Source organism: Achromobacter veterisilvae (genome assembly GCF_900496975.1).
Lineage (GTDB): Bacteria > Pseudomonadota > Gammaproteobacteria > Burkholderiales > Burkholderiaceae_B > Achromobacter > Achromobacter veterisilvae.
In genome coordinates this window covers 1-56042 of the sequence record NZ_UFQC01000002.1, presented here as the reverse complement: position 1 = coordinate 56042, position 56042 = coordinate 1, and the positions used below count along the sequence as shown (strand labels likewise).

Sequence of the window (56042 nt, the reverse complement as noted above, 5' to 3'; positions counted from 1 at the left end):
TGCCGGTCAGCACCATGGCGATGCCATGCTCGTCGGCCGCGGCGATGACTTCGTCGTCGCGCACGCTGCCGCCGGGCTGGATCACGCAGGTCGCGCCCGCCGCCACCACCACGTCCAGGCCGTCGCGGAACGGGAAGAAGGCGTCCGAGGCCACGGCCGAGCCCTTCAGGGTCAGGCCGGCGTTCTCCGCCTTGATGGAGGCGATGCGGGCCGAGTCGATGCGGCTCATCTGGCCGGCGCCCACGCCCAGGGTCATGCCCCCGCCCACGAACACGATGGCGTTGGACTTGACGTACTTGGCGACCTTCCAGGCGAAGGCCAGGTCGTTCATTTCCTGTTCGGTGGGCTGGCGCTTGCTGACCACCTTGAGCGCGTCGCGCGGCACGTTGTAGGCGTCCGGGCTCTGCACCAGCCAGCCGCCGCCCACGCGCTTGATGTCGAAGGCGTTCTGGCCCGTGCCCATGGGCACTTCCAGCACGCGCACGTTCTTCTTGGCGGCCAGGACGGCCAGCGCCGCGCCGTCGTAGGCGGGGGCCAGCAGCACTTCCAGGAACTGCGAACTCACGGCTTCGGCCGTGGCGGCGTCCACCGGTCGGTTGAAGGCGATGATGCCGCCGAAGGCGGAGGTCGGGTCGGTCTTGAAGGCCTGCTGGTAGGCCTCCAGGGTGCCCGCCGCGACGGCTACGCCGCAGGGGTTGGCGTGCTTGACGATGACGCAGGCGGGCGCTTCGAAGCTGCGCGCGCATTCCCAGGCGGCGTCGGCGTCCGCGATGTTGTTGTAGGACAGTTCCTTGCCCTGCAACTGGCGGTAATTGCCCAGCAGGCCGGCCGGACGCTGCGCGTCGACGTAGAAGGCGGCGGTCTGGTGGGGGTTTTCGCCGTAGCGCAGCGCCTGTTCCTGCTTGACCTGCAGGGTCAGGGTGCCGGGCCATTCGCTGCGGGCCGGCACGGCTTCCTGCTTGGGCTCGGCTTCGGTCAGGCTGGTCAGGTAGGCGGCGATGGCGCCGTCGTAGGCGGCGGTGTGGGCATAGACCTTGGCGGCCAGCGCCAGGCGCAGGCCGTAGGACGTGGCGCCGCCCTTGTCCATTTCCGACAGCACGCGCGAGTAGTCGACGGGGTCGATCACCACTGTCACGCCGCCGGCTTCGGTGCCGTGGTTCTTGGCCGCCGCGCGCAGCATGGCCGGCCCGCCGATGTCGATGTTCTCGACGGCGTCGGCGAAGGTGCAATCGGGCTTGGCCACCGTTTCGCGGAACGGATACAGGTTGACCACCAGCATGTCGATGCGATCGATGCCCGCCGCCTTGATGGTGTCCATGTGTTCGGCGCTGTCGCGGCGCGCCAGCAGGCCGCCGTGGATCTTCGGGTGCAGCGTCTTGACGCGGCCGTCGAGGATTTCGGGCGAACCGGTATGGGCGGCCACTTCGGTCACGGTCAGGCCGGAGTCGGCCAGCAGCTTGGCGGTGCCGCCGGTCGACAGCAGGCGCACGCCGCGCGCGGCCAGGGCGCGGGCAAATTCAACGATGCCGGTCTTGTCGGACACCGAAAGCAGGGCGGTTTCGATTTTCATGGTGAGGGACGGGAGTGGGGCGGGTACGCCTTCCTCGTTCTGGTCAGGATGGGAAATCTGGAGGGCGGACGGCGCGTCGCGGCGGCCGTCCGCGCGGGAAAGCTATACCTGGATATTGTGCGCCAGCAGCTTCTTGCGCAGGGTGTTGCGGGTGATGCCCAGCATTTCGGACGCGCGCGACTGGTTGCCGCCGGACCGCTCCAGCGCCACTTCGAGCACCGGGCGTTCCACGCAACGCATCACCATGTCCCACATGTCGTGGGGCTCGGATTCGCCCAAGTCTTCGAAATAGCGCTCCAGGCTGGCGCGCACGCATTCTTCCAGGACATCTTTCTTGCTCATTTGAGTACAGATATTTTTATGTTGGTGTTGAGGCGGTCATGCCGCCAGCAGGGCTTCTGCGACCGGCGCCGGATAAGGCCCGCCGTCGCGCGAGATGATGTCGAACCAGTCCGACACGGCCCGCCACTGGTCTCGGGTATTGTCGATCAGATTCATGCGGGCGCAGAACGAATCCGCGCCCGGCAGGCCGTCCAGGTACCAGCCGATGTGCTTGCGCGCCGTGCGTACGCCGGTGTGCTCGCCGTAGAACCGGTAGTGGTCGTCGAGATGTTCGAGCAGCAGCTCGCGCATTTCCCCGTAAGAGGGAGGGGCCAGTGTTTCGCCCGTGCGCAGGTAGTGGTCGATTTCGCGGAAAATCCAGGGACGGCCTTGGGCCGCCCGGCCGATCATGACCGCGTCGGCGCCAGTGTAATCCAGGACGCGCCTGGCTTTTTCAGGAGAATCGATATCCCCGTTGGCAATCACGGGAATGTCCAGCTCCGCCTTGACGGCGCGGATAGTGTCATATTCCGCCTCTCCCGTATAGAGGTCGGCGCGGGTGCGGCCGTGCAGGGTCAGGGCGGAGATGCCGGCGTTTTCGGCCATTTTGGCCACCCGCAGGGCGTTGCGGCTTTCGCGGTCCCAGCCGGTCCGGGTCTTGAGGGTGACCGGCACGCCCAGGGGCGCGCAGGCGGACACCACGGCATCGAGGATGCGGGCGATCAGGTCTTCGTGGCGCAGCAGCGCCGACCCGGAGGCGACGTTGCAGACCTTCTTGACCGGGCAGCCCATATTGATGTCGATGATCCGGGCCCCTTTATTGGCGTTGAACACCGCGGCCTCCGCCATCATGGCGGGGTCGGCGCCGGCGATCTGCACCGAGATCGGGGCGATTTCGCCGTCGTGGTTCAGGCGGCGGGAGGTCTTGACGCTATCCCACAGCTTCGGGTTGCTGGCGGCCATTTCCGACACGGCATAGCCCGCCCCCAGCTTCTTGCAAAGCTGGCGGAAAGGACGGTCCGTCACGCCCGCCATGGGCGCGACAAGAACGTTGTTGGGAAGAGACCACTGGCCTATGCGCATGCTCACATTTTAACCGGCTCGATCGAACCCCCTTTTTCACCCGGCAAACGCCGGGTAACGAAGAGAGGCGAAAGCAAACCGATCCCGCCCCTTTTCGGGGCCGGATCGAAGGGAAATCAGGCCCGGAAACCTTGCAGCAGGTGCTGCGCCAGCGGCGCGCGCAGCGGCGAGGCCAGGTCCAGCGCCAGCAGGGCCAGGCCGCAGGCATGCTCCACCGGCGCGAGGCCGGTCGAGAAGACCCGGGGCATCAGGTCGGTCAGGCCGGCGGTGATGGCGCGGTCGGCATACCGCGCCCGGGCGAATTCGGCCAGGGCGGGGGCGGGGTTGGCGCCCGGATGGTCCAGCCAGCCGCCCAGCGTCTGGGCCAGGCGGGCCGCGTCGCGCAGGCCCAGGTTCAGGCCCTGGCCGGCGACCGGATGCAGGGTCTGGGCGGCGTTGCCGATGGCCGCCACGCGGCCATGCACCTGCGCGCGGCGCGCGCTGAGCGCCAGCGGAAAGACGTGGCGGGGCGCCTGGCTGGACAGGCGGCCCAGGCGGTCGCCGAAGGCCGCGGACAGCGCCTGCGAAAAGGCCGCGTTGTCCAGCGCGGCCAGTTCGCCGGCGCGGCCGGGCGCGCTGCACCAGACCACCGAATAGGCGTCCGGCGTTTGCGGATGCGGCAGCAGGGCCAGCGGGCCTTCGGCCGTGAAGCGTTCCCAGGCCCAGCCGCGGCGGGGCAGGGAGGCATGGGCGGTGGTCAGCACGGCGTGCTGGCCGTAGTCGCGGCGCACGTCGGCCGCGCTCGCGCCGTCGGACTGCACGGCGACCCGGCACAGCAGCGTGTCCTCGCCTTGCTCGACGCGCACGCCGTCCGCATCCTGGCGGCCGATCCGGGCGGGCGGGCCCGGCAGGACGGTGACGCCGCAGGCGGCCACGCATTCGTCCAGCTTGGCGTGCAGGCCGGAATAGGCGACCACGCTGCCCAACTGGGGCACGCCGAAGTCGGTGTTCTGGATCAGGGTGCGGCCCAGCCGTCCGCGTTGCGACACATGGATATTGCGGATGTCGGCCGAGCGTTCGGGCCAGGCGTGCAGCGATTCCAGCAGCACGCGGCTGCCATGGTTCATGGCCAGCACCCGGGGGTCGGCGGCGGGCACGGCCGCCGACGGCGCGGCCGGGGCGGGCGCGCTGCCCGCGAGCAGGGCGATGCGGGCCGGGTCCGGCGCCACGCGCGCCAACATCAGGGCCAGCACGCGGCCCACCGGGCCCGCGCCGAGAATCGCAATGTCGAAGGCGGATGAGGTCATCCGCGGATTTTAACCGTCCACTACAATCGCTGGCAGCCGGCGCGTCTTGGCGCCATGGTTTCCTTTTACGGTTGATTGACATGACGCAGGCCCAGGCTTCTTCCCCATTGTCCGCCGCATCCGCCCGCCGCCCGCGCGGCAAGGTCGCCGTGGGGCTGCTGGCCTGCCTGCTCGGCACGGTGGGGGCGCACTGGTGGTACCTGGGCCGGCGCCATGCCTGGCTGGTGACCGCGCTGGCCCTGGCCAGCGGCTTCTGCGCCTACAGCTTCTATCCGGTCTGGTACGACAACCCCGCCTTCTTCCTGCTGTTCATTCCCATGATCGACGGGTTCATCGAAAGCGCGGTGTTCTCGCTGATGCCGGACGAAAAATTCGACCGCCTCTACAACGCCGGCCTGGGCCGGCCCACGAAGACGGGCTGGGGGCCGGTGCTGGTCGCCATCCTGGCCTGCCTGGTCGGCGCGACCGTCTCCATGTTCGCCATCGCCATGGTGGTGGTCTACACCTGGGTGGCCATGGGCTGGCTGGACGGCTATGTCTTTTAGGCTAGGGCCCGCCCCGGGCGCCTATTCACGCATCAGCGCTTCGATCTCGCCGGCCTGCACCGGCACGCCCCGCGTAATGAGTTCGCAGCCCTCGTCGGTGACCAGCGCGTCGTCTTCCGTGCGGATGCCGATGTTCCAGTAGGCCTCGGGCACGTCGCCGGCGGGCCGCACGTAGATGCCGGGCTCGATGGTCAGCATCATTCCCGTTTCCAGCTTGCGCCAGGGCCGTTCGGCGCCCTGGGCGGGGCCCGGCTGGCGGTAGTCGCCCACGTCGTGGACGTCCAGGCCCAGCCAGTGCCCGGTGCGGTGCATGTAGAAGCGGCTGTAGTCGCCGGATTCCAGCACGCCGTCCAGCGATCCCTTCAGCAGCTTCAGGTCGAGCATGCCTTGCGCCAGCACGCGCAGGGCGGCCTGGTGGGCGTCGTTGAAGCTGCGGCCGGGCGCGGTGGCCTGGGCGGCGGCTTCCTGGGCCGCCACCGTCAGGTCGTACAGCGCGCGCTGCGGGCCGCTGTAGCGGCCGTTGATCGGAAAGGTGCGGGTGATGTCGCTGGCGTAGCTGTCCACTTCGCAGCCCGCGTCGATCAGGACCAGGTCTCCGTCGCGCAGCAGGGCCTCGCCGGCGGGGTAGTGCAGCACGCAGGCGTTCGCGCCGGCGGCCACGATGCTGTTGTAGGCCACCGACTGCGCGCCGTGGCGGCGGAATTCATAGAGCAGTTCGGCTTCGAGTTCGTATTCGCGCATGCCGGCGCGGCAGACGCGCATGGCGCGGACGTGGGCGCCGGCGGAAATCTTCGCCGCGCGCCGCATGGCCGCGATTTCCGAGGCGTCCTTGATGAGCCGCATGCCGGCCAGCACGGAGCGGATGTCCTGCTGCCGGGAGGGCGGGGCGTGCCCGCCGCGGCTGGCTTCGCGCGCCGCGGCCAGCCAGCGGTGCAGCCGCCCGTCCGTGCGCTTGTCGCCGGCCAGGGGGGCGTACAGGGTGGGGTGGTCGAGCAGCAGCGAGGGCATCAGTTCGTCCAGCGCGTCGACCGGATGGGCGTCGTCGAAGCCGAAATGCGCCGCGGCGGCCTCGGGGCCGTAGCGCTTGCCCTCCCAGATCTCGTGCTCGACATTGCGCGGCCGGCAGAAGAGCAGGGAACGGTCGGAAGCGCCGGCGACCAGCACCAGCCACGCGTCCGGCTCGGTAAAGCCGGTCAGGTAGAAGAAATCGCTGTCGTGCCGGTACGGATATTCGGCGTCGCGGTTGCGGCGGGCTTCCGGGGCGGTCGCCAGGATGGCGATGCCGCCTCCCTCGGCGCGCATCTGGTCCATCAGGCGCTGGCGCCGGGCGGCGAAGGGGGCGATGTCGTCGGGAGGCAGGCTCATGGCGGGCGGGGCGCGAACCCCGGCAAAGGTGCGGATGCCGTTTACTTTACCCGCCATCCCCGAAACACGACACCCCGCGCGGCCCTTGGGGGAATTGCTGGACGGGCGCGGGCAAGCTGCTACAATCGCCGCTCTGTCATTGGGGAGTAGCCATCCTTTGCCCCCAAAGGAGCTAGCGTCAACAGACTTGGTGGTTCAGTGAACCCCATGGCGCTAGCGGTTTCCATGCACGGCGGCACGCCCGCCGCATGGATCAGCCAGGCGAGACCTTTGGCCGCATTGCGTTCACCCTAGCCGGGCGAGCCGCGATGTCGCGCCAATGGTTTCTGCTCGTCCGGCTGCGTCTATATGTTGCTCACCCTGTTCCTGTTTTTCCTGTCCGCGGCAGTGATCTACTTCGCCTGCGAGTTCTTCGTGAACGGCGTCGAATGGGTCGGCCACCGCTTCCAGTTGGGCGCCACCGCCACCGGCACCGTGCTTGCCGCGTTCGGCACCGCCTTGCCGGAAAGCGCCGTGACCTTCATGGCCGTGGTCTTCGGCGAGACCCCCGAACAAAAGGACATCGGCGTCGGCGCCGCCATGGGCGGACCGCTGGTGCTGGCGACGCTGGCCTATGCGGTGGTCGGCCTGGCCCTGTGGCGCGCGCGCCGCGGCCGGCCCAACCAGGCGGACTGTATCAACGCGGACCAGCGCCGGCTGGCCCGCGACCAGGCCTGGTTCATGGTCATCTTCGTCTTCAAGGTAGGCCTGGGGTTGCTGGCGTTCGCCTGGAAGCCCTGGCTGGGCATCCTGTTCCTGGCGACCTACGGCCTCTACGTCAAGCGCGAGCTGAGCAATGACGAGGCCTGCCTGGACTGCGAGGACCTGGAACCGCTCAAGCTGCGTCCCAGCGACGAAAATCCGACTCTTTCCTGGGCCGTTTCGCAGACGGTCCTGGCGCTGGTGGTAATCGCCGGGGCGTCGCACGTGTTCGTGAACCAGATCGAGGCCCTGGGCGTGGCCATGGGCGCCTCGCCCCACGTCGCCGCCCTGATCCTGGCTCCCGTCGCCACGGAACTGCCCGAAATCATGAACGCGCTCATCTGGGTGCGGCAGGGCAAGGAGCGCCTGGCGCTGGGCAATATCTCGGGCGCCATGATGATCCAGGCCACCATCCCCAGCGCGCTGGGCATCTTCATGACGCCGTGGATGCTGGACGCGCCCTTGCTGGTGGCGGGCCTGTTCACCATGCTGTCGATCAGCCTGCTGTGGCTGCGCTTCCACCGCTCGGCCATGAGCGTGCCGGCCTTGTCGGCGGTGGGCGGTTTGTACGCCTTGTTCGCCGCCTATCTGGGCTGGCATTTCTACGCCTGACGGGCGCGGCGGCGCGGGTTCGCCCGGCGCCGCCGCTTTTTTCTGCGGGCAAGCCTTGTCCATCAGTAAAAACCCGCGTAAAATCTTGCACGTTATCCATCCCAGGAGCAGTCTTCGTGAATACCGATTCCGGCGAAAGTTGTCGATCTTGCATCGACGCCGCTGTCTGACAGGTCCACGCAGAACTCCATCTGCCGCAGCCTGTTGAACAGGTTGCGGTCGTATCCCAAGCCCCAGGCTCCGGCCAGGGCAACAGCGCAAGCCAGCGGCTTGCCGGGAACCTCCCCAACGTAAACCGCCAGAACCGCCGCCCGGCCGCAGCGCCAGCGTTCGCGCACGTTCGTTTTCCGTGCCCGTCCGCCATGCGCCGCGCAGGCGTGCGCGTGTACTCGCGATCGCGCTCCCCATTCTTGCAATGGAGGTCGTTATGCGTTTCTTCGACTTGTTCCTGCGCCGCGCCGGCGTGGACCGTGCCGCCGCCCTGAGCCGCCGCCGCGGCACTTCGCGCTTGACGGTCGTTTGTCCGCGCGACGAGCTGGGCGCCTTGCGCAAGCAGATCTACCTGGACTTCAGCGCCGCCGGCCTGGCCGTCTCGCAGGTCCAGATCGACCAGGGCCACGACCCGGACATGGCGTCCGCCTGCATCACCGTCAATTGCCCCCCGGAACTGCGGGCCGAACTGATGTCGCAGGCGCGCCGCCTGAGCGCCAATCCCGCCGTGCGCCACGTGCACTTCGGCGCGCAAGCCGCGCTGGCCTGACGCCGCCCACCCCTACACAGGAGAGACCATGCCCAGTGCCTTAGACCCCGAGCCTCGATTGCGCCCAGTGCGCGGCATCGGCATGCCTGTCTGACCCGTCTTCTCGCTGCGAGCCGACGATCGGATAGTCATTCCGGTCCGTACGGAGTCCGCAGCCCAGGATCCCCGGCCTGGCCCACCTCGCGTGCGCCGTTTCCGCCGGCCAGGATTCCTCCGCCAGCTCCCCTCCCGTTTTCCGCACCCGGCGCATCCACGACGCGATCCGGACACCGGCAACATCGCCCCGGTGCCTGCGCACGTCCGTAAGCGGACCGGCGGCTTTCCCCGAGCAAGCCGCGGCCCGCGGCCGGCCGCGCGCGGCCGCCGCGGGCGGGGTCGTCCGTGTCTCCGACAACAACACCAAGAACCGGAGCACTCCGATGTTGAATTTCCTGAAGTCATTCTTTTCGTCCGCCGCCGGCCTGCGGCGCACCGGGCGCCATTTCCGCCGCTCGCCGATGCCCTTGCGGGTGGGAGAGGCCGCCAACGCGTCCTCCGAAGCCGGCCGCCACGCCAACCGGCAGATGCTGGACCTGTCGCGCCTGGACGATGGCGCCTTGTTCTCGCTGTTCGGCAGCGGGCGGGGAGGATTGTCCGAAGTCCAGGCCCAGACCTCGCGCGAGCGCTACGGCGCCAACGAGGTCGATCACGAAAAACCGCTGTCCTGGCACGCCCACCTCTGGCTGTCCTACCGCAATCCGTTCAACCTGCTGCTGACCGCGCTGGCGGTCCTGTCGTGGGTCACCGACGTCCGCATGGCCGAGCCCGAAGAGCAGTCCTGGACGGCGGCCCTCATCATCGGCTCGATGGTGCTGATCTCCACCGTGCTGCGGTTCGTGCAGGAGCGTCGCTCCAACCGCTCGGCCGAAGCGCTGAAGGCCATGGTGCAGAACACCGCCACCGTCCTGCGCAGCGACCGCGCGGGCGGGGAAGGCAACGGCGCGCACCGCTTCTTCGGCGAGACGCTGCATGCCAGCGGGTCGAGGCAGGTCGAGGTTCCGCTGGCGGAACTGGTGCCGGGCGACGTGGTGCTGCTCTCCGCGGGCGACATGATTCCCGCCGATTGCCGCATCCTGGCCGCCAAGGACCTGTTCGTGGCGCAGGCTGCCCTGACCGGCGAATCCCTGCCCGTCGAAAAGCACGTCCGGCAGCGCGTCGCTACCGGCAACGCGCTGGAACTGGAAAACATGGCGTTCATGGGGACCAACGTGGTCAGCGGCTCGGGCAGCGCCCTGGTGGTCGCGACGGGGTCGCGGACCTATTTCGGCCAACTGGCCGGCCGCGTCACCCAGGCCAGCCGCGCGCCCACCCAGTTCCAGCAGGGCATCAACCGCGTGAGCTGGGTGCTGATCCGCTTCATGCTGGTCATGGCGCCCATCGTCATGCTGATCAACGGCTTCACCAAGGGCGACTGGCTGGAAGCGCTGCTGTTCGCGCTGGCCATCGCCGTGGGCTTGACGCCTGAAATGCTGCCGATGATCGTCACGGCCACGCTGGCCAAGGGCGCCTTGCGGATGTCGCGGCGCAAAGTGGTGGTCAAGCGCCTCGACGCGATCCAGAACCTGGGCGCGATGAACGTGCTGTGCACGGACAAGACCGGCACCCTGACCCAGGACCGCATCGTGCTGGAGCGGCACACCGACGTCTATGGCGCGAGTTGCGACGACGTGCTGGCCTACGCCTATCTCAACAGCCATTACCAGACCGGGCTGAAGAATCTCCTGGACGTGGCGGTGCTGCAGCACGCCGAAGTGGAGCGCAAGCTGGATCTGGCGTCGACGTACCGCAAGGTCGACGAGATCCCCTTCGATTTTTCGCGGCGCCGGATGTCGGTGGTGGTCAACGAAACCGAGAACGGCCGCGACCATCACGAGCTGATCTGCAAGGGCGCGCTGGAAGAGATGCTGTCCGCCTGCACCCGCCTGCGCGTGGGCGGCGAGGAGCACCCGCTGACCGAGGCGCGTCGGGCGGACATCCGCCGCGTGACCGCGGAACTGAACCGCGACGGCCTGCGCGTCATCGCCGTGGGCGTCAAGGAAATGCCGCCCACCCAGGAGGCCTATGGCGTGGCGGACGAATCCGACCTCGTCCTGGTGGGATACATCGCGTTCCTGGATCCGCCCAAGGAATCCACGGCGCCCGCCCTCGCGGCGCTCAGGAACTCGGGCATCGAGGTGAAGGTGCTGACGGGCGACGTGGAACTGGTCACGCAGAAGGTCTGCCGCGAAGTGGATTTCGACGTCCGCAAGGTCTATCTCGGCGCCGAGATCGAGGAAATGGACGACCGGCAACTGGCCGCCGCCGTGCGGGAGGCCAACGTGTTCGCCCGCCTGACGCCGGCCCACAAGGAAAGAATCGTGCGCAGCCTCCGGGCGCAGGGCTGCACCGTGGGATTCATGGGCGACGGCATCAACGACGCGCCGGCGCTGCGGGCGGCTGACGTGGGGATCTCCGTGGACTCGGCGGTCGACATCTCGAAGGAGGCCGCCGACATCATCCTGCTCGAAAAGAGTCTGATGGTGCTGGAGGACGGCGTCATCGAAGGCCGCAAGACCTTCTGCAACATGCTCAAGTACCTGAAGATGACCGCCAGCTCGAACTTCGGCAACGTCTTTTCGGTGCTGGTGGCCAGTGCTTTCCTGCCGTTCCTGCCGATGCTGCCCATCCATCTATTGCTGCAGAATTTGATGTACGACATTTCGCAGACCGCGATCCCGTTTGACAATGTGGACGAAGAACTGCTGAAACAACCCCAGCAATGGGATCCCGACGGCCTGGGGCGCTTCATGGTGTTTTTCGGGCCGATCAGTTCCATTTTCGACATCGCCACGTATGCGCTGATGTGGTACGTATTCCAGGCCAACGCTCCCGAGCACCAGACGCTGTTCCAGTCCGGCTGGTTCGTGGAAGGCCTGTTGTCGCAGACGCTCATCGTGCACATGATCCGCACGCGCAAGATTCCCTTCCTGCAAAGCCGCGCCGCGTGGCCGCTGATGGGGATGACGCTGATGGTCGTGACCCTGGGACTGTTGTTGCCGTTCTCGCCGCTGGCCGAGTATTTCCAGCTTCAGGCGCTGCCATGGAGCTACTTCCCCTGGCTGGTGGGCATCCTGCTTGGCTACTGCGTCCTGACGCAACTGCTGAAAGGAATCTGGGTACGCCGCTACGGCTGGCAATAGGCCGTGGCGCCCGGCGGCGGGCGGATTGCCCGCCGCCGCATCGGGAGACAGGCATGAAGTACATTTTTCTGGGCGCGCTGGCGGCCGCGGGCATGGCGATTTCGCCGGGGGCGCTGGCCGCCGACGACGGGCTGGGCCTGCAGTTGTACGGCGTGGTGGACGCGGGCGCGGCCGTCACCAAGACCTCGGGGCAGGGCAGCCATGCCGGCCTGCTCGATGGCGGCCTTACCGATTCCCTGTGGGGTCTGACGGGGACGGAAGACATGGGCGGCGGCTGGCGTTCCCGTTTCCAGTTGGAGAGCGGCTTCGATCCCTCTTCGGGCAAGGCGGCGGACGACAACAGCTTTTTCAACTATGCCGCCTGGGTCGGCCTGGGCCACGCCGACTACGGCGAATTGCGGCTCGGCCGGCAGCACACGGTGGGGCAGGTCTACGGCAACGCGCTGGAGATCGCCTCCTGGAAGGAAATGGGCATGGGCGCCACGTTCAAGGCGTCCGACAACTACCAGTTCGACAACTTGGTGAACTACTTCTCGCCAGTCTGGGAAGGCTTCCAGGCGGGTGTCGGCTATTCCTTCGATGCCGACGGCCAGGACCGGTTCCGCACCGCCGCGAACAATCGCGCCTTCAGCGCGGGCCTGAAATACGAGGACGGGCCCCTGCTGGCCGTCGCCACCTGGGACCAACTGCGGCTGGCGGACGCGCCCGCGGGCAGCAGCCGCCGGCCGCAGGCCGTCCAGTTGGGGGTTTCGTACGATTTCGAGGTGCTGAAGCTGTCCGTGGCCTGGTCGCGCCAGCGCAACGGCTATGCCGGGCTGGATGGCGGCGATCCGGACGGACTGGACCTGGGCCTGGGGCCGGCCGCCTTCGTCCGCGGCGGCAAGGCCGACGCCTGGCTGGTGGGCGCCAGCGTGCCAGTGGGACCCGGCGCCGTGCTGCTGCAATGGTCGCTGGCGCGTCCGGACTGGCGATGGGACGACGGCTCGGCGGCGCGCAATGCGCAGGTGATGACGCTGGGCTATACCTACGGCCTGTCCCCGCGCACCACGCTCTACGCCTTTGCCGGCTATGCGTCGAACTACACGCTGGACAACCAGTTCGACCCGGCCCATTCCCACACCACCCGGTTCGGCACGGGCATTTCGCACCGTTTCTGAGCGCCGGGGCGGCCCGCGCCGGGGTCTACTACAATCGACGGGATGCGGCGCCTGGCGCCGGTCCTCGTCTTCCCCGAAGTTCTCCGGACGGTTTGCATGGATAGTCTCGAATGGCTCGTACCCTGGGAGTTCTCTCCCACGCTGGTGGCTTCCTTCCTGGTCGCCATCGTGCTGTTCGTGCGCGGCCAGCGGATCCATCGCGTGACGGGCGCCCGCAAGGCGCTGTTCTGGGCGGGGATGGTGCTGCTGTACCTGTCCATGCATACCCGGCTGGACTACTACGCCGAGCGCATGTTCTTCATCCACCGCATCCAGCACCTGGTGCTGCACCACCTGGGGCCGCTGCTGGTGATGGCGGCGTTTCCGGGGCAGGCCATGCGGGCGGGCCTGCCCATGGCCTGGCGCGTCCGGCTCCGCGATTTCCTGCGCACCGGCGCGGGCCGCGCCACCGTGGCGGTGCTGACCAACAAGATCTTCGTGCCGTCGCTGTTCGTCTTCCTGGTGCTGGTCTGGCTGATCCCGTCGGTGCAGTTCTATTCCATGCTGGACTGGCGCCTCTATCGCCTGATGAACTGGTCGGTGGTGATCAGCGGCTTCATGTACTGGAACCTGATCCTGGACCGCCGGCCGGCGCCGCCCGCGGCCATGACGCCCGGCGGCCGGGTCATTTCGCCCGTGCTGACGATGCTGCCGCAAATGGTGGCGGGCGCGGTCATCGCCTTCACCGAAAGCGACATCTACCCGCTGTTCGAACTGTGCGGCCGCGCCATCGCGATGTCGGCCCAGACCGACCAGACCATCGGCGGGCTGACCATGTGGATTCCGGCCGCGCTGGTCGAGGTGATCGGCCTGATGGTGGCCCTGGGGACCTTGATGCGCCTGTCCGCCAGAGGGCGCCTGCGCAAGGCGGACCGGGACGCGCAGGCGCGCGCCAGGGCCCGCGCGGCCTCAGCCTAGGCGGGGGCCGCGTTCATTCCGGCTGCAGGCCGTGGTATTTCCTGCCCAGCGCCACGGTGGCCTGGAACATGCCGGCCTTGCTGCCGCAGTCGTAGCGCACGCCTTCGTAGCGGTGCGCGAACACGGCGCGCTCGCGCATCATCGAGGCGATCCCGTCCGTAAGCTGGATCTCGTTGCCGGCGCCCATCTTGGTGGAGCGCAGGTGGTCGAAGATGGCGGCTTCCAGCACGTACCGGCCCACCACCGCCAGCGTCGAGGGCGCGGCGTCGGGATCGGGCTTTTCGACGATATGGGTGACGCGTTCCGTGCGGCCGTCCGAGCGGGCGTCTCCTTCGCGGGTGGCCACGATGCCGTACTTGCGGGTATCGGCACGGGGCACGTCCTGCACGCCCAGCACGCTGGCGTTCTGCGCGACGGCCACGTCCACCAGTTGCTTCAGCGCGGGCGTGTCGGAATCGATGAGGTCGTCCGCCAGCAGGACGGCGAACGGCTCGTCGCCCACGGCGGGGGCGGCCGACAGCACGGCGTGGCCCAGCCCCAGGGGCGCCGATTGCCGGATGTAGAGGCAGTTGACGTGCGCGGGTAGAATGCCCCGCACCATGGCCAGGAGCTCGTGCTTGCCCTTGCTTTCGAGGTCGGATTCCAGTTCGGGGGCGGAGTCGAAGTGGTCTTCGATTGCGCGCTTGTTGCGTCCCGTCACGAAAATAAGGTCGGTGATGCCGGCGGCGACGGCTTCTTCCACGGCATATTGGATCAGCGGCTTGTCGACCACGGGCAGCATTTCCTTGGGCATCGCCTTGGTGGCGGGCAGGAAGCGCGTGCCCATGCCGGCGACAGGGAAAACGGCTTTACGGACGGGACGCATTGAGACCTCGTTGGGGGGTATCGATGAAACATTTTAAGCGCATCGCTATCATAGGCTTATGAACCGCAGGAAAATGCCATCCATTTGCTCGATTGCGAAACGAGGCGCAATCATCGGCCTGTCCGCCGCCCTCGCCATGCCCGGTCTTCCCGCCACAGCCTGGGCGCAGCCGGTCGGGCTGCCCTCCATGGGCGCGGCCTCCGCGGCCGAGCTGTCGCCCATGCTGGAACGCAGCCTGGGCCAGGCCATCATGGCCCAAGGGCGGCGCGACCCGACCTACGTCGATGACCCCGAGCTCAGCCAGTACCTCACCACCATGGGCCGCAAGCTGGCGTCCTTCGCTCCGGGCGCCGTGCCCGAGGTCGAGATGTTCGGCGTGCGCGATCCCGAAATCAACGCCTTCGCCATGCCCGGCGGGTACATCGGCGTCAATACCGGCCTGATCGTCTCTTCCGCCAGCGAATCCGAATTGGCGGCGGTGCTGGCGCACGAAATCGGCCACGTCGTGCAGCGCCACATCGCGCGCGGCATGACCCAGCAGAGCCAGAACGGCATGCTGATGCTGGCCAGCCTGGCCGGCGCGCTGCTGGCGGCCCTGGCCGGCGGCGGCGGCAACCTGGCGATGGGCGTGGCGGCTTTCGGCCAGGCCGCGGCCATCAACCGCCAGTTGGGCTTCTCGCGCGACGCGGAGCGCGAGGCCGACCGCGCCGGGTTCCAGATGCTCACCAAGGCGGGCTACGACGCCCAGGGCATGTCGCAGATGTTCTCGCGGCTGATGAACGCCTCGCGGCTGAACGAAGGCGCGGGCGGCGGTTCGTGGGCCAGCACGCACCCGCTGTCCATAGAACGTATGTCCGACGTGCAGAACCGCGTGCGCAGCCTGCCGGCATCGAACCACGTGGACAGCGACGATTTCTGGTACGTGCGCGCCAAGATGCGCGTGGTCCAGGGGCGCGACGCCGTCAGCCTGCGCTCGGCCGCGCAGCAATTGCAGGACGAAGCGCAGGCGCTGTCCGGCGTGCGCCGGTCGGCCGCCTACTACGGGCTGGCGCTGCAGGCGTTCCAGCGCAACAACCTGGCCGAGGCCGAGCGCAACCTGGGCCTGGCCTCGGCGGACGGTCGCAGCTCGGCCCAGTTGTCCAAGCTCGCCGTGGATGTCGCGCTGGCGCGCAAGGACTATCCGCGGGCGCTGGAACTGGCCCAGGCCGCCACCCGGCGCTGGCCGGACCAGCGGGCCCTGGGCATCGTCTATGCCCAGGCGCTGCAAAGCATCGGCCGCCACGCGGACGCGCAGGAATACCTGCGGGCCAAGATCAAGCAATGGGGCAGCGACGAGCCCAGCCTGTACCAGATGCTGGCGCAAAGCGAGGAACGCACCGGCAAGCCGGTGGCCGCGCGCAGGGACCTGGCGCGTTTCTACGTCATGACCGGGGCCTTCGCGGCCGCCGAATCGCAATTGCAGCAGGCGCGAGGCATGTCCACCGATTTCTACGAGCAGTCGCAGATCGACGTGCAGATCAAGGAAGTGAAGGACAAGCTGGCCGAAGAGCGCCAGTTGCTGGAACGTTTCAAGTCGGGTTGAGGGCGGCTGCGGCCGCACGCCGGTGTCTGACACCCGGGAACATCGCGGCTATCCGCAGCGCCGTCTCGTACGGGTGTCAGACACTGGGAAGAGGCGCGCCGCACGTCGGTGTCAGACACAGGGAAGAGACACGCCGCTCGTCAGTGTCAGACACCCCTGCGGCAAGACGCAACAAGCTTGAAGCAACGTCACATGGGTGTCTGACACCACCCACAGCAACCACATTCCCACAGAAAAAAACTACAGCCCCGTCTCGAAGAACCGCCCCAGCCTTTGCGGCAGCCAATTCAAGTGAGCCGGGAAGCTCCCTGTGGGAAAGCCCGCATGTCCCCCGTCCGTCGGCTGGTGCAGCAGGATGGACGGCGAGCATTCTTCCACCCCGGGCAGCGACGCGGCCGGGATGAAGGGGTCGTTGCGGGCGTTGAGCACCAGCGTGGGCACGGCGATCTTGGGCAGCCAGGGCTTGCCGGACGCGCGCGTCCAGTAATCCAGCGCGTTCCGGAAGCCATGCATGGGCGCGGTGTAGGTGTCGTCGAATTCGCGCAGGTCGTGCGCGTGGGCGATGCGCATGACGTCGACGGCGCCCGGGAAGCGATGCGCCTTTTCCAGCACCTTGTGCTTGAGCGTCTTCAGGAAGTGGGCGGTATAGACCCGGCGGTTGAACACGCCCGTGGACAGCGTCTTGCCGCAGGCCACCAGGTCCAGCGGCGCGGACACGCCCGCGCAGGCGGTCAGCCAGCGGGTGTCCTCCTGGTGCTCCCCCAGGTACTTGAGCAGCGCGTTGCCGCCCAGCGAGACGCCCACGGCGTGCCAGCGCGCGTGCGGAATGCGCTGGCGCACCGTTTCCAGCATGAAACCCACTTCGGCCGAATCGCCCGAGTAGTAGGCGCGGGCCAGCCGGTTGGGCACGCCCGAGCAGCCGCGGAAATGCGCGATTACCACGATCCAGCCGCGCGCCCGGAAATGGTGCGCGATGGATTGCGCATAGCGGCTGTTGCTGCCGCCTTCCAGGCCGTGGAACAGGATCAGGGCGGGCGTGTCGGGATTGTGCGGCAGGGATTTCCAGTCCGCGTCGGTCATCCACCTGGCCGCGGCGGTCTTGCCGTTGGCGACCGGGCGCTGCCCGCTGACCGGCGCGCCGTCGGCCGCCTTGTGCGGAAACAGCCCCGGGCCGGTCCAGTCGAAGTCGACGAAATCGGTATCGGGCGTGTCCACCCGTTCGCGCACGAACGCGATGCGGTGGTACTGCGCGAACAAGGCGGCGTAAACCGTCTGGCTGTCGCCTCCGGGAAGCCAGGAGGGAGCGGGGCAGGGCGTTGTATCAAGACGAGCAGCGGCCAACGAGGAATCCACCCGGTTCAATGCAGCATGTCGGGTACGTCGTGCAAGTCGAGCACCCCGGCTTCCGTGGGCGCCGGCGAGGCATGGTGCATGACCATGCGCCAGCCGGTGGGGCCCTTGTGGTAGATGTTCGTGGCATAGCAATTGGCGAATTGCGTGCCTTCCCGCGTGCGCACCGCCACCTGTTCGACCAGCACGTGCACCGCGCACATCATGCTCAGCATGACCAGCGGGCGCAGCGGGCGGATGTGCAGGGGGCCGTTGCCCAGCACCTGCTGCCAGGACTCCTGCACCGCCGAGTGGCCGACGATGCGCAGGCCTCCCGGATGGATGCAGACGACTTCCTCGTCATCGGCCCAGACTTGCATCAGGCGGACGGCGTCCGCCTGCTCAAGGGCTTCGTAGAACGCGTGTTCTGCTTCTTCGGGCGTGGCGAACATGGCTGCGGAAACGGGTATGCGTTGTAGGGCGGCGTTCAGTGCCCGTGGCCGTGCAGCACCGTGCCGGCCTTCAGGCGGTACTCGGCGCCACAGTAGGCGCAACTGGCGGAGCCGGTGCGCGCCACGTCCAGGAAGACGCGCGGATGCATGCTCCACAGCGGCGCCTTGGGGCCGGGACAGAAGACGGGCAGGTCTTCCGCGCCGACTTCGATGACTTCGTGGGGGTGGGGGACGGCGGCCGGTGCAGCAGCGGTCATGGATATTCCTGAAAAAAAGAACCGGTAAACGGCAGGTTGGGGCTAGGGCGCAGCCTGGCGATGGGCCGGGCCGCTCGGATCAGACTTTGCTCAGCCAGTGATGGTACTTCGGGTTGCGGCCATTCACCATGTCAAAAAACGCTTTCTGCAGTTGCTCGGTGATGGGGCCGCGCCGGCCGGAGCCGATCTGGCGGTTGTCCACTTCGCGGATGGGCGTCACTTCGGCGGCCGTGCCGGTGAAGAAGGCCTCGTCGGCGATGTAGACGTCGTCGCGCGTCAGGCGCTTGGTCACCACGCGCAGGCCGAGGTCGGCGGCCAGCGCATGGATGGTATTGCGGGTAATGCCGGTCAGGGCCGAGGCGATCTCCGGTTCGCAGAGCACGCCGTCCTTGACGATGAAGAGGTTCTCGCCGGAGCCCTCGGCCACGAAACCCTCGGTGTCCAGCAGCAGGGCTTCGTCGTAGCCGTCCTGCAGGGCCTCGGTATTGGCCAGGATGGAGTTGGCGTAGGTGGTGGCCACCTTGGCGCGCGGCATGGTGACGTTCACGTGCTGGCGCGCGAACGACGACACCTTGACCCGGATGCCCTGGGACAGCGCTTCTTCGCCCAGGTAGGCGCCCCACGGCCACGCGGCGATGGCGACGTGCACTTTGGCCCCCTTGGGCGAGACGCCCATCTTTTCGGGGCCGTAGAACACCAGGGGGCGCAGGTAGCCCGATTCCAGTTGGTTCTCGCGCACGACCGTCCGCTGGGCCTCGTTGATCGTGTCGCGATCGAAGGGCATGGGGATCTGGTAGATGTGCGCCGAGTTGAACAGGCGGTTGGTGTGGTCGGCCAGGCGGAAGATGGCGGTGCCGATCTCGGAGCGGTAGGCGCGCACGCCCTCGAATACCGACAGGCCGTAGTGCAGGGAGTGCGTCAGGACGTGCGTGGTCGCGTCTCGCCACGGGACGAGCTTGCCGTCATACCAGATGAAACCGTCACGGTCAGCCATCGACATGGTGTTCTCCGCCAACAATCCTGAGGCGCATATTGTATCAAGCGACGAGGTTACAATACGCGCCTATTCGCGCCCCGGCGCGGTGCCGCCAGGCCCGCGCATCGTGATCCCGGCGGGCGAACGGGTTGTCGTGCGTTCCTTTTCCTTAGAGTTTCCATGTCGTCCTGTCCGAATCGCCAGGGGCCAGCCGTTGTCCTCTGAATCCGCGCTTCCTGAATCCGAAAGTCCGGCCGCGGTCCGGCAGGAACGCGCCGCCGCCTTCCGCGCCGGGGTCCACGCCATCGTGCCCGCCCTGATCGCCACGGCGACCTGGGGCCTCGTCACCGGGGTGGCCATGGTCAAGTCGGGCCTGACCGAGTCCATGGCGCTGGCGATGACCCTGCTGCTGTACGCGGGCTCCGCCCAACTGACGTCCTTGCCGCTCATCGCCACGGGCGCGCCGCTCTGGCTGATCTTCGCCGCCGGCTGCGTCGTGAACCTGCGCTTCCTGATCTTCGGCGCGGCGCTGCAGCCCTATTTCCGCCACCTGTCCTGGCCCAAGCGGCTGGGCCTGGGCTATTTCACGACCGACATGGGCTTCGTGCTGTTCATGCCGCGCTACGGCGACGCGGCCGAGCGCGGCACGCGCGAGCAACTCTGGTTCTTCCTGGGGGCCATCGCGCCGGGCTGGTTCGTCTGGCAGACGTCCTCCATCGTCGGCATCTACCTGGGCACGATGGTGCCCGCGGACTGGTCGCTGGATTTCGCGGCGGTGCTGGCGCTGTTGGCCATCACGGTGCCGCTGGCCAACACCCGGCCCATGCTGATTTCCATGCTGGCGGCCGGGCTGGTGGCCTGGACCGGGCAGGTGCTGCCCCTGCGCCTGGGGCTCGCGGCCGCCGTCGTGGCCGGCGTGGTCGCCGGCATCTGGGCGGAACGCTTCTTCAAGGCCCGCGCATGACTCTCTGGCCCTCCGAGATCTACGTTTATTCCGCCATCCTGCTGCTGGCGCTGTGCAGCGTGCTGACCCGCGCCGGCTTCATGCTGTTCGGCGATTACATCCCGCTGCCGGAAGGCGTGCGCCGGGCCCTGCGCTACGCGCCCGCCGCCGCCCTGACCGCCATCGTCGTGCCCGACCTGCTGCCCTGGAAGGCGGGGCTGGGCCCGGCGTTCGACTACAAGCTGGTCGCCGGCGTGCTGGCCATCCTGGTTTTCCTGCGCACCCGCAGCGCGGTGCTGGTCATCGTCGTGGGCATGCTGGCCCTCTGGGGCCTGCGCTGGCTGGCGGGCTGAGGCGGCGGGTCAGTCCAGCGCCGCGGCCGCTTCCATCTCGGATTTCAGTCCGGACAGGAAGTACCGCTTGAGCAGCAGCCGGGGCAACAGCCGCATGGCCGTGTTGCGCAGCCCGAAGGCGAAGCCCGAATCGGGCACATAGACAGGCGCCAGCTTGCGGCTGCGCAGTTGCAGCCGTTCGACGATCGGCCGCAGGCGCCGGTCGTGCGCCGCCAGCGCCTGGTCCACCGGCAGCCTGCCCAGCTCCTGGGCCAGCACATAGGCGCTGGCCATCGCCATGCCCGCGCCTTGCCCTGAAATCAAGGACAGACTATGCGCGGCGTCGCCGGCCAGCAGGACGCGTCCGCGCCGCCAGCTCGGCAGCTCCACCAGGGCAAGATCGTCCATGACGATGGGCGCGTCGGACGGCAGGGCATCCAGCAGGCGGCCGACTTCCGCGTGCGCGCCGCGGGAAAGGTCGCGCAAGAGGCCCAGCCGGTCCGGGGCTTCCACCCAGCCGGTGGCGCGGCTGCGCCAGACGTGCAGGACGGCTTTGCGGCCATTGCCCAGCCCGTGGTATTCCACCTGGTGGCCGGGGGCGGCGTAGGACAGGAAATCCCGGTCCATGCCGGTATCGTCCGCCGCGTCGTAGGCCGCGTAGCGGTAGCCCAGGGGCGAGAGTCCGGCCGCGCCGGCGCCGGACACCGCCGCGCGCAGCGACGAGCGCACGCCATCCGCGCCGATCAGGAGGTCGGCGCGCAACTGGCTGCCGTCCGACAGCGCGACGTCCACGCCTCCGGCGTCCTGGGCATGGCTGGCGACCGTCGTCGCCAGGCGGATGTCGGCGCGTTCGCGGGTGGCGGCATGCAGCACTTGCACCAGATCGGTGCGGCGCAGGGTGATCCAGTCCAGCTCGGTCAGCAGGTCGCGATAGCGGATGCGCATGATTTCGCGGCCGCGGCGGTCGCGATAGACGTTTTCGCCGATTTCGCGCTCCACCTCGCGCAGCGCCGGCACGAGATCCATGCGGCGGGCGGTCAGGAGGCCGGGGCCGGACAGGCCCATCATGTAGCCGCCATCGCGCAAATGCGCGGCGCGCTCGACGACCACGGCGCGCCAGCCAAGCCGGGTCAGCCACCAGGCGCAGGCCAGGCCGGCCACGCCGGCGCCCGCGATTACGGCAGTACGGTCAGACACTTCTTTCTCCGGAAACAGGGTGGGGCGCCAGGCGCCGCATCAATACGGGCACGGCGATCGTGCCGGCCGCGCCCAGGGCCGCGGCGAGGCCGAAGCAGGCGCCATAGCCCAGGTGTTGCGCCAGCGCGCCGGCCGCCAGTCCGCCCAGCGTGGCGGTCAGCGCGTCGGCGCACTGGAACAGGGTGAAATCGACACCGGCTTGCGCCAGCGACGCCTGGCCCATGAGGAAGGCATACAGGGTCACGAATCCCGCGGCCATGGCGCCCGCCTTGAAGAGGGCCAGCGCGATCAGCCAGGAGGGGGCGGCGGAGCCGTCCAGGACGACCGCCAGGAAGGCGGCCAACGCCCCGGCCTGCACCGCCATGGCCGCGGCCGTAGCTTGCCGCGCGCCCCAGCGCTGGATCGCCAGCGCGCCCGCCAGCGTGCCGGCCAGGCCCGCGGCGACGCCGCCCGCGCCGTTTATCCAGCCGACCGATGCCAGTTCCACGCCGCGATCCAGCAGCAGGGGGGCGGTCATGCCGTAGGCCAACCGGGTGCCGGCCTGGAAGGCCACCGTGATCGCCAGGCTCAGGCGGACTGCGGGCCGGCCCAGGGCATGCGCCAGGCTGGGGCGGTGCGGCGCCGTCCCGGCCGGCCGCGCAGGTTCGCGGACCAGGCTGAAGGGCAGCGTCAGCAGCAGGATCAGCCCGCCCATCGCCGCCGCGGCGACGCGCCAGCCCTGGCTTGCGGCCAGGATGAGGAACAGCCCAGCGCCCAGGAACATGCCCAGGTAGCTGGCCCCGACCTGGATGGCGTTGCCCCAGCCGCGCCGGCCGGGCGGCAGTTGTTCCACCGCGAAGCCGTCGCAGGCGATGTCGATGGTGGCGGCGACCAGCGCGATCAGGCCCAGCACGGCCAGCAGCACCGGCAAGGCGGGCTGGCCCAGCCCGGCCAGCAGGAACAGCAGCGCGGCCAGCAGCCACTGGCCCGGCAGCACGATGCCGCGGGTGCGCCGCTGCAGGCTGCCTTGCGGCAGCCGGCGGCGTTCGACCAGGGGCGCCCACAGGAACTTGAGCGCCCAGGGCAGGAAGGCTAGGTAGGCGAGCCCCACCTGGTCCAGGCGCGCGCCGCCGTCGCGCAACAGCGCGGGCACGCCCTGGAAGGCAATGCCTCCGACCACGCTCTGGGCCATGTAGATACCGCCGATGGCGGCCATGACCTGGGCGGCCGGAAGGGCGGCCGGGGCGGCGCTGGAATGCGGGGACACCGGTACGGATCCTAGTACTCGAACGCCACGTTCAGGCCCACCGTGCGGCCGGCGTCGACCTGCGCGAAGTTGCCCAGCGGGCCGCCGGAGAAGCCGTAGGTGCGGTAGCGCTTGTCGGTGAGGTTGTTGGCGTACAGCGTGGCCTCGACCTGGGGCCGGATGCGCCATGCCACGCTGAGGTCGATCAAGGTGTAGGCCTCTTGCCGCAGATCGTTGCCGATGTCGAAGAACTGCGATCCGATCCGGCGCACCGCCAGCGCGGGCGACAGCCGGCCGATGCCCGTGTCGAAGTTGCCCTGCGCCTTCGCGGTCAGGCCGTAGCTCGGCGAGAACGGCACGCGGTTGCCCGCGCAGCCGGCGCAGACGGCGTCGCTGTTGAAGCCGCGGAACTCGGCGCGGTCGATGAAGCCGTCCAGCCCCACCGTCCATTGCGGCGTCACGTCCCAGCTCGCCTCGAACTCGATGCCGGTCGAGCGCGTCTTGCCCACGTTCTCCAGGTGCTGGTAGCCGACCTGGTCGCTGACGTAGAGCTGGGCGTCGCGCACGTCGATGCGATAGACGGACGTGGAAAGCCGCAGCGTGTCGCCGTCATAGCGCGCGCCGGCTTCGTAGCTCACGCCTTTTTCCTTGCCGTAGGGCTGGGCGTCGGCCGGGCTGGACGGCGCCAGGTTGTAGCCGCCGGGCTTATAGCCCTGCGCCGCGCTGGCATAGACGCGCCATTCCGGCGACAGGCGGTAGCCCGCCGACAGTTTGCCCAGCACGCTGCTGCCGGAGGTGGAATCGGCGCCGCCGAACGCATCCTGGCCAAAGGTCGCGAAGTTCAGCGCCGTGCCGTCATAGCGCGTGGAGGCCTTGTCGCGCGAATAGCGCAGGCCGGCCGACAGGTCGAACGCCTCCGTGACGTGCCACGTCGCGTCGGCATAGGCGGCGATCGATTCGCTGGTGTTGTCGGATTCGGTGTTCAGCGCGTCGATCTGCATCGGCGCCTGCAATTGATTGATATAGGTGCGCGACTGCGTGACCCGCTGGCGGTACAGGCCCAGCACGCCGTCCACGCGGCGCTTGCCGGTGGTCGACAGGCGCAATTCCTGGACCTGCTGGCGCCAGCGCTCGGGCTGATAGGAGTAGTACGGGCCGATAGGGTAGTGGCGGTCGTAGTGCAGGTTCTGCCATGCGGCCACCGCGTTCAGGCGCCAGCCGTCGAAGTCGTACTGGCCGGTCAGCGACTGGCTGCCGCCGCAGCGCTTCTGGTAGAAGTCGGCCAGCGAAGCCGGCATGCCTGGCGCGATATAGGCCTGCGTGCTGTGGATGTCGTCGAAGGGCACGTAGGCATCCTGGCTGGCGCGCGTGCATTCGCCGCTGACCGCCAGTCCCAGTTCCCACGGGCTGCCGGCGGGCGCCAGGCGCAGGCGCGCCGCGCCCGCGGTGGCCGAGGTTCCGCCCACGCCGTCGGCGCCCGTCACCGGATTGTCCAGGCGGCCGGGGGCGTCGTTCACCGCGGCGGTCACCGACCCGTACAGCAGGTTCTCGACCAGCGGCCCGCCGCCGGTCGCCTTGAACAGATAGCCGTCGCGGCTGGCCACGCCCGCGCTGGCGCGGAAATAGGGCTCGTCGCCCGGTTGCCGCGACACGATGTTCAGCACTCCGCCCATGGCGCTCTTGCCATACAGCGTGCCCTGGGGGCCTTTCAGCAGTTCGACGCGATCCACGTCCGTCAGCAGTTGCGACGTGAAGGTCGGCAACTGCGGCACGCCGTCCACATACACCGTCAGCGCGGGGTTGTAGAAGTCCTGCGCGGACGTGACGCCGCGCACCGATACGATGGGGAACAGGAAGGAGCCGCTGCTGGAGAGCTGCACGCCCGGCAGCACGCGCGACAACTGCATCGTGCCGTCCACCTGCGCCGCGCGCAGCGCGTCGGCGGGGACGACGACCGCGGCGCCGTTGATGTCGCGCAGCGCCTGATCCTGCTTGCTGGCCGTGACGGTGATCGGCGCCAGTTCGCTGACGGGCTGGGCGGCGGCGGGGGCGGCAAGCGCGCAGAGCGCGGCTGCCAGCGCGGTCTGGCGGAGGGGGAATGAAATCGTCATGTCGTCGGGCTGGGCTTTTGGGTAGAATTATTAATGAGAATTATTGTTATTGAAGCGACGGGCGGCTAACGGTTTCCGTGCCGCCGTTGTTCAAATCGGGGTCTAAATTTGGATATCGCCACCGGGGCGCCGCCCGCGGCCGATGGATTGCTGCACGTATCCGGCCACCCGCTGCTGCCGGCCGTGTCCATTCCGCCCGAGTGGGCGGCGCTGGTGCGGCTGGAGGAATTCGACGGCGAACTGGCCCTGTCGGCCTGGAGTGGCGCGCCCGGCGTCGGCCTGGACGTCCATGCGGAAGGCCCGCCCATGTTCTGCATCGCCGTGTTCGTCGAGGGCCAGGCCTGCATGTCGATCGAGGGCGGCGAACCCCTCCGGGTCGGGCCCGGAATGGCCGTGGTGCAGACGGGCGATCGGGGCGCTCGCGGTCATTTTCAGATGAATGGCGGGCAGACTGTCCGCCTGCTGGACATCCGTTACACACCCGCCGGACTGCTGCGCGCGGGCGGCCGGCCATTGGCGGCGCTGCGCGGCGCCTTCGTGCTGGACCGCAGCGTGCCGGCCACCGGAGCGCTGATGGCGGGCTTTCCCGCCCCCGCCGCGCTGCTGCGCCTGGCCACCGATGTGTTGGAATGCCGCTACACTGCTCCCGCGACACGCCGGCTGTACATGCGGGCGAAGGCCCTGGAAGCGCTGGCCATCGTGCTGGAAACCATGAATGGCGCGGCCGACGGGCCTCCGGTGGCGCCTCGCGAGCGGCGCCAACTGGCCCAGGCCAGGCGCTTGATCGAGGCCCGCTACGGAGAGGAATGGACGGTCTTGCGCCTGGCGCGCGAAGTGGGCCTGAGCGAAAAAAAGCTCAAGGCGGGCTTCCGGCAAGTGGCCGGACGTTCAGTCCACGCCTATCTCCGGGAGGTCCGCCTGGAGGCCGCGGCGTCCATGCTGGAGGCCGGTTACAGCGTCACGGAGACCGCCCTGGCGACCGGATTTGCCAATCTCAGCCATTTCAGCAAGAGCTTCCGCCAGGCCCGCGGAGTCGCCCCCCGGAACTGGGTTGACCGTCCCGGAGCCCTCCTGCGCTAAAATTAAGTTATCCACAGCAATCCGGGCCTGGTACTGCCCTCATAAGTATCGAATCCAGAATGCGCCGCGCGGCCTGAAAGGCAGGGCGCGATTGCGCGTGCTCAAGATTGTCCCGATGCATATGTAGTGCAGTGCGTGTAGCACTCTCGTTTTGTTCTTTTTTATTGGTCCCGGTATCTGCCTAACCCTGATGACTGAATCCACTCAACCTGTAGCACCCGCCGCTGAAGCCCCCGCGCCGACGTTCGCCGATTTCGGGCTGCACCCCCTGCTGTTGCAGTCCATCGCCGAAACCGGCTACACCACTCCCACGCCCATCCAGGCCCAGGCCATCCCCGTCGTGGTGGAAGGCCGCGACGTCATGGGCGCCGCGCAGACCGGCACGGGCAAGACGGCGGCTTTCACGCTGCCCATCCTGCACCGCCTCATGCCGCTGGCCAACACCAGCGCATCGCCCGCGCGCCATCCGGTGCGCGCGCTGATCCTCACGCCCACGCGCGAACTCGCGGACCAGGTATACGAAAGCGTCAAGCGCTACAGCAAGCAGACGCCGCTGCGTTCCGCGGTGGTGTTCGGCGGCGTGGATATCGGCCCGCAGAAAGAAGCGCTGCGCCGCGGATGCGAAATCCTGGTGGCCACGCCCGGCCGCCTGCTCGACCACGTCGAACAGAAGAACGTGAACCTGAGCCAGGTCGGCATCCTGGTGCTCGACGAAGCGGACCGCATGCTGGACATGGGCTTTTTGCCCGATCTCGAGCGCATCATCCGCCTGCTGCCCGCGCAGCGGCAGGGCCTGCTGTTCTCGGCCACCTTCAGCAACGAAATCCGCAAGCTCGGCCGTTCGTACCTGAACCACCCCATCGAAATCGAAGTCGCGGCGCGCAACGCCACCGCGGCGACGATCACGCAGATTGCCTACAAGATGCCCAGCGACGCCAAGCGCGCCGCCGTCGTGCACCTGGTGAAGTCGCGCGGCCTGAACCAGGTCATCGTGTTCTCCAATACCAAGATCGGCACGGCGCGCCTGGCACGCGAACTGGAGCGCGACGGCGTCAAGGCCGAATCGATCCACGGCGACAAGACCCAGGCCGACCGCATGAAGGCGCTGGAAGCCTTCAAGGCCGGCGAACTGGAAGTGCTGGTGGCCACCGACGTGGCCGCGCGCGGCCTGGACGTGGCCGGCGTGCCCTGCGTGATCAACTACGACCTGCCGTACAACGCCGAAGACTACGTGCACCGCATCGGCCGCACCGGCCGCGCGGGCGCATCGGGCGAGGCCATCGCCCTGTTCACGGCCGACGAAGAGCGCTACCTGCTCGACATCGAAAAACTCATCAAGCGCGAAGTGCCGCGCGGCACCCTGGACGTGCCGGCCGACCTGGTCGCGCGCAGCCACCGCCGCAGCGACGAGCGCCGCGGCGCGGCGCCGGCGCGCGAAGGCCGGGGCGATCGCGGCGATCGCGGCCGTCCGGCCGACCGCCGGTCCGGCTACGCTTCCGGCGCGCCGCGCCAGCCCGTGGACGACTTCTTCCTGAAGCCCTACGAACCCTCGGCCTCGTCCGCCCAGGCCGACGCGCCCGCGTCCAAGCCCAATGGCGGTTCGTCCGCGCCGAAGCGGCAGATCGCCGTCCTGCTGGGCGGCAGCCGCAAGCCCTGAAGCCTGGCGCCGCCCAATGAAAAACCGCAAGGTCCGAAGGCCTTGCGGTTTTTTTTTTCGGCGGGACGGATCAGGAGGCCAGCAGCCGCGGCAGGTCCGGCAATGCCGTGCTGACCGCGGCGCTGTGTTCGTCCAGGCTTTCCAGCAGGCGTTCCAGGTGGCCGATGTGCGGCAGCATCGGCCCGTAGAACACCACGCGCGGGCCGATCTGCACCAGCAGGGTGGGGAAGTTCTCGACGTCTTCCTCGCCCAGCAATTCGGCATGGTCTTCGATGTCGATCCACGCGAAGACGTGCTGCGGCATGGCCTCGGCCAGCGCCTGCAATTTGGGCTTGTATTGTTCGCAGGTATCGCACCACGCCGCGCAGAAACAGGCGACCAGCCAGGTGTCGGGCGACGAGCCCAGGCGCGCGCGCAGGGCGGCCCGGTCGGTATCGGGTACAAGTAGAGGCATGTGGGCAGATCGGGGCGTGTTTGACTATCATACCCGGGATGCCCACCCCCTCATTTCCTCCGCCATGACCGTTATGCGCACCGATTCCGCCACGCCCGAGCCCGGCCGCCTTTCCAGCGCCGGCGCGGGCGCCGCCAACGTGGGGCAGGCGTTCAAGCGCGCGCTGGTCTCCCAGTGCCATCCCACGATGCTGTTCGCGGTGCTGCTGCCGTTCCTGATCGCGCTGGCGGGCTGCCTGCTGCTGCTCTACCTGTTCTGGACGCCGCTGAACGATTGGCTGGCGGCCGAGGCGGCGCGCTGGGACTTCGTGAACCGCGCGGAAGACTGGATGCTCGCGATGGGGCTGTTCTCGCTCAAGGTCTATCTGGTTCCCATCATCGCGGTGGCCATCCTGTTGCCCGTATCGGGCATCCTGGGCTTGGCGATCGCCGCCGTCTTCGTGATGCCGCTGGTGCTGCGCCACGTCGGGCAGCGCGAATACGCCGGCATCGCGCGGCAGGGCAAGCACGCCACCGCGGTCAGCGTGTGGAACGCCGTCTGGGTGTCCGCGGCATTCGCCGCCGGCTGGCTGCTGACGCTGCCGCTGTGGCTGGTGCCGCCCATGGCGGTGGTGCTGTCGATCTTCTGGTGGGCGTTCGCGTTCTCGCGCATGATGCGGGTGGACGCCATCGTCGAACATGCCAGCCCCGCCGAACGCAAGCTCATCCTGGAACGGAACAACGGCGGCTTCTGGACCATCGGCCTGATCTGCTCGCTCTTGAACCTGTTGCCGCCCGCGTGGGTCGTCCTGCCGGTATTCTCGGCCCTGGTCTACGCGCACTACGGACTGGAAGCGCTCAAGCGCTTGCGCCAGGACCGCGTCATCGACGTCTGACCGGCGTCATCCCACTCAACTTCTGGAATCGGACATGGCCGCAGAATCCGCCGCCCGCCGCATCGGCCTCATCATCGTCGGGGACGAAATCCTCTCGGGCCGCCGTCAGGACAAGCATTTTTCCAAGGTCGTCGAGCTTTTGAGCGCGCGCGGCATGCAACTGGGCTGGGCCGAGATCCTGCCCGACGACCGCGATACGCTGGTGGCCGCCTACCGGCGCAGTTTCGCCTCGGGCGACGTGGTGTTCTCTTGCGGCGGCATCGGCGGCACGCCGGACGACCATACCCGGCAGGCCGCCGCCGCCGCCCTCGGCTTGCCCCTGGCCCTGCACCCCGAAGCCGAACGGGCCATTGCGCAGCGCACGGCCGAGATGGCCGCGAAAGGGCAGGGCACGGCCGACATGAGCGCGCCCGAGAACCAGCAGCGCCTGCAGATGGGCGTGTTCCCGGAAGGGTGCGAAATCGTGCCGAACCCCTACAACCGGATTCCGGGCTTCTTCATCCAGGACCACACCTTCGTGCCGGGCTTTCCCGTCATGGCGTGGCCGATGCTGGAATGGACGCTCGACACCCGCTATCGTGCGCTGCAACATGCGCGGGTCCACACGGAGCATTCCTTTCTGGTCTTCAGCATGCCCGAATCGCGCATCACGCCGGCCATGGTCAGCGTGGAAACGCGCTGGCCCGGCGTGCGGGCCTTCAGCCTGCCCAGCGTCGGCGAGGCGGGCGGGACGCCCCATATCGAACTGGGCGTGAAGGGCGAACCCGAGGGGGCGGCCGCCGCCCTGGAGTTCCTGCGGGCCGAGGTGTTGCGCCTGGGAGGGAAGCTGGCGCCGCCGCCTGCCGCTTGAGGTCGGTGCCAATAAACAGGGGGCGACCCTGTTTTATTGGTTAAAAACCCATTGCCAAATGGGCCGGTAAATTTCACAATACGGGAAAGAACTGTTTGCTGCGTTGCCGCAAGGCCGGTTCCTCCGGTCCAGCGGTGCTAGCCCACATCGATCCCATGGCCCGTCTCTCGACTCCCCGCAATCCCCTGGACGCTGAAACCGAAGGCGCTTCCGCCCATCCCATCGCCATCCAGGTGATTGAGCGCGCCATGCGCCTGCTCGACGCCCTGGCCGCGCAGCCGGATCCCGTGACGCTCAAGGAATTGTCCGCCACCACCGGCCTGCATGCGTCCACGGCGCACCGCATCCTGAACGACCTGGTCGTGGGCCGCTACGTCGAGCGCGTCGACAACGGCCTGTACCAACTGGGCATGCGCCTGCTGGAGCTGGGCTCGCTGGTCAAGGGGCGGCTGAACGTGCGCGAGGCGGCCATCTCCGCCATGCGCTCGCTGCACAAGCTGACGGGGCAGACTATCAACCTGTCGGTGCAGCAGGGCGACGAGATCGTCTACATCGACCGGGCCTGGAGCGAGCGTTCGGGCATGCAGGTGGTGCGCGCCATCGGCGGCCGCGCCCCGTTGCACCTGACTTCCACCGGCAAGCTGTTCCTGTCCACCGGCGACGCGCGGCAGGTCCGGGCCTATGCTCTGCGCACCGGCCTGGCCGGGCACACGCGCAACAGCCTCACCGACCTGGACCGCCTGGAACGCGAACTGGCGCTGGTGCGCCGCCATGGCTATGCGCGCGACAACGAAGAACTCGAACTCGGCGTGCGCTGTATCGCCGCGGGCATCTTCGACGACACCGGCAAGCTGGTGGCGGGCTTGTCCATCTCGGCCCCGGCCGAGCGCCTGCAGGACGAGTGGATCAAGGCGCTGGTCGACACCGCCGCCAGCATTTCGGAAGCGCTGGGCTACGAACCCTCGGTGTCGTCCACGGGTTTCAACGGCCTGGGCATGGCGGCGGAAGCGCTGCGCCCTTGAGCCTCGCGCAATGGCGGGAGTTGCGGGGCCAGGTGTCTGACACCCCCGAGACGTCCGCGCAGGCTGAGGCCCGTCTCCCACGGGTGTCAGACACCCATGAAGAAGCATTTCCATCGCCAGGTGTCTGACACCCCTGAGACGTCCGTGCAGGCTGAAGCCCGTCTCCCACGGGTGTCTGACACCCGTGAAGAAGCCTTTCCATCGCCAGGTGTCTGACACCCCTGAGACGTCCGTGCAGGCTGAAGCCCGTCTCCCACGGGTGTCAGACACCCGTGAAGAGCGGGCGCCACGCGCCAGGTGTCTGACATCCCAGAGACGTCCGCGCAGGCTGAAGCCCGTTTCCCACGGGTGTCAGACACCCGTGAAGAAGCATTCCCATCGCCAGGTGTCTGACACCCCCGAGACGTCCGCGCAGGCTGAAGCCCGTCTCCCACGGGTGTCAGACACCCGTGAAGAAGCATTCCCATCGCCAGGTGTCTGACACCCCCGAGACGTCCGCGCAGACTGAAGCCCGTCTCCCACGGGTGTCAGACACCCGTGAAGAAGCATTCCCATCGCCAGGTGTCTGACACCCCCGAGACATCCGCGCAGACTGAAGCCCGTCTCCCACGGGTGTCAGACACCCATGAAGAAGCATTCCCATCGCCAAGTGTCAGACACCCCCGTGAAGAGCGGGCGCCACGCACCCGCGACATCCCCCCGGCGCACCAAAACAAAAAAGCCCCTTGCGGGGCTTTTCTTCATTCAGCGGCTTTATTGTTGCTCGACGCCGGCCTTCTTGAACAGCTCGGCCCATTGCGGGACCTGCTGCTTGACCTTGGCTTCCAGGGCTTGCGGATTGGCTTCAGCCGTGAGCACGGTCGCGCCCAACTGCTTCATGCGTTCCTGGAACTTGGGGTCGGCCAGGCCGGCCTGCAGGCTCTTGACCAGCTTGTCCACCACGGGCTTGGGCGTGCCCTTCGGCACCCACATGCCATGCCAGATACCCACTTCGAAGCCCTTGTAGCCGGATTCGTCCATGGTCGGCAGCTTGGGCAGCGTGGGGACGCGCTTGAGGCTGGTGACAGCGTACGCCTTCACCTTGCCGCTGTCGATCTGCTGCGTGGTGTTGGTGGTCTGGTCGCAGAGCAGGTCCACCTGCTTGCCCAGCAGGTCGTTCATGGCCGGGGCAGTGCCCTTGTAGGGAATGGTCAGCAGTTGCACGCCCAGCGCCTCGACCAGCATGGTGCCGCACAGGTGGCTGGCGGCGCCGATGCCGGCGTTGGCCAGGGACACCTTGTCCTTGTTCTGTTTGACATACTCGGCCAGTTCCTGGATGGTGTTGGGCGGGAAATCCGAGCGCGCGACGATGGTCATCGGCACGTCGACCACCAGGCCGATGGGCTCGAAGCTCTTGTAGGGGTCATACCCGGGGTTCTTGTACAGCGACGGCGCCGTCGAGAAGCCGGCGTGCATCAGCAGGACGGAATAGCCGTCGGGCTGCGCGCGCGCCACCTGGGTGGTGCCGATCGTGCCGCCGGCGCCGCCCTTGTTTTCGACCACGACTGTCTGGCCCAGAGACGGCCGCATGGCTTCCGCCAGCGAGCGCGCGACGTTGTCCGTCGGGCCGCCTGCGGCGAACGGCACCACCATATTGATGGGGCGATCCGGATAGTCCGCCTGGGCGGCGCCGGCGGCGAGCATGGTGCTTGCCGCGAGCAGGGCCGTAAGCGTGCGGGGAATGAGGGTCATGGAGTCTCCAGTTGCAGGGTTTTGCTTGCTGCGATTTAGTTATTGCCGGGTGACTTATCGGTTGTCTTTATCTGTCATCAGCATGAAAGCAGTGTAGAAAAGAATTGATACGCCGTCACGTCCGGTATTTCCCCAACCATGAAACATTTGTGCGGCGTCAAATCCCGGCGCGGCGTGCACCGTCAAAGTGCAATCATATGTTGCGCCGCACAAAAACTCCTTGACAAGTTTTTTTCCCAGCCTAGAATGTCAATTGTGCAGTGCATCAAACGAGCCGGCGGTAGCTTGTAGTACCAGTTTCCGCGCACGTTTACTTATTTCGTCGCAGACACCCATCCTTATTCGCCGGAACCCCCCGGCTACCCATCGAGGAGCATTCTATGAGCGCCATTCCGCAACAAGTCCTGGACCGTCAAAAGGCCGGCATCAATACTCTCGTGGCCGCCCAATCGGCCGTGTTCGCCGGCTTCGAAAAGCTGGTCGAACTGAACCTGAAGGTCGTGAAGGCCACCCTGGACGAAGTCGCCCAGAAATCGCAGCAAGCCACCGAACTGAAGGACGCGCAGGAAGCCGCCGTGTTCGCGTCGGGCCTGCTGCAGCCGGGCGCCGAAAAGGCCATGGCCTACACCAAGCATGTGTACGACATCGTTGCCGGCGTGCAAGGCAACCTGGTCAAGCTGACCGAAGAACAGATCGCCGAAAGCCAGCAGCAGTTGAGCGACGTCGTCGACCAGTTCTCGAAGAACGCCCCGACCGGTTCCGAAAGCGCCGTTGCCCTGATCAAGTCGTCGCTGGCCACCGCGACCAGCGCCTACGATTCGATGACCAAGGCCGCCAAGCAGGCCGCCGAAGTCGCCGAGTCGAACCTGAATGCCGCCGCCAACGCGACCTTCAAGGCCGCTTCGGACGCCGCCGACGCCGCGACCAAGGTCGCCAGCCGCAGCCGCCGCAGCGCCTAAGTATTTGGCGCGCCATGGTGCGCAAACCGCAGTAATGTAGTACTGTTGAGTGACAGAGCAGAGCTGGAATTAGGGCCACCCGACGGGTGGCCCCTTTTTTTGCCTGTTTTCAGCGGGCTTCTGCCTCAGTGTCTGACACCCGTACGGGATGGCCTTGGATCCAAAGCATCTCTTCCCGGGTGTCTGACACCGACTGAGTTTGACGGCCGGTGTCAGACACCCGCGGAACATCGCTACAGCTTATAGGCCATCCCGTACGGGTGTCAGACACTCGAACGCATATTCACCCGGCGACCGCCCGCACGCATTCGCCCACCAGCGCGGGGCCGCGGTAGATCAGCCCGGTATAGAGCTGGACCGCGTCGGCGCCGGCTTCCATCTTCTCGCGGGCCTGCTTGCCCGACAGCACGCCGCCCACGCCGATGATGGCCAGGCTGCTGCCCAACTGTTCCTTCAGCCGGCGGATCACCGCCAGCGACAATTCATGCACCGGCGCGCCGGACAGGCCGCCCGCCTCGTCGGCATGCGCCTGGCCCGCGACGGCGTCGCGCGACAACGTGGTGTTGGTGGCGATGACGCCGTCGATGCCGTGGCGCGGCAGCGTGTCGGCGATCGCGTCGATCTGTTCCCGCGTGAGGTCCGGGGCGATCTTCACCGCCATCGGCACGCGGCGCTGATGCCGGTCTTCCAGGGCGCGGCGCTTGTCCGCGAGCTGCGCCAGCAGCGCGGACAGTTCGTCGCCGCCCTGCAGCGCGCGCAGGTTCTTGGTGTTGGGCGACGAGATGTTCACCGTCACGTAATCGGCTTGCGGGTACACGCCTTCCAGCCCGATCAGGTAGTCGTCCGCGGCGCGTTCGATCGGCGTGTCCGCGTTCTTGCCGATGTTCAGCCCGAGTATCCCGCCCTGGGTGCGCCAGGCGCTGCGCTGCACGTTGGCCAGGAAGGCGTCCAGTCCCTGGTTGTTGAAGCCCAGCCGGTTGATGAGCGCGTTGGCGCGCGGCAGCCGGAACATGCGCGGCTTCGGATTGCCGGGCTGCGCGCGCGGAGTGACCGTGCCCACTTCGATAAAGCCGAATCCCAGATTGCCCAGCGCGTCGATATAGGCGCCGTTCTTGTCCAGCCCCGCGGCCAGCCCGATCGGGTTGGCCATCTGCATCCCCATCAGCGTGCAAGGCGCCTTGGGCTGCGCGTGCAGCAGCTTGCGCGTGGCGCCGCATTCATAGGCGCGCTGCAGCCCCGCCAAAGTGACTTCGTGGGCGGTTTCCGCGTCCATGGCGAACAGCGCCGGGCGGGCCAGGGGATAGGCGTGGAAGAGGATAGACATGGGGCGGAATTGTAGAGCGAATTTCGGCGGCCTTGCGCCCGCCGGGCGCGGCCGGCGGTCCCGCGGAGGCCGGGATCAGGCGGCGGGCGGCTCCGGCTGGTCGCGCCAGGCGCCGTCGACCAGGAACTGGGCGGGGTGGAAGCTCGACTTATAGGACATCTTGCGGCTGTCGGCGATCCAGTAGCCCAGATACAGCCAGGGCAGGTTGAGCGTTCGGCACTGTTCGACCTGCCACAGGATGCTGTAGGTGCCCAGGCTGCCGGGGACGTCGGGGTCGTAGAAGGTATAGACCGAGGACAGGCCGTCGTCCAGCACGTCGATGATGGACACCATGACCAGGACGCCTTCGGGGCTGCGGAATTCCACGAGCCGGGTGTTGACCCGGCTGGTAAGCAGGAATTGCGCATATTGGGTGCGGCTGTCCTCGTCCATGCCGCCGCCCGGATGCCGGCCTTGCTGGTAGCGCGTGTAGAGCCGGTAGTGCTCGGGCGACCACGCCAGTTCCGCCACGAAGGATTGCAGGTCCTGGTGCGCCCGCCAGGCGCGCCGCTGGCTGCGGTTGGGCGCGAAGCCCGCCGCGTCCACGCGCACCGGGATACAGGCGTGGCAGTTGTCGCAATGGGGGCGGTAGGTGAAGAGCCCGCTGCGGCGGAAGCCTTGCTCCACCAACTGGGAATACGTGCCCGCGTTGATCAGGTGGCCGGGCGCGGCCACCTGCGACCGTGCCTGGCGACCCGGCAGGTAGCTGCAAGGGTAGGGAGCGGTGGCGTAGAACTGTAGGGTGGAGAAGGGAAGTTCTTTGAGCTGGCTCATGGGCGATCCCGGAGGACGGCGGCAGGTCCGTGACGGGATGGCTACATATTAACGCCTAACCCGGCGCCGGACGCGGTCTCGGGATGCAGGCGCCCGGCGCTGTCCAGCGTGCCGCGCGCCCAGGGGACGGCAGTCAGCACCGCGGCGCCGCGGACGTGCCGCAGGAAAGCGGCGCGGGAGATGGGGCGGGCGCCCAGGCTCGCCAGGTGGCGCGTCTGCTGCTGGCAGTCGATGCGCTCCACGCCCTGCGCGGCCAGGTAGCGCACCAGGTAGGCCAGCGCCACCTTGGAGGCATTGGGCGCGCGGGTGAACATGGATTCGCCGAAGAACATCCGGCCGAGGCTGATCCCGTAGAGGCCGCCGGCCAGTTCGCCGTCGATCCACGTTTCGATGCTGTGCACGTAGCCGGACTCGTGCCAGGCGCGATAGGCCTGCTGCATGGCGCCGGTGATCCAGGTGCCCGGCTGGCCGTCGCGCGGCGCGGCGCATCCGGCCATGACCCGCGCAAAGGCGGTGTCCACGCGCACCTGCACGCGCGGCGCGGCGGAAAGCTCCTGGCCGGCGATCTGCCGCAGCAGCTTGCGCAGGGAATGCGAGGGCGCGAAGTCCTCCACCGCCAGCACCATGCGGGGATCGGGGCTCCACCACAGGATGGGCTCGCCTTCGGAATACCACGGGAAAATGCCGTTGGAATACGCCTGGATCAGCCGCGGGATCGACAGGTCCGCGCCCGCCGCCAGCAGGCCGTCGGGATCCGTCAGCGCGAACTCGGCTGGCGGGAAGGGCGTGTCGACGGCAAGCCAGGGAAGCTTCAACGGTGCGATTCTAGGGTGTAGTGATGGGGGCCGAACACGCCGAGCTTGCGGTCTTCGAAATAGTGGCGCAGCGTCGTCGCCACGGTGCGGAAGGCCAGGTCGTCCCAGGGGATTTCGGATTCTTCGTAATAGCGCGCTTCGAGGCTTTCGGGGCCCGGGTCCAGGTCCGGGGACACCGCCTGGGCCAGGTAGAAGACATGGACCTGGTCGATCTGGGGCAGATCGATCATGGTGTAGAGCTCGCCGAGCTGGATATGCGCGCCGGCTTCCTCCAGCGTTTCGCGGGCCGCGCCTTGCGCGGTGCTTTCGCCCAGTTCCATGAAACCGGCGGGCAGCGTCCAGGTGTTGTAGCGCGGTTCGATCGCGCGCCGGCAGAGCAGGACGCGGTTTTCCCAGACCGGCACCGTGCCGACCACCAGCCGCGGGTTCTGGTAATGGATGGCGCCGCAGTGGTCGCAGATGTCGCGTTCGCGGTTGTCGCCCTCGGGAACCCGGCGGTTGATGGGCGAGCCGCATTGGCTGCAGAAACGCGAACGGCGGGGCGCGGGGAAATATTCGATGGGCGATTTTGCGGTCATGGGTACGATTCTAACGGCTGCGGCGGGGACTGGCGCGCCGGCCCGGCACGGCCGGGGACGGAGCGCCGAAACGGTCCTCGAGGTGTTCGACGAAGGACCGCACCTTGGGCGACAGGAAGCGCCGGTGGGGATAAATGGCGTACATGGATATCGGGGTGTGCGCGTAGTCGGCCAGCAGGGTGACCAGCCGCCCGGCTCGGATATCTTCGCCCACCAGGAACTCGGGCTGCAGGATGATGCCGTGCCCGGCCAGCGAGGCCGTGCGCAGGACGTCGCCGTTATTGGCGCGCAACGCGGCGTTCACGCGCACCAGGTGCGTTACCCCGTCTTTCTCGAAATGCCATTCGTTGCCTGTGCTGGCATAGGCGTAGTGCAGGCAGCGATGCTGCTTGAGGTCTTCCGGCGTGCGGGGCGCGCCATGGCGCGCCAGATAGGACGGGGCGGCGCAAACCAGCAATTGCTGGGGCGCCAGCGGCCGCGCGACCAGCGAGGAATCGAGCAGCGGGCCGATGCGCACCGCCACGTCGAAGCCGTCTTCCACCAGGTCGACCACCCGATCGTTGAGGTCCAGGTCGATGACCACGTCGGGGTAGCGTTGCAGGTATTCGGCGATGGCCGGGCCCAGATGCAGGATGCCGAACGACACCGGCGCGCTCACGCGCAGGCGGCCGCTGGGCCGCTGGCCTTCGGCCTGCAGCGACAGCTCCAGGTCCGCCACTTCGGCGAGGATGGGGCGCACCCGTTCATAGAAGGCCCGGCCGGCGTCGGTCATGCTCAGCTTGCGGGTGGTGCGGTTCAGCAGGCGCACGCCGTATTTCTGCTCCAGGTAGGCGATCTGGCGCGTGACCACGGAGCGGGCCTGGCCCATTTTGTCGGCCGCCGCCGCGAACGAGCCCAGCTCCACGACCTTGGCATAGGTCTGCATGGCGGTGTGCGTATCCAAGATTGTTTCCTATCGGGGAACAATAATTTGCAATTCTGCATGTTTATCTTTGTTTTTGGAATCGCAAGAATAGCGTTCCTGAAGAATCTTCCCATCCTGGGCGATTCCACAACCGCTCTAGGAGAGTGCAATGGTTGATACCCGTACCGCGCCCTATGCCGCGCTGTTGCTGCGCGTGGCGCTCGGCGTCATGTTCCTGGCCCACGGCCTGACCAAGCTGCTGGTGTTCACGCTGCCCGGCACCGCCCAGTTCTTCGCCAAGATCGGCTTTGCCGGCTGGCTGGCCTATCCGGTCACCTTCTTCGAAATCGGCGCGGGCGCGATGCTGATCCTGGGGATCGTGCCGCGCTGGGTCGCCGCCATCGCGGTCGTGCAGTTGTTCGTGGCGTCCACCGTGCACTTCGGCAATGGCTGGGGCTTCGGCAATCCGGGCGGCGGCTGGGAATACCCGATCTTCCTGACCGTGGCGGCCGCGGCGTTGGCCCTGCTGGGCGACGGCAAGTTCGCGCTGGTCAAGAGCCGCCGCTGAGCGCCGCGCGCACCCGACTATCCACCGCAACGGGAGTTCCCATGTTCTTGTCCATGCCGTTCCTCAAGCGCGCCGCGGGCGCGGCGCTGCTGGCCCTTGCCGTGTCGCCCGCCGTCCATGCCTCCGCCGGGCAGGAGGCCGCCAACAAGGCGGCCGTGCTGGCCTTCTACGAGAAAGGGCTGAACCAGAAGGATGCGGACGCCGCCCTGAAGTATGTGGGCGACCGTTACGTGCAGCACAACCCGAACGCGGCGGACGGGCCCGAGGGCTTCCGCAAGTTCATCGCCTTTCTGCGCGACAAGTTTCCCAAGTCGCACAGCGAGATCAAGCGCGTCTTCACCGATGGCGACTACGTGATCCTGCATGTGCACGCGGTGCGCGAGCCCGGCTCGCGCGGCAGCGCCATCATCGACATCTTCCGCCTGGAACAGGGCAAGATCGTCGAACACTGGGATGCGGTCCAGCCCATACCCGAACAGTCCGCCAATTCCAACGGCATGTTCTGAATCTAGGCGGGCTGCGGCCTGGGGTCGGGGTCGAAGCCCAGGTCCCGCGCGACGTCCTCTTGCGCGATCGGCGACAGGGGCGCCGCCGGATAGGCGCCGGGGAACGCGACCCGGATCGTGTCGCCGGGCGCCAGGCCGGCCAGCGCGTCCAGCAGCGGCCCGCCGTTATCCGGAACCAGCTTTTCGAGCAGCGGCGGCAGATCGCGGTCCAGCACGATGCCGGCGCCCATAGGCGTCATCGCGTACAGCCGGCCGGCATCGTCCAGCCGCCACGAATCGACCGCGGCGACCGCGGCGTTGGTGTGGGTGAGCAGGCCGCTATTGTCGTCATTCAGCCGCAGCGTGTAGGGAGCCGCGTCCAGGCGCAGGAACACGCGCTGGGGGCCGTTCTGGAAATACCAGCGGCCCGCCTCGTCGTGTTCGTAGTTGCGGTTGATAAATTCCAGGATCTGGCTGTTGGTGATCGATTCGCCCGGGCCGCCCTGCGCGGACTGGCCCTGCGGATGCAGGCGCCAGCGGCCCCTGGCGTCCAGGGACAGCCAGCCATAGACCGCCGGCACGTCGGGCCAGCGGGCAAGGGCGTCTTTCACGGATTGATCCATGTTCAGGAACGAATGACGATGGGAGGCGGGGTGATGGCGGGCGCCGTCCCAGTATCCCCCTTTGTGCTCGCGGGGTCGAGGGATCGGAATAATGCGCCGGGATCGTCGCCGATTGAAAACGGCGTCGCGATGGCAATCATTCGATTGGCGAAGCGTGGGGAGGGGGAACGGGATGCGGAGGAAGTTGCTGGAGGCGCAAGCCGGAATCGAACCGACGTACACGGATTTGCAATCCGCTGCATAACCACTCTGCCATTGCGCCAGCACTTCAAGAAAAAAGGAAGCGCGGTGTTGGCCGTTGCTTCCTTTTTGTATTTGGAGCGGGAGACGAGTCTCGAACTCGCGACCTCAACCTTGGCAAGGTTGCGCTCTACCAACTGAGCTACTCCCGCGTATGCATTGCATGCATCATTTGGTGCGATTCCTGAAGTTTCTTTCAGAAGGCCGTGTCCACCAAAGACAGCGATTATACACAGAATTTTTGACTTGTGCAGTGCGGGCGAAAATCGCGGAAAGAAAAAAGCGCCCGCGCAATCGCGCGGGCGCCAGGGTCCTTCCGGCGCCCAGGGTCAGGGCGTTTCGGCGGCCTGCGTTGCCGCGGTTTGCTCTACGGCGGGCTGCGCTTCAACGGACGGCGCGGCGGCGGCTTGCGGGGCGGCGGGCTTCTTGGCGGGGCGGGGCTTGCCGCCGGGCCGGCGGCTGGCCTGGCGGCGCGCATAGGCTGCCTGTTGCGCGGTCACCTTGCCGACGGGCTGCCCTTGCAGGTCGACGCGGGGGGCGTCTTCCGTCAGGCAGGCCCAGTAGCGGCTTCCCTTGCACCAGGCGGCAATCGCCTGCTTGAGCTGCTCTTCCGTCATGGAAAGCGCTTCGAGATGCTGGGCGGCATCCGCCAGGATGCCTTCCTTGAGAGGCACCTTGGGCGCGGGATTCTTCGGGAAAGCCAGCGGAAACTGCTTCTGCAGGCGCCAGATCGCTTCGACCGTCGGGTCGACAGGCTCCCGCGTCCTGGCGGGTTCCTGCTTCCTGGAGGGTTCCCGCTTCTTGGCGGATTCCCGCTTCTTTGCCCGGTCTGCCTGTTTCGGTTGGACTGGCGCCGCTTGCTGAGCTTGCGCCCGGAGCTGCTCTCGCAGGTCGGCAAGTTTTTCAAAACCCATTGTTCTTTCCAACACCTCTGATTTGTGCAACCAGAAGGTTACCCCATGTGCAGCGCCTCGGTCATGTGCGGGCGATGGGGGCGGCGTCTGCCCTGTCCTGCCCGGTTGCGCTTTGCGTGGCCGAGGCGTTTCACAGCGCGACCTCGTCCAGGTCGTTGGCAATGATCAGGCGCCCAGGAAAGTCGCGCGCCACCTCCTCGCGCAGCCGTTCGATCATGGCCATGTCGTCGCGGGGGCGGTGATGGGTCAGCACCAGGGTGCCGACGTTGCAGGCGGCGGCGATCTTGCCCACGGTGTCGCCGCAGGCCAGTGTGTACTTGGCCAGATTGCGGAAATGCTCGGAGTCGATTTCAGCGTCCGCCAGGTAGCAGCATTGGACCAGTACGTCCGCGCCCTTCGCGAGGCGCCGCAGCCCCGCGCAATCGACGGTGTCGCCGCTGATGGCGATGACTTTCCCCTGGCTCTCCACCCGGTATCCGTAGCAAATCCAGCGCTTGAGAAACGCCTGGGAGAAGGCCAGCCCATGTCCGTGCACCACGGGCTCGGCGAAAACCCGCCAGCGGTCCGTTTCCGCTATCGGGCCGGGCGCCACGTCGATGGCCTCGATCGCGGACCAGCCGCCATGGGTGGGTTCGCCGTCCGAACGCCATTCGATGTCCTTGTCGTAGACCTGCGTCAGCAGGGCGTTCATGATGCGCTTGGTGTCTGGCGGCCCGCGAAATGCAATGGCGTGACGGCGCCCGTGCAGCCAGGTGCTGAGCGCCACGTCGAACACGTCGCCGATATGGTCGAAATGATGGTGGGTGATGAAGACGTCCTTCAGGGACTCCAGCGCGATGCCTGCCCGCACCATCTGGACGACGACGCCGCGACCGGCGTCGAACAGCAAGGTTTCATCGCCGATCTTCACCGCCGTCGCAGGTCCGGCCCTTTCGGGGTCTGGGCGCGGTCCGCCGGTTCCAAGCGTCTGGATGCGCACGGGAAGCTCCGTGCCTGTGCTGTGCTGCGTCATTATTGCTCCAAGGTGAAACCGGTCGTGCGAATGATGCCGCCCCAGACCTCGTTGTCGAGCCGCACCCGTTCAGCGAATTCGGCGGCCGACGGATAGCGTGTGCGCAAGTCCTGCTGCGCAATCTGCCGCTGCACCTCCGGCGCCTTCAGCGCCGCGGCCAGGGCCTGGTTGAGCCTTTCGGCCTGTATTGCATTCGTGCCCTTCGGCGCGAAGAAGCCGTACCACAGCGACACATCTTCCATGTCGCGCAGGCGCGGCACGGCCTGCGACATGGTGGCGACGTCCGGCAACAGGGGAGAGCGCTCCTTGCCCGTCACGCCCAGTATCCTTATGCGCCCTTGTTTGTGCAGTTCCACGGCTTCGCCCGAGGTAACGATCGCCGCCTGGATCTCGCCGCTCTGTACCGCGATCAGCACCGGCGCCGCGCCCTTGTAGGGAATGTGGAGCATGTCCAGCCCCGCCGCGCGGTTCAGCATCACGCCCAGGAAGTGCGACGGGGTTCCGGCGGACATGGAGCCATAGTTGACGGTGCCCGGCCTGGCCTTGGCATACTCGATGAACTCGACGAGATCCCCAGCCCGAACGGTGGGCGCGGTCACCAGGGCCAGACTGAAATCGCCCAGTTCCGCCACGGGCGTCAGATCGCGGACGGGATCGAAGGACATCTTCGGGTAAAGGGCAGGGAAAAAGGCCGGCACGACCACCGGCGCCAGCAGAATCGTGGAGTCGTCCGGTTGCGCCCGCGCTACCGCCTGCGCCGCGATCAGGCTGCCTGCGCCAGGCTGGTTTTCCACCACGACGGGGCGGCCCAGCGTCTCCGTCAGGCGCTGTCCGATGACGCGGGCAAGAATGTCCAGCGCGCCGCCTGGCGGAAAGCCGACCACAATGCGCAGAGGCGCTTCCGCCGCGATTGCGAGGCCGATGACGGAGCTGGCCGCAATCAATCCACAGAGCAAGCGCCTTCCAGGGTTCATGGCTATCCGTACATTCATTGGGCTCTCCCGTATGTCCACCAAGTATCGCCAGTGCATTGCGCGTCGAATGTAGATGGCATATCTATACTTGTATATACAGGGTTGTCCCTAGCCCGCGGCCGGGGTCCGGCTTGGCCTTGCTCAAGGGTGTGCGGCCGTCGTCCGGGGGAATCCGTCCGCGCATAGAGGGGCTGCTCGATCCGCAGCGGGAAAGGCTGGGCGCCGACTCCCTTCGTAATTCACTGAAGAACCCGCCGTTTATAGGACCAAGTCCCGGACTGAATTCCCGTTCCGCCAAAACCGCCTTGGATCGTTCCGCAATGTGCGCTCCATGTCTTGGGCGGTATTTATGCCTATTTGTTTCACGGATGCACGGTAAACGTCATGGAAAAAGGGCCGGACTGCGCCGATATAAAAGGTATTTCAATAACTTGGATGTATCCGTCCGTGTTCTCTTAACAATATGAATTGTATGAATTTTTTCGTATTTGAATAATATGGACGGTATCCATGCGTGCTTTCTGGATAATCGGGATGGTATCCATCAACGCTATTTAAATAATCTGGATGGTATCTATCCATTAATTCTTGGTATTGCGAAAAAATGGGTATAAATTGCGTCCTTTTTTTCGCGAAGACTCATTACGTTCATATAGATTGGTTTGTTGCGTGGTAATACTTTTATAACAATCCAGTAATGCCTGAGCGTCAGAGGATTAGCCGAGACAGGGAGGATCCACATTGATATATGGCACGAAGAAGTGGCTGACGGCGACGCTCGCGCTCAGCGCGTCCTACGGCAGTGGCGTCACGGCCGCTGACCTGACCGTTACGTCAGGCAATACGCAGGTGTTCGACGGCTCGGCCGGCTTCCCCGGCGGAGTCGACGTCAACGGCGGCACGATGGTGATCGGCGGCAACGGTGGCGGAGCGGGCGTCACCATCAACGGGAACGTCAACGCGGCATCGAATTCCACCATCGCGGGGTTCGGCTCGATCAACGGCGATCTCAACGTGACGGGCAATTCGCGTGTCGCGCCCGGTTATTCCGTCGGCACGCCGACCGGCGTTTCCAACGGCAATCTCGTCGTCAGGGGCAACCTGTCGATGAACAATGCCGTGTTCGATTTCGAGACCGGCTACGCGGGGCTGCCCATTACGCAACCGGGCACCGGCGACAACATTACCGTCGGAGGCAACGTCGCCCTCAATAACACGACGCTGAATGTTTCGGTGAATACCCTGGGCGTCAATGCCGGCTACTACCGGATCCTGTCCTACGGCGGCACGTTGAGCGGCAACGGCCTGTCGCTGGGCACGGTCACCGGCGACTCGCTGCCCGCGGCGACCATCCAGTCGCTGACCGGCGACAAGCAGATCAACCTCATCCTGGGGCCAGGCACGACCAACTTGTGGAACGGCAACGGCGCGGCGTCCGCCACCCGGGCCGGGGGCGGCAATGGCACCTGGAGCGCCGCCAGCACGAACTGGAATAGTCCGAGCAATGCCGCGGGGGCCTTGCCCGATGGCGGATACGCCATTTTCACCGGCGCGGCCGGCACCGTGACCGTCGATGGCGGCGCCGGCCCGGTGCGCGTGTCGGGCATCCAGTTCGCCACCGATCGGTATCGCCTGCAAGGCGCTCCCATCACCCTGGTCGGCAGCGGCGGCAACCCGCCCGCGATCGTGGTGGGCGATGGCACCTATGCTTCCGGCCAATTCGTCGACACCATCGACAACCCGCTGCAAGGCACGCAGGGCTTCGTCAAGACCGGCCCGGGATCGGTGATCCTGACCGCCGACAGCAGCGGCCTCACCGGCCCCATCCTGATCGCCGACGGCGCGCTGGAGATCGACGGCAAGCTGAACGGCCCCATGGATATCGGCCGCGAAGTCGTGCTGGCGGGCGTGGGCCAGGTCGGCAGCACCAATCTCTATCCCACCGCGGTCATCTCTCCCGGCAACGATGGCTCGCCCATGGGCACGCTCACCGTCAATGGCAACCTGACCTTCGGCCAGAACACCATCTACCGCGTGCATGCCGATCCGGCCAGCAGCGCCAGCGACCGCATCCACGTCACCGGTGTCGCCTACCTCGACGGCACCGTGGCGCACGTGGGCCCCAACGGCAACTATGCGCCGCAGACGACCTACAACATCCTGACGGCGGACGGCGGCATACAGGGCCGGTTCACCGGCGCCTCGAGCGCATATGCCTTCCTGACGCCCACGCTCAGCTACGACACCAACAATGCGTTCATGACGCTCACGCGCAACGACGTGCCGATCGGCAGCGTCGGCGGCACGGGCAACGAGAGCAGCGTGGGCGGCGCGTTGGACAACGAAGCGCCTCCCTTGATGGGAAGCGGGTCGCCTTCGACGGGAAGCGGATCGTCTCCGGCTGGAAGCGAATCGTCTTCGACCGGAAATGGATTGTCTTCGATCGGAAACGGATTGCCGGCGGCCGGGAACGGCAGTGCGCCGGGTATGGCCACCGGCGCCAGCCAGGTGGCGACGGCGGTCCTCTCCATGACGCCGGACCAGGCGCGCTCGGCCTTGAAGATGCTTTCCGGCGAAGCGTACGCAAGTACCCCCAGTGTGTTGCAGAGCATGGGGGACACCGTGCGCACGCTGCCGCTGGCCCATTTGCGCGGCAACCTCGACGCGCCGGCGCTCGCCGGACGGCCCACGGCCCAATTGGGCCGTGGGCCGTCCGACGCCCTGCCGCAAAGCGGCGCATCTCCGGTCTGGGCGCAAGTATTCGGCAATTGGAGCACGTTCGGGGGCGACGGCAACGCGTCGAGCGTGAACCAATCGTCCGGCGGGCTCTTCGTCGGCGGCGACGGCGCGGTGGGCGGCGGCTGGCGATTGGGCGGCGCGCTGGGCTACATCGGCAGCCACAGCTCGATCGCCGATACCGCGTCGCGCACCAATGTCGACAGCTATACGGCGACGTTGTTCGGCGGACGGAATTTCCCCGCCGGCCCCGGCCATGTCCGCTTCATGGCCGGCGCGGCCTACACCTGGCACGATATCGACACGAAACGCGATGTGGCGGCCGGGAGCCTGGCCCAGCGGCTCGAGTCGTCCTATCACGCCTCGTCGACGCAAGTGTTCACCGAACTCGGCTACCACCTGCCGCTGGGCGACGCCTACAGCATTGAACCCTACGCCGGCGTGGCGTGGAACCAGTTGCGCACTCGCGACTTCGACGAAACTGGCGGTACGGCCGCCCTGCACGGGGCGGGAAGTTCCGACGATGTGACGAGCACCACGCTGGGACTGCGCGGCGCATGGCTGTTCGGTTCCGACCGCGCGCCGGGCCGCCTGACCGCAACGCTGGGCTGGCGCCACGCCATGGGCGATGTGAAGCCGAGGCAGGAACTGGCTTTCGAAGGCGGCAGCACGTTCTCGGTGACGGGCGTTCCGATCGCGCGCGATGCCGCCGTGCTCGGGCTAGGCGCCGAAATGGCCATCACGCGCAACACGACGGCCAGCGTCGCCTACGACGCGCAGTTCGGTGGCGGCAACCGGCAGCAGTCCGGCCAGCTCAAGCTGGCCATGCGTTTCTAGACCGGTGGCAGGCGGGTGGGCAGGCGTCGCGATCGCGACGTCTGCGGCCAGCCGGAATCCGAGCAACATGGCCAAGGTTGACAACATGGCCATGTTAACTAAAATGGCCATGTTAAATCCGTTCCGCCATGGCCGCCCCACCATCTCCCAACAAACGCGCAATGTCTGCCGAGCAGCACGTAGCCGATTTCTTTCGAGCCAACGATTGGGCCGTCGAGATGCTACCTCGCGGCCCGAACGGCGCGGACTTGATCCTCCAGCGTGGAACGCGACGGTTCATTGTCGAGATTAAAGCGCTCTCCGAAAGCCGCGCCGATCGTGTGATACCGCTGCTCTCGATGGCGATCCTTCAAGCCCGTGCCGCAGCCGAACAGTTTGACGATGCCCTTCCCCTCGCGATCGTCTGCGTGCCGGACGTGTCCCCGTCTTTGGCCAGGCATGTGAACGCATTTGCCCAGAGATTTGCGAAGGATGTATCCGTCGGCCTCATCGCGAGACGTGGTGGGCAGTATTTCTGCGGCGCGGCGTTCCAAGAGCTGAGCCGATTGCCAGAGGAACCCAGGCGCACTGCCGCCACGCATCCACCCCAGCCCATCAACCTGTTCTCGGATCTCAACCAGTGGATGCTGAAGCTCCTCTTGGCGAGGGAACTGCCCGAAGGCTTGTTGAATGCCCCGCGCAAGAAGTTTCGCAACGGCTCCGAACTGGCCGAAGCAGCGCGGGTGTCCGCCATGAGCGCATCCCGATTTCTGCAGCAGTTGCGCAGCGAAGGGTATCTGAGCGATTCGTCCCCCTACCTGAAACTCGTCCGTCGCGAAGCGCTGTTTCGCCGCTGGAGCGCTGCCACGATGCGCTCATGTCCGGAGATGCCATGCCGCTTTCTTCTACGGATGCCTGTCCTTCCGCAAATCCAAGGCCTATTGGGCGGACATACGGAAGACGCTTGTCTGGGGCTTTTTGCCGCCGCCGATGAACTGGATATCGGGCACGTCAGTGGCGTGCCGCCGTATGTCTATGTCCACAAGCTGCCCCGGCCGGGTTCTCCGGACTGGCCGGAGCTGATCGCTCATCCCTCCGAACGGCCAGACCTGATCTTGCGGCAAGCCGTTTTTCCGCAGTCGACGTTCAGGGGGGCTATCGATCGAAACGGGGTAATGGTGTCTGACGTTATCCAGATATGGCTGGACGTCATGCACCATCCGGCACGGGGTGCTGAACAAGCCACGCTGATCTATAAGAAATTTCTTTTGCCGATTGTCGGGGACTGAGGCCGATGAACGACCTGGAAGCTTTCACGCGATTGGCGCAGGCGCTGGCTCCCTGGCGCCGGCAGTTGATTTTCATTGGAGGGTGGGGGCATCGCCTCCACCGGCTGGATCGAAGGGCAAATCAGCCGGATTACCAGCCCGTGTTCACTCGCGATACGGACCTCGCATTTGCCAACACGGAGCCCATGGAAGGCGACATCAAGCAAGCGCTGATGCAGCATGGATTCCAAGAGGAGTTGAGCGGTGACCACCGGCCTCCCGCGGCGCACTATACGCTTGGCGACGAGGCTGGGGGCTTCTACGCCGAATTCCTCACGCCTCTGGTAGGAAGCGGCTATAAGCGAGGGGGCGTGCCTGATGCGACTATGGCGAAGGCCGGTATTTCAGCTCAGAAGATCCGACACCTGGACATTCTTCTCGTCGATCCTTGGGTGATCAGCCTTGGGCACGATGACGGCGTTCTCCTGCCGGAGCGAATGGACGTTCAGGTGGTCAACCCCCTGTGTTTCATGGTCCAGAAATTCCTGATCCAACAATATCGACCGGCAAACAAAAGGGCCCAGGACGTTCTGTACCTCTATGACACCGTCGAGCTTTTCGGCGCGTTGCTGGATGAATTCAATGCGCACTGGCATGCGCGTGTCGCGCTAGAACTCGGAAATCTGGCCGACGATGTGCGAAGACTCAGCGTGCAAACATTCGCCGAGGTCAATGATCTGGTTCGCGAAGCCGCGCGCATCCCCGCCGATCGCAATCTATCCCCGCAGCAAATACAAGCGACATGCAGGTACGCGTTCGAGCGCATGCTGCGTTAGCGCGTTGTCCTGTGGCGAGGTAACGGCAGCGCGGAGCGAATTCGGGCCTCAAGAAGGGCCTTGAAAACACTGGCTGCGTGGACATCCGTGGACGTCCTGCGGGCGCTCCAAAAAAAAGGAGCCGAAGCTCCCATTTTCTGCACTCCATGGCCCTCTGTGAACTCTCATGGAGGTTTTATTGGAGCGGGAGACGAGACAGGCACTAGGGCGCTAAATCCTTGTTTCCCAATCACATTCTTCGCCGCCGTGAGCAGCGAAGGCCTGAATTATAGCCTTGTTCTTCGCCCTCGGCAACAAAACTCATCCAACAACTTCCATCAGCGTCCAAGGACTGCCATTTCATCCCCTGACAACCGACGCAGAATACACGGCTACCAGAGGCCCGCCCCTGCAACGCCGCTCGACACTCAGGTCTCCTTGCGTCAGGAATGGCATCAGCATCGAACGTTGAGACCGCGCTTGGTTTGATGCCGTGCGCACCACAGCCCAAGGCTGTTCGTGATGAAGGCCAAGCGGCGAGCAAGGAAAGATGGGGCGCATGTTCACATCACCTGGTCAGCTGGCGACCGTGTGGGAGCGGCGCGCAACAGCCTCAAACTGGCCACAGCCCAGGATCGCTGGATGCTATGTCGATATATCAGGATGCCAGAACAAGCATCACACGCGCGGTTTTCTCTGCGTCCCTCTGGACGTTGAGCAACGACTGCGCCCCAGCGCGACTTGTGAAACCGTAGGGATATCAGACCATAGCGAATCGGTCTTGATACGCCTGACGCACCCCATGACGCTGGCACCGTGAGCGCCATTGTCGAGCGTGCTTCTTCCTTGTTACTCGACGGGCCGGCAACTGGTCGATTCTTGCACATTGAGCAAGAGAGGGCCACCTGTGGCGGATGCCATGATCTCGTCCGCCCACGTTCCGGGGCATTCGTCCCTGGCATCCGCCACAGGCATAACGACACAACAGCCCTTGGCAGGGCGAGAAAGGAGCCGGTGATGTAGCGCTTCCGAAAGGAGACGAAAACATGCACAAGGAGCCACCATTATCAAAGGTGTTCTATCGTCCCATCGAAGCTGCCATACGGTGGGCTGGGTTGTTGCGGTACAAGGCGTCGATCCTCGCCTCGATCGCATCACCGCGGTGCCTGCCGCAGACATTGGACTGCCCGCGATGGAACGAGTGTCGGCTGTACTCGGAACGCATCTACGACGGCATCCTCAACTCGGAACTGCCCTTTGGCAAGAACGGGATCACGCTCAATGACCCAGAGTTGGTGAGTTCACCCGATCTGACCATCCGCCACGTCGATCTGAAACGCTGGATGCGCACTCACTATCCTGAGCATCGACCCGGATTCCTGTTCAGCCGCAGCGAGCGCATGGCGCATCCCTCCATCACCCTGGAAACAGGACAGGCAATCCTGCTGGAACGGCAGGCTCTGCAGGCCGCGCTGGACCATAGCCGGCGTGAGATGCGCAAACTTCAAGCGCAACACGAAGCCTTGCTCAAGCAGTCCGCGGTGCTGTTGGCATCCAAGCAGTGCGCGATCAGTGATCGAGCGGAGACCACGTACCTGAACATCATCGGTGGCATGCTGACGCTGATGCTGGGTCAATCCCCATCGGGTGTGCCGTACTCCAGCTTCAAGACGCAGGAGGCAATCGTCACCGCATTGCTCGCCCACTATGGCGGCACCATGGGCATCACGGAGCGAACCTTGAACGGCAAGTTCGCCAACGCCAGGAAGAATGTGCGTAGCGCAGCCGCGTGAATTCTTCCATCTTGTATGTGCAGTCTCGGAGATTGCATTTGCAATGTCTTTTTGCAGCCATGTCTATTGAATAGAGGTCACGCCAACAAACGCCACTGAGCGTTCAGGAGTGACCGCCATGTCGCAAGTACCTGTACTGCCACCGCACGAGCGCCGCATCCTGCGGCTCGATGAAGTTGAAGCGAAGTCCGGCTTCAAACGCGCCCACATCTACAACCTGATGAAGAAGCGCCAGTTTCCACAGGCGTTGCGCCTTGGCGTGCGCGCGGTGGGCTGGGATTCGGTCGAGATCGATCAGTGGATCGCCGAACGCCTTAACAACCGCACCTGACTCGCTCCCCCTCGGACTTCCCATCGCCAAACGGAGAGCGCCATGCAGGTCGTATCCATCATTTCAACGAAAGGTGGCGTCGGCAAGACGACCACGGCCGCCAACCTCGGCGGGCTCGCCGCGGACGCGGGGCTGCGCGTGCTGCTGCTCGATCTCGACGTGCAGCCCACCTTGTCCTCCTACTACGATCTGGCTCACCGCGCGCCCGGCGGCATCTATGAGCTGCTGGCGTTCAACGAGCGCGGTCTCGACCAGCTCGTGTCCCGCACCATCATCGCGGGCCTGGACCTGGTGCTCTCGAACGACCACCGGGGTGAACTGAACACCTTGCTGCTGCACGCGCCAGACGGGCGCCTGCGGTTGCGCCACCTGCTGCCGGCGCTGGCGCCGCTCTATGACCTGGTGCTAATCGACACCCAAGGCGCGCGCTCGGTGCTGTTGGAGATGGCGGTGCTCGCCTCCGGCCTGGCGCTGTCACCCGTGACCCCGGAAATCCTTGCGGCCCGCGAACTGCGGCGCGGCACCATGCAGTTGCTGGAGGACATCGCGCCGTATCGGCACCTTGGCATCGAACCGCCACCGCTGCACCTACTCATCAATCGTGTCCACCCCGTGTCCGCCAACGCACGCATGATCCAGCAGGCGCTGCACGACCTATTTCAGGATCACACGGGCATCCGCGTGCTGGGCACCGACGTGCCGGCCATCGAAGCCTATCCGCGCGCTGCAACCCGCGGCATGCCGGTGCATCGCGTCGAGTATCGACAGCCACCAGGCAGAGTTGCGCCCGCTGCGCTCGACACCATGCGCACGCTCGCCGGCGAACTGTTCCCGCAGTGGCAAGACAGATTCGCCCGCGTGTCCGGCCGTCCTCCACGTTCTATTGAAACCGGGAGGTCCCGTGGCGAGCGCACATGAACTGTCCCGTGGCCACAAGCGACTGCGCGCCCTGATCGAGTTTGCGGTGAGCGAAGGCTGGCACGTCAAACGTACTCGGGGTGGACACCTCAAATTCACCAAGACCGGCTGCGCCGCCATCTACACCAGCTCGACAGCGAGCGATTACCGGGCAGACCTCAATGCCCGTGCGCAGATCCGCCGAGCCGAGCGCGAGGCCCGCATGGCCCGGCCCGCCAACGCCGAGGGATGCGGCCATGGCTGAGATGACCTCCCAGGACATGGCCGGCAAGCTGCTTGCCGCCGGGTTCGAGCGCAGTGGGCCATCGGCCACGGCTTTGAGTGACCCCATCGCCGACACGCCGATGGTCGTGACGCTGGACCAGTTGCGGCCCTACGACCACGATCCCCGCAAAAAGCGCAACTCGGCCTACGATGAAATCAAGGCCTCCATCCGCGAGCGCGGCCTGGATGCGGCGCCAGCCATCACACGCCGTCCTGGCGAGGCGCACTACATCATCCGCAACGGCGGCAACACCAGGCTGGCGATCCTGCGCGAACTCTGGACAGAAACGAAGGACGAGCGCTTCTTCCGCATATCGTGCCTGTTCCGGCCGTGGCCTGCGCGCGGGGAGATCGTCGCGCTGACCGGGCACCTCGCCGAGAACGAACTGCGTGGCGGCTTGACGTTCATCGAGCGCGCCCTCGGCGTCGAGAAGGCGCGCGAGTTCTATGAAGCGGAAAGCAGCACGACCTTGAGCCAGTCCGAGCTGGCCCGTCGCTTGGGCGCCGACGGCTTCCCCGTGCAGCAGTCACACATCAGCCGCATGGCCGATGCGGTGCGCTACCTGCTGCCTGCGATCCCGACCGTGCTGTATGGTGGCCTCGGTCGCCACCAGGTCGAGCGGCTGTCGGTCATGCGCAAGGCCAGTGAGCGCACGTGGGAGCACTATGCCAAGGGCCGCTCCCTGCCGCTCGACTTCGACAGTTTCTTCCAAGAAGTGCTGTCGCAGTTCGATACCCAGGCCGACGAGTTCTCGCCGCAGCGTGTGCAGGACGAGTTGATCGGTCAGATGTCCGAGCTGCTGGGCATCGACTACGACGTGCTTGCCCTGGACCTGACCGAATCCGAGAGCCGCCACCGCGCCCTGGTCAGCGACCCAACCCCGCCATCGGCGCCGCCGGCATTGCCTGAGCCTGGGGCCATCGCACGGCCGCCGATTGAACCGGCACCGTCCCCCGCCACAGCAGCACATTCTGCAGGCCACTCTGCCGCCGCGCCGACAAGGCCCCAGGACGATGCGGCCCCGCGTGAGGCATCCGCAGCCACCCCTGCGGCAGCGGCTGGCGATCTACTTGACGAGCACATCGTCTCTCCGGCACCCACGACGCAGCGGCTCCAGTCCATCCAGCGCATGGTCGCCGACCAGTTGGGCGATGCGCTTCCGCCCGACTTCTCGGCCAACGTGCTGCAGTCGATTCCCGTGCAGGCCGGTGGCCTCTATCCCATCTCGGACATCTGGCATATCGACCCAGGTCTCGACGCACCCGGCCGCCTGCGCGTCCACATCGCGCAGTTCGCGCGCGAGATCGCGGGCGAGGTCGACCTGGACGCGTGTGTCGAGGATCGTTCAGATGGCATCGGGTTCGCGTGTCGTGCCCCGACCCAGGTTTCGTCGCCGCTCGCACGTGCCGTGCTCGCGCTGCTGGTTTCCCTGGCCGGTCAGCAGTCGGCCGACGTGGGCTTGGACGGCGGGCACTTCGTCACCGACCTGCCAGCGCTGTTGCACGGCCAAGGCCAACGTCATGCCGACGGGGCCCGGCGATTGAGCGACACCGCGCTGGTCAAGCTGTTTCGTCTGCTGCGGCTGGCCCGGCGCCTGCTGGATCTGGAAGCCGGCGCTCTCGGTCCTGGGACCTGAGCGAGGGAGGCCCGCATGTCCGCACCTAACCCACTCAACCAGGCCGTCATCGCGCAGGCGCTCTACGATCTGCGCAACGGGCAACTGCGCCGCTGCAAGGCGATGGGATTCGGTGAGGAAGAATTGGATGCGCTCAAGCATCCGGCGCTGATCAGCGTACTGGCCAATGCCAGCGTCTCGTGGTGCTCTGTCTCGGTGAACCGGGAAGTGCTCCGGCGATTGCTCAAACAGGCGCAGGACGTGGAGAAGGAGATCGCCACCGTCGATCGCATGTTGCGCCTGGGGGCCAGTACGGAAATGGCGAGCCGTTTTTATGGGCTGACGCACCAGGAAGTCGCGCTACGGCGTGAAGTTCTCGGCCTGCCCAAACGCAAGGGGCGCCATCCGGTTCTGGACGAGGAGCAGGACACCGAGCTGTGGCGACGCTGGAAGGCCGTGACCAGCAGCAGGAATGTCGAGCTGGAGGATGAGACCTCGGTTCTTGATGCGGCAATGGACCTCGCCGAAGGCATGGAACTGCCGCTGTCGGTGGTCTGGGCTGCGATCAAGAACTGGATCGATCAGGGATTGGGTTGAGTCATGGCCGTGGACGACGCTGCACCACGAGCACCACGCCAAGGCCCGGTCGCCCTCGCTGATCTGTTCGACAGCGCGCTGAAAGACCTTGCACCGAAACCTCGCCCGCCCGCGTCCGCGCCAGCTCCCGCATCCGCAACATCTCCTGTCTCCGCAACCGGCGACGGTTTTCTGTTCAGCGGCAATCGGCACGAGAGCGTGCCGCGACGGCTGTTCCTGGACCGACGCCTGACGCCGCTGGAACGCAATGCCTGGCAAGTCTTTCGGATGATGCTCAACGAGGATGGGGTCACGGCGTTTCCGACGTATGAGCAACTTCGCCCGTGGCTCGCGTCAATGCCCTGCGCCGGACAGGCCTCTCACGAGACCGTGGCACGGGCGCTGACGCTGTTGCGCCTGACTCGCTGGTTGAGTCTCGTGCGCCGCAGGCGTGACCCCAAGACCGGGCGCATCCTCGGCAACCTCTACGTCCTGCACGATGAGCCCCTGACGCCTTTCGAGGCGATGCAGCTCGACCCGGACTACTTGGAGCTCGTCAGCCAAGCCCTGGGCCATTCGGCCAAGGCCGTCCAGGTCGTGGGCTTGCACACCCTCAAGGAAATCGCCGAAGACCCGTTGTTGTCTGGCCGCACGTTGCCCTCGCGGCTGCAGGTCCTTGCCGAACGCCTCGCGAGCCAGGGCATTGGGTCGCAGGAGAGTTATCCACAGAAGGATAGGGTTCACGATTCCGAAGAAGGGGCGCCGAGCCTTCTTCGGAATTCTGATGACCCCTCTTCGGATTCCGAAGCAGGGCCGAAACCCGCGTCAGACGGCGCTCTTCGGAATCCGAAGCAGGACCGTACTGTACGTAGTAGTCGTATGAATGAAGTACGTACTACCGCGCGTGAGCGTGGGCAGGCGCGTGCGATGCCAGGAGTTCGCCTGCCTGATCGCTTTCTCGGCTTGAAGGAAGAGCAGCAGGCCGCCGCCATCGTGGCATTGCAGCAGGTCGATGCTCCGCTACGCCAGGCCGTGCTGGACGAATGGGCGGATCGCTGTCGCGGCAGCACCATCCGCAACCCGGCAGGCTACCTGTTCGGCATCATCCAGCGCGCCATCCGTGGCGAGTTCAACGCCTGGGCCAAGCAAGCCGGGTCAGCACCGCCACCTGCCCCTGCACGAGATGCACCGCCTGAACCACCGCGCAATGTGGTTCCACCCGAGGTGGCCCGGCAGCACATTGACCGGCTGCGCGACCTTCTGCGCAGTAGCTGAGCGCGACGAGCGACAAGGGCGTGAAGCAGACGTCGATGGCCGTCAGTAGAGCTATCCCCAGGGGATAGATGTACTACAAGCTGTAACGCCGACAGGCACGGCATGGCACTTCGGTCCAGGGGGGCCGTAATGGCGTCGGTTGCATGAGCGCACGCACCATTTGCGCGAGCAGCGCTCCATGGCTTTCGATGGAGCTATCCCCTGGGGATAGCTCGTGTCACAGGCCACCGCTGCCACGACAACCGGGTCCCGGTTCATTTCGGTTTGTTGACTGACTGCCTTCCGTTGCGTGCCGATCCTGACCGCTCCTTTTCCCAAGCGAGCGGACGCCATGGCAACCAACGAACCTCTGCAACTCAATCTCGGCTCTTTGCGCAGCGCGATGTCGCTGACGCTTCACACCCACCACGCCTCGCGCATCTGGCATGGCCGCGCCGCCGCCGAGGGGCGACCCGGCATCGTCGGCCTGAACGGCTACATCGCCGTGATGAACAAGATGAAGCGCGGCTCGGAGCAGGACGACCCGTACAGCGACTGGTGGATGTTGCGCATCGAGGAAAAGCTCGACCAGACCAGGACCACGTTGCAATCGCTGCGCGAGCAGGTTGACCAGGCACTGGCCGGCGTGCCTGCGGCGTTGAGCCTGGGTGAGAACCTCAACGTGCAGCCGGTGAAGCTCCCCTTGTTCGTGAACGCGCAGCTCGGCTTTGCCGCCGTCTATCTGCTGGCCGACTACGACGACATCGCCCGCAAGCTGATCCTCGCCCACCACACCGCGCTGATCGATCGCTCGACGTTGGAGCGCTGGCTCAACGAAGGTGCCCACGCGCTGCGCAGCCTGTTCAGCCTGGCCCAGCAATACCGCTACTCGGG

At 66.5% G+C, this 56042-nt stretch carries 53 protein-coding genes, 2 tRNA genes and 1 riboswitch (1 of these 56 running past the window's edge); of the genes, 28 read left to right on the top strand and 27 right to left on the bottom strand.

Annotation, left to right across the window (positions count from 1 at the left end; translation table 11 throughout):
- From purH to AVE30378_RS01945, 4 genes are all read right to left on the bottom strand, one after another.
- Window positions 1-1570, bottom strand: the 5' portion of a protein-coding gene (purH, locus tag AVE30378_RS01960; protein WP_129239089.1) for a bifunctional phosphoribosylaminoimidazolecarboxamide formyltransferase/IMP cyclohydrolase. It extends 20 nt beyond the left edge of the window; 1570 of the gene's 1590 nt are visible here — the first part of the coding sequence; the start codon lies at window positions 1568-1570; its stop codon lies off the left edge, out of view.
- Window positions 1571-1672: 102 nt separating this feature from the next.
- The gene (locus AVE30378_RS01955) at window positions 1673-1912 is read right to left on the bottom strand and encodes a helix-turn-helix domain-containing protein (protein WP_006217670.1); all 240 of its coding nucleotides are present in this window, start codon (window positions 1910-1912) and stop codon (window positions 1673-1675) included.
- Window positions 1913-1948: 36 nt separating this feature from the next.
- Window positions 1949-2974, bottom strand: coding sequence for a tRNA dihydrouridine synthase DusB (gene dusB / locus AVE30378_RS01950; RefSeq protein ID WP_165360058.1), 1026 nt, complete (start codon window positions 2972-2974; stop codon window positions 1949-1951).
- A gap of 116 nt (window positions 2975-3090) precedes the next feature.
- Entirely contained in the window at window positions 3091-4260 is a 1170-nt protein-coding gene (locus tag AVE30378_RS01945) for a UbiH/UbiF/VisC/COQ6 family ubiquinone biosynthesis hydroxylase (RefSeq protein WP_129239087.1), read from the bottom strand.
- Window positions 4261-4340: 80 nt separating this feature from the next.
- Between AVE30378_RS01945 and AVE30378_RS01940 the strand changes: the two genes are divergently transcribed.
- Entirely contained in the window at window positions 4341-4805 is a 465-nt protein-coding gene (locus tag AVE30378_RS01940; protein ID WP_129239086.1) for a TM2 domain-containing protein, read from the top strand.
- A 21-nt stretch (window positions 4806-4826) separates the two neighbouring features.
- Here the strand turns inward: AVE30378_RS01940 and AVE30378_RS01935 are convergent, their stop codons facing one another.
- Window positions 4827-6170: an aminopeptidase P N-terminal domain-containing protein gene (locus AVE30378_RS01935; RefSeq protein WP_129239085.1), complete on the bottom strand. Its 1344-nt coding sequence runs from the start codon at window positions 6168-6170 to the stop codon at window positions 4827-4829.
- Between the two features lie 128 nt (window positions 6171-6298).
- A riboswitch (yybP-ykoY riboswitch) is annotated at window positions 6299-6440 on the top strand.
- A 78-nt stretch (window positions 6441-6518) separates the two neighbouring features.
- Between AVE30378_RS01935 and AVE30378_RS01930 the strand changes: the two genes are divergently transcribed.
- The gene (locus AVE30378_RS01930; protein ID WP_129239084.1) at window positions 6519-7523 is read left to right on the top strand and encodes a sodium:calcium antiporter; all 1005 of its coding nucleotides are present in this window, start codon (window positions 6519-6521) and stop codon (window positions 7521-7523) included.
- Between the two features lie 92 nt (window positions 7524-7615).
- Here the strand turns inward: AVE30378_RS01930 and AVE30378_RS01925 are convergent, their stop codons facing one another.
- Entirely contained in the window at window positions 7616-7861 is a 246-nt protein-coding gene (locus AVE30378_RS01925) for a hypothetical protein (protein ID WP_129239083.1), read from the bottom strand.
- 89 nt (window positions 7862-7950) lie between these two features.
- Between AVE30378_RS01925 and AVE30378_RS01920 the strand changes: the two genes are divergently transcribed.
- From AVE30378_RS01920 to AVE30378_RS01905, 4 genes are all read left to right on the top strand, one after another.
- A complete protein-coding gene (locus tag AVE30378_RS01920; RefSeq protein WP_129239082.1) occupies window positions 7951-8283 on the top strand; it encodes a hypothetical protein in 333 nt (110 codons plus the stop codon).
- 419 nt (window positions 8284-8702) lie between these two features.
- A complete protein-coding gene (gene mgtA / locus AVE30378_RS01915) occupies window positions 8703-11501 on the top strand; it encodes a magnesium-translocating P-type ATPase (protein ID WP_129239081.1) in 2799 nt (932 codons plus the stop codon).
- Between the two features lie 53 nt (window positions 11502-11554).
- Window positions 11555-12658 carry a porin gene (locus AVE30378_RS01910; RefSeq protein ID WP_129239080.1) on the top strand — a complete coding sequence of 368 codons (1104 nt, stop codon included), beginning with the start codon at window positions 11555-11557 and terminating at the stop codon, window positions 12656-12658.
- A gap of 96 nt (window positions 12659-12754) precedes the next feature.
- Entirely contained in the window at window positions 12755-13615 is an 861-nt protein-coding gene (locus AVE30378_RS01905) for a cytochrome c oxidase assembly protein (RefSeq protein ID WP_129239079.1), read from the top strand.
- A 13-nt stretch (window positions 13616-13628) separates the two neighbouring features.
- Here the strand turns inward: AVE30378_RS01905 and galU are convergent, their stop codons facing one another.
- A complete protein-coding gene (galU, locus tag AVE30378_RS01900) occupies window positions 13629-14480 on the bottom strand; it encodes a UTP--glucose-1-phosphate uridylyltransferase GalU (RefSeq protein WP_129239078.1) in 852 nt (283 codons plus the stop codon).
- 58 nt (window positions 14481-14538) lie between these two features.
- On the opposite strand from galU, the gene AVE30378_RS01895 reads away from it, so the two are divergent.
- Window positions 14539-16062 carry a M48 family metalloprotease gene (locus tag AVE30378_RS01895; RefSeq protein WP_129239077.1) on the top strand — a complete coding sequence of 508 codons (1524 nt, stop codon included), beginning with the start codon at window positions 14539-14541 and terminating at the stop codon, window positions 16060-16062.
- A gap of 240 nt (window positions 16063-16302) precedes the next feature.
- On the opposite strand, the gene AVE30378_RS01890 is transcribed toward AVE30378_RS01895, so the two are convergent.
- The 4 genes from AVE30378_RS01890 to AVE30378_RS01875 all read right to left on the bottom strand — a co-directional run bounded on the left by AVE30378_RS01890 (window position 16303) and on the right by AVE30378_RS01875 (window position 19100).
- Window positions 16303-17403 carry a YheT family hydrolase gene (locus tag AVE30378_RS01890; protein WP_129239076.1) on the bottom strand — a complete coding sequence of 367 codons (1101 nt, stop codon included), beginning with the start codon at window positions 17401-17403 and terminating at the stop codon, window positions 16303-16305.
- Window positions 17404-17420: 17 nt separating this feature from the next.
- Window positions 17421-17843: a YybH family protein gene (locus tag AVE30378_RS01885; protein ID WP_129239075.1), complete on the bottom strand. Its 423-nt coding sequence runs from the start codon at window positions 17841-17843 to the stop codon at window positions 17421-17423.
- A 35-nt stretch (window positions 17844-17878) separates the two neighbouring features.
- The gene (locus AVE30378_RS01880) at window positions 17879-18100 is read right to left on the bottom strand and encodes a zinc-finger domain-containing protein (protein WP_062679846.1); all 222 of its coding nucleotides are present in this window, start codon (window positions 18098-18100) and stop codon (window positions 17879-17881) included.
- A 79-nt stretch (window positions 18101-18179) separates the two neighbouring features.
- Window positions 18180-19100, bottom strand: coding sequence for a branched-chain amino acid transaminase (locus AVE30378_RS01875; RefSeq protein ID WP_129239074.1), 921 nt, complete (start codon window positions 19098-19100; stop codon window positions 18180-18182).
- A 190-nt stretch (window positions 19101-19290) separates the two neighbouring features.
- On the opposite strand from AVE30378_RS01875, the gene AVE30378_RS01870 reads away from it, so the two are divergent.
- A complete protein-coding gene (locus AVE30378_RS01870; RefSeq protein ID WP_165360050.1) occupies window positions 19291-20040 on the top strand; it encodes an AzlC family ABC transporter permease in 750 nt (249 codons plus the stop codon).
- Window positions 20037-20372 (top strand): AzlD domain-containing protein, encoded by a 336-nt coding sequence (locus AVE30378_RS01865; protein WP_129239073.1) that lies wholly within the window; start codon window positions 20037-20039, stop codon window positions 20370-20372. Before AVE30378_RS01870 ends, AVE30378_RS01865 begins: the two co-directional genes overlap by 4 nt.
- Before the next feature lie 9 nt (window positions 20373-20381).
- Here AVE30378_RS01865 and AVE30378_RS01860 read toward each other — a convergent pair whose 3' ends face one another.
- Genes AVE30378_RS01860 through AVE30378_RS01850 form a run of 3 tightly spaced genes read right to left on the bottom strand, consistent with a single transcriptional unit; the run spans window position 20382 to window position 24884 of the window.
- Complete coding sequence (locus tag AVE30378_RS01860; RefSeq protein WP_129239072.1) at window positions 20382-21548, bottom strand: FAD-dependent monooxygenase; 1167 nt, start codon at window positions 21546-21548, stop codon at window positions 20382-20384.
- Window positions 21541-22794: an MFS transporter gene (locus AVE30378_RS01855; protein WP_129239071.1), complete on the bottom strand. Its 1254-nt coding sequence runs from the start codon at window positions 22792-22794 to the stop codon at window positions 21541-21543. The genes AVE30378_RS01860 and AVE30378_RS01855 overlap by 8 nt, the downstream gene beginning before the upstream one ends.
- A gap of 11 nt (window positions 22795-22805) precedes the next feature.
- Window positions 22806-24884: a TonB-dependent receptor gene (locus AVE30378_RS01850; RefSeq protein ID WP_129239070.1), complete on the bottom strand. Its 2079-nt coding sequence runs from the start codon at window positions 24882-24884 to the stop codon at window positions 22806-22808.
- A gap of 108 nt (window positions 24885-24992) precedes the next feature.
- Between AVE30378_RS01850 and AVE30378_RS01845 the strand changes: the two genes are divergently transcribed.
- Both AVE30378_RS01845 and AVE30378_RS01840 read left to right on the top strand, forming a co-directional pair.
- Window positions 24993-25964: a helix-turn-helix transcriptional regulator gene (locus AVE30378_RS01845; protein WP_129239069.1), complete on the top strand. Its 972-nt coding sequence runs from the start codon at window positions 24993-24995 to the stop codon at window positions 25962-25964.
- Between the two features lie 190 nt (window positions 25965-26154).
- Entirely contained in the window at window positions 26155-27621 is a 1467-nt protein-coding gene (locus AVE30378_RS01840; RefSeq protein ID WP_129239068.1) for a DEAD/DEAH box helicase, read from the top strand.
- Window positions 27622-27691: 70 nt separating this feature from the next.
- Here AVE30378_RS01840 and AVE30378_RS01835 read toward each other — a convergent pair whose 3' ends face one another.
- Window positions 27692-28075 (bottom strand): thioredoxin family protein, encoded by a 384-nt coding sequence (locus AVE30378_RS01835; protein ID WP_129239067.1) that lies wholly within the window; start codon window positions 28073-28075, stop codon window positions 27692-27694.
- A gap of 64 nt (window positions 28076-28139) precedes the next feature.
- Here AVE30378_RS01835 and AVE30378_RS01830 point away from each other — a divergent pair, with 64 nt between their 5' ends.
- The 3 genes from AVE30378_RS01830 (at window position 28140) to AVE30378_RS01820 (ending at window position 30821) form a co-directional block, all read left to right on the top strand.
- Complete coding sequence (locus tag AVE30378_RS01830) at window positions 28140-28949, top strand: EI24 domain-containing protein (RefSeq protein ID WP_129239285.1); 810 nt, start codon at window positions 28140-28142, stop codon at window positions 28947-28949.
- Window positions 28950-28983: 34 nt separating this feature from the next.
- On the top strand, window positions 28984-29799 hold the full coding sequence (locus tag AVE30378_RS01825) for a competence/damage-inducible protein A (RefSeq protein WP_129239066.1): 816 nt from the start codon (window positions 28984-28986) through the stop codon (window positions 29797-29799).
- Window positions 29800-29954: 155 nt separating this feature from the next.
- Window positions 29955-30821, top strand: a complete 867-nt coding sequence (locus AVE30378_RS01820) for an IclR family transcriptional regulator (RefSeq protein ID WP_129239065.1) — start codon at window positions 29955-29957, stop codon at window positions 30819-30821.
- Between the two features lie 753 nt (window positions 30822-31574).
- On the opposite strand, the gene AVE30378_RS01815 is transcribed toward AVE30378_RS01820, so the two are convergent.
- Complete coding sequence (locus AVE30378_RS01815; RefSeq protein WP_129239064.1) at window positions 31575-32552, bottom strand: tripartite tricarboxylate transporter substrate binding protein BugD; 978 nt, start codon at window positions 32550-32552, stop codon at window positions 31575-31577.
- Window positions 32553-32932: 380 nt separating this feature from the next.
- On the opposite strand from AVE30378_RS01815, the gene phaP reads away from it, so the two are divergent.
- Window positions 32933-33511, top strand: a complete 579-nt coding sequence (phaP, locus tag AVE30378_RS01810; RefSeq protein WP_129239063.1) for a TIGR01841 family phasin — start codon at window positions 32933-32935, stop codon at window positions 33509-33511.
- 283 nt (window positions 33512-33794) lie between these two features.
- Here the strand turns inward: phaP and AVE30378_RS01805 are convergent, their stop codons facing one another.
- From AVE30378_RS01805 to AVE30378_RS01785, 5 genes are all read right to left on the bottom strand, one after another.
- Window positions 33795-34835, bottom strand: a complete 1041-nt coding sequence (locus tag AVE30378_RS01805) for a quinone-dependent dihydroorotate dehydrogenase (protein WP_129239062.1) — start codon at window positions 34833-34835, stop codon at window positions 33795-33797.
- A gap of 75 nt (window positions 34836-34910) precedes the next feature.
- Entirely contained in the window at window positions 34911-35648 is a 738-nt protein-coding gene (locus AVE30378_RS01800) for an arginyltransferase (RefSeq protein ID WP_129239061.1), read from the bottom strand.
- Between the two features lie 41 nt (window positions 35649-35689).
- Window positions 35690-36463, bottom strand: coding sequence for a leucyl/phenylalanyl-tRNA--protein transferase (gene aat / locus AVE30378_RS01795; RefSeq protein WP_129239060.1), 774 nt, complete (start codon window positions 36461-36463; stop codon window positions 35690-35692).
- Entirely contained in the window at window positions 36460-37041 is a 582-nt protein-coding gene (locus tag AVE30378_RS01790; protein ID WP_129239059.1) for an NUDIX hydrolase, read from the bottom strand. The genes aat and AVE30378_RS01790 overlap by 4 nt, the downstream gene beginning before the upstream one ends.
- 10 nt (window positions 37042-37051) lie before the next feature.
- Entirely contained in the window at window positions 37052-37984 is a 933-nt protein-coding gene (locus AVE30378_RS01785; protein ID WP_165360048.1) for a LysR family transcriptional regulator, read from the bottom strand.
- Window positions 37985-38114: 130 nt separating this feature from the next.
- On the opposite strand from AVE30378_RS01785, the gene AVE30378_RS01780 reads away from it, so the two are divergent.
- Window positions 38115-38513 carry a DoxX family protein gene (locus AVE30378_RS01780; RefSeq protein ID WP_129239058.1) on the top strand — a complete coding sequence of 133 codons (399 nt, stop codon included), beginning with the start codon at window positions 38115-38117 and terminating at the stop codon, window positions 38511-38513.
- Between the two features lie 41 nt (window positions 38514-38554).
- Window positions 38555-39019, top strand: coding sequence for a nuclear transport factor 2 family protein (locus AVE30378_RS01775; protein WP_208742334.1), 465 nt, complete (start codon window positions 38555-38557; stop codon window positions 39017-39019).
- Between the two features lie 2 nt (window positions 39020-39021).
- Here the strand turns inward: AVE30378_RS01775 and AVE30378_RS01770 are convergent, their stop codons facing one another.
- The 6 genes from AVE30378_RS01770 to AVE30378_RS01745 all read right to left on the bottom strand — a co-directional run bounded on the left by AVE30378_RS01770 (window position 39022) and on the right by AVE30378_RS01745 (window position 42761).
- Window positions 39022-39621, bottom strand: a complete 600-nt coding sequence (locus AVE30378_RS01770; protein WP_129239057.1) for a DUF2946 family protein — start codon at window positions 39619-39621, stop codon at window positions 39022-39024.
- Between the two features lie 188 nt (window positions 39622-39809).
- A tRNA-Cys gene (locus AVE30378_RS01765) sits at window positions 39810-39883 on the bottom strand.
- A gap of 54 nt (window positions 39884-39937) precedes the next feature.
- Window positions 39938-40013, bottom strand: a tRNA-Gly gene (locus tag AVE30378_RS01760).
- Window positions 40014-40190: 177 nt separating this feature from the next.
- Window positions 40191-40775, bottom strand: coding sequence for a ProQ/FinO family protein (locus AVE30378_RS01755; protein WP_129239056.1), 585 nt, complete (start codon window positions 40773-40775; stop codon window positions 40191-40193).
- A 130-nt stretch (window positions 40776-40905) separates the two neighbouring features.
- Window positions 40906-41787 (bottom strand): MBL fold metallo-hydrolase, encoded by an 882-nt coding sequence (locus AVE30378_RS01750; RefSeq protein ID WP_279636167.1) that lies wholly within the window; start codon window positions 41785-41787, stop codon window positions 40906-40908.
- Window positions 41787-42761 (bottom strand): Bug family tripartite tricarboxylate transporter substrate binding protein, encoded by a 975-nt coding sequence (locus AVE30378_RS01745; protein WP_165360047.1) that lies wholly within the window; start codon window positions 42759-42761, stop codon window positions 41787-41789. The genes AVE30378_RS01750 and AVE30378_RS01745 overlap by 1 nt, the downstream gene beginning before the upstream one ends.
- A 741-nt stretch (window positions 42762-43502) precedes the next feature.
- Between AVE30378_RS01745 and AVE30378_RS01740 the strand changes: the two genes are divergently transcribed.
- The 11 genes from AVE30378_RS01740 to AVE30378_RS01690 form a co-directional block, all read left to right on the top strand.
- Window positions 43503-46334 carry an autotransporter family protein gene (locus AVE30378_RS01740; protein WP_129239054.1) on the top strand — a complete coding sequence of 944 codons (2832 nt, stop codon included), beginning with the start codon at window positions 43503-43505 and terminating at the stop codon, window positions 46332-46334.
- A 161-nt stretch (window positions 46335-46495) separates the two neighbouring features.
- A complete protein-coding gene (locus tag AVE30378_RS01735) occupies window positions 46496-47602 on the top strand; it encodes a hypothetical protein (RefSeq protein WP_129239053.1) in 1107 nt (368 codons plus the stop codon).
- A 5-nt stretch (window positions 47603-47607) separates the two neighbouring features.
- The gene (locus tag AVE30378_RS01730) at window positions 47608-48417 is read left to right on the top strand and encodes a GSU2403 family nucleotidyltransferase fold protein (protein WP_129239052.1); all 810 of its coding nucleotides are present in this window, start codon (window positions 47608-47610) and stop codon (window positions 48415-48417) included.
- Between the two features lie 1025 nt (window positions 48418-49442).
- Complete coding sequence (locus AVE30378_RS01725; RefSeq protein WP_012112309.1) at window positions 49443-50189, top strand: hypothetical protein; 747 nt, start codon at window positions 49443-49445, stop codon at window positions 50187-50189.
- A 118-nt stretch (window positions 50190-50307) separates the two neighbouring features.
- Window positions 50308-50520: an AlpA family transcriptional regulator gene (locus AVE30378_RS01720; RefSeq protein WP_012112310.1), complete on the top strand. Its 213-nt coding sequence runs from the start codon at window positions 50308-50310 to the stop codon at window positions 50518-50520.
- A 42-nt stretch (window positions 50521-50562) separates the two neighbouring features.
- On the top strand, window positions 50563-51438 hold the full coding sequence (locus AVE30378_RS01715; RefSeq protein WP_012112311.1) for a ParA family protein: 876 nt from the start codon (window positions 50563-50565) through the stop codon (window positions 51436-51438).
- Entirely contained in the window at window positions 51422-51682 is a 261-nt protein-coding gene (locus tag AVE30378_RS01710; protein WP_012112312.1) for a hypothetical protein, read from the top strand. Before AVE30378_RS01715 ends, AVE30378_RS01710 begins: the two co-directional genes overlap by 17 nt.
- A complete protein-coding gene (locus AVE30378_RS01705; protein WP_012112313.1) occupies window positions 51675-53339 on the top strand; it encodes a ParB family protein in 1665 nt (554 codons plus the stop codon). The genes AVE30378_RS01710 and AVE30378_RS01705 overlap by 8 nt, the downstream gene beginning before the upstream one ends.
- 15 nt (window positions 53340-53354) lie before the next feature.
- Window positions 53355-53915, top strand: coding sequence for a DUF2857 domain-containing protein (locus AVE30378_RS01700; RefSeq protein WP_012112314.1), 561 nt, complete (start codon window positions 53355-53357; stop codon window positions 53913-53915).
- Between the two features lie 3 nt (window positions 53916-53918).
- Window positions 53919-55169 carry an STY4528 family pathogenicity island replication protein gene (locus AVE30378_RS01695; protein WP_012112315.1) on the top strand — a complete coding sequence of 417 codons (1251 nt, stop codon included), beginning with the start codon at window positions 53919-53921 and terminating at the stop codon, window positions 55167-55169.
- Between the two features lie 331 nt (window positions 55170-55500).
- The coding region (locus AVE30378_RS01690) for a PFL_4669 family integrating conjugative element protein (RefSeq protein ID WP_129239051.1) at window positions 55501-56042 on the top strand (542 nt) is incomplete at its 3' end.

Excerpts from the sequence above, each read along its gene's own strand:
- AVE30378_RS01955 (WP_006217670.1), bottom strand. The coding sequence starts at position 1,912 with ATGAGCAAGAAAGATGTCCTGGAAGAATGCGTGCGCGCCAGCCTGGAG.
- dusB (WP_165360058.1), bottom strand. The coding sequence starts at position 2,974 with ATGCGCATAGGCCAGTGGTCTCTTCCCAACAACGTTCTTGTCGCGCCC.
- AVE30378_RS01945 (WP_129239087.1), bottom strand. The coding sequence starts at position 4,260 with ATGACCTCATCCGCCTTCGACATTGCGATTCTCGGCGCGGGCCCGGTG.
- AVE30378_RS01940 (WP_129239086.1), top strand. The coding sequence starts at position 4,341 with ATGACGCAGGCCCAGGCTTCTTCCCCATTGTCCGCCGCATCCGCCCGC.
- AVE30378_RS01935 (WP_129239085.1), bottom strand. The coding sequence starts at position 6,170 with ATGAGCCTGCCTCCCGACGACATCGCCCCCTTCGCCGCCCGGCGCCAG.
- AVE30378_RS01930 (WP_129239084.1), top strand. The coding sequence starts at position 6,519 with ATGTTGCTCACCCTGTTCCTGTTTTTCCTGTCCGCGGCAGTGATCTAC.
- AVE30378_RS01920 (WP_129239082.1), top strand. The coding sequence starts at position 7,951 with ATGCGTTTCTTCGACTTGTTCCTGCGCCGCGCCGGCGTGGACCGTGCC.
- mgtA (WP_129239081.1), top strand. The coding sequence starts at position 8,703 with ATGTTGAATTTCCTGAAGTCATTCTTTTCGTCCGCCGCCGGCCTGCGG.
- AVE30378_RS01910 (WP_129239080.1), top strand. The coding sequence starts at position 11,555 with ATGAAGTACATTTTTCTGGGCGCGCTGGCGGCCGCGGGCATGGCGATT.
- AVE30378_RS01905 (WP_129239079.1), top strand. The coding sequence starts at position 12,755 with ATGGATAGTCTCGAATGGCTCGTACCCTGGGAGTTCTCTCCCACGCTG.
- galU (WP_129239078.1), bottom strand. The coding sequence starts at position 14,480 with ATGCGTCCCGTCCGTAAAGCCGTTTTCCCTGTCGCCGGCATGGGCACG.
- AVE30378_RS01895 (WP_129239077.1), top strand. The coding sequence starts at position 14,539 with ATGAACCGCAGGAAAATGCCATCCATTTGCTCGATTGCGAAACGAGGC.
- AVE30378_RS01885 (WP_129239075.1), bottom strand. The coding sequence starts at position 17,843 with ATGTTCGCCACGCCCGAAGAAGCAGAACACGCGTTCTACGAAGCCCTT.
- AVE30378_RS01880 (WP_062679846.1), bottom strand. The coding sequence starts at position 18,100 with ATGACCGCTGCTGCACCGGCCGCCGTCCCCCACCCCCACGAAGTCATC.
- AVE30378_RS01875 (WP_129239074.1), bottom strand. The coding sequence starts at position 19,100 with ATGTCGATGGCTGACCGTGACGGTTTCATCTGGTATGACGGCAAGCTC.
- AVE30378_RS01865 (WP_129239073.1), top strand. The coding sequence starts at position 20,037 with ATGACTCTCTGGCCCTCCGAGATCTACGTTTATTCCGCCATCCTGCTG.
- AVE30378_RS01850 (WP_129239070.1), bottom strand. The coding sequence starts at position 24,884 with ATGACGATTTCATTCCCCCTCCGCCAGACCGCGCTGGCAGCCGCGCTC.
- AVE30378_RS01840 (WP_129239068.1), top strand. The coding sequence starts at position 26,155 with ATGACTGAATCCACTCAACCTGTAGCACCCGCCGCTGAAGCCCCCGCG.
- AVE30378_RS01835 (WP_129239067.1), bottom strand. The coding sequence starts at position 28,075 with ATGCCTCTACTTGTACCCGATACCGACCGGGCCGCCCTGCGCGCGCGC.
- AVE30378_RS01830 (WP_129239285.1), top strand. The coding sequence starts at position 28,140 with ATGACCGTTATGCGCACCGATTCCGCCACGCCCGAGCCCGGCCGCCTT.
- AVE30378_RS01825 (WP_129239066.1), top strand. The coding sequence starts at position 28,984 with ATGGCCGCAGAATCCGCCGCCCGCCGCATCGGCCTCATCATCGTCGGG.
- AVE30378_RS01820 (WP_129239065.1), top strand. The coding sequence starts at position 29,955 with ATGGCCCGTCTCTCGACTCCCCGCAATCCCCTGGACGCTGAAACCGAA.
- AVE30378_RS01815 (WP_129239064.1), bottom strand. The coding sequence starts at position 32,552 with ATGACCCTCATTCCCCGCACGCTTACGGCCCTGCTCGCGGCAAGCACC.
- phaP (WP_129239063.1), top strand. The coding sequence starts at position 32,933 with ATGAGCGCCATTCCGCAACAAGTCCTGGACCGTCAAAAGGCCGGCATC.
- AVE30378_RS01805 (WP_129239062.1), bottom strand. The coding sequence starts at position 34,835 with ATGTCTATCCTCTTCCACGCCTATCCCCTGGCCCGCCCGGCGCTGTTC.
- AVE30378_RS01800 (WP_129239061.1), bottom strand. The coding sequence starts at position 35,648 with ATGAGCCAGCTCAAAGAACTTCCCTTCTCCACCCTACAGTTCTACGCC.
- AVE30378_RS01790 (WP_129239059.1), bottom strand. The coding sequence starts at position 37,041 with ATGACCGCAAAATCGCCCATCGAATATTTCCCCGCGCCCCGCCGTTCG.
- AVE30378_RS01780 (WP_129239058.1), top strand. The coding sequence starts at position 38,115 with ATGGTTGATACCCGTACCGCGCCCTATGCCGCGCTGTTGCTGCGCGTG.
- AVE30378_RS01775 (WP_208742334.1), top strand. The coding sequence starts at position 38,555 with ATGTTCTTGTCCATGCCGTTCCTCAAGCGCGCCGCGGGCGCGGCGCTG.
- AVE30378_RS01770 (WP_129239057.1), bottom strand. The coding sequence starts at position 39,621 with ATGGATCAATCCGTGAAAGACGCCCTTGCCCGCTGGCCCGACGTGCCG.
- AVE30378_RS01755 (WP_129239056.1), bottom strand. The coding sequence starts at position 40,775 with ATGGGTTTTGAAAAACTTGCCGACCTGCGAGAGCAGCTCCGGGCGCAA.
- AVE30378_RS01750 (WP_279636167.1), bottom strand. The coding sequence starts at position 41,787 with ATGACGCAGCACAGCACAGGCACGGAGCTTCCCGTGCGCATCCAGACG.
- AVE30378_RS01745 (WP_165360047.1), bottom strand. The coding sequence starts at position 42,761 with ATGAACCCTGGAAGGCGCTTGCTCTGTGGATTGATTGCGGCCAGCTCC.
- AVE30378_RS01735 (WP_129239053.1), top strand. The coding sequence starts at position 46,496 with ATGTCTGCCGAGCAGCACGTAGCCGATTTCTTTCGAGCCAACGATTGG.
- AVE30378_RS01730 (WP_129239052.1), top strand. The coding sequence starts at position 47,608 with ATGAACGACCTGGAAGCTTTCACGCGATTGGCGCAGGCGCTGGCTCCC.
- AVE30378_RS01725 (WP_012112309.1), top strand. The coding sequence starts at position 49,443 with ATGCACAAGGAGCCACCATTATCAAAGGTGTTCTATCGTCCCATCGAA.
- AVE30378_RS01720 (WP_012112310.1), top strand. The coding sequence starts at position 50,308 with ATGTCGCAAGTACCTGTACTGCCACCGCACGAGCGCCGCATCCTGCGG.
- AVE30378_RS01715 (WP_012112311.1), top strand. The coding sequence starts at position 50,563 with ATGCAGGTCGTATCCATCATTTCAACGAAAGGTGGCGTCGGCAAGACG.
- AVE30378_RS01705 (WP_012112313.1), top strand. The coding sequence starts at position 51,675 with ATGGCTGAGATGACCTCCCAGGACATGGCCGGCAAGCTGCTTGCCGCC.
- AVE30378_RS01700 (WP_012112314.1), top strand. The coding sequence starts at position 53,355 with ATGTCCGCACCTAACCCACTCAACCAGGCCGTCATCGCGCAGGCGCTC.
- AVE30378_RS01695 (WP_012112315.1), top strand. The coding sequence starts at position 53,919 with ATGGCCGTGGACGACGCTGCACCACGAGCACCACGCCAAGGCCCGGTC.